The organism is Geobacter sp. OR-1, from assembly GCF_000813145.1.
Taxonomy (GTDB): Bacteria; Desulfobacterota; Desulfuromonadia; order Geobacterales; family DSM-12255; genus Geoanaerobacter.
This window is the reverse complement of sequence record NZ_BAZF01000002.1, coordinates 343576-393174: the sequence shown is the minus strand read 5'-3', so window position 1 is coordinate 393174 and position 49599 is coordinate 343576. Positions and strand designations below refer to the sequence as shown.

The 49599-nt window shown below is 57.2% G+C and carries 44 protein-coding genes, 1 tRNA gene and 2 pseudogenes (1 of these 47 only partly in view); 39 read left to right on the top strand and 8 right to left on the bottom strand.

What is annotated here, in order from left to right; genetic code table 11:
* Positions 1-163 precede the first annotated feature (163 nt).
* The 10 genes from OR1_RS03630 (at position 164) to OR1_RS03585 (ending at position 11649) form a co-directional block, all read left to right on the top strand.
* Positions 164-2161: a proton-conducting transporter membrane subunit gene (locus OR1_RS03630; protein WP_041969984.1), complete on the top strand. Its 1998-nt coding sequence runs from the start codon at positions 164-166 to the stop codon at positions 2159-2161.
* 61 nt (positions 2162-2222) lie between these two features.
* Entirely contained in the window at positions 2223-3131 is a 909-nt protein-coding gene (locus OR1_RS03625; protein WP_041969983.1) for a respiratory chain complex I subunit 1 family protein, read from the top strand.
* 4 nt (positions 3132-3135) lie between these two features.
* A complete protein-coding gene (locus OR1_RS03620; protein ID WP_041969982.1) occupies positions 3136-3777 on the top strand; it encodes a hydrogenase in 642 nt (213 codons plus the stop codon).
* Positions 3778-3781: 4 nt separating this feature from the next.
* The gene (locus OR1_RS03615) at positions 3782-5218 is read left to right on the top strand and encodes a proton-conducting transporter membrane subunit (RefSeq protein ID WP_041970072.1); all 1437 of its coding nucleotides are present in this window, start codon (positions 3782-3784) and stop codon (positions 5216-5218) included.
* On the top strand, positions 5215-6735 hold the full coding sequence (locus OR1_RS03610) for an NADH-quinone oxidoreductase subunit C (RefSeq protein ID WP_041969980.1): 1521 nt from the start codon (positions 5215-5217) through the stop codon (positions 6733-6735). Before OR1_RS03615 ends, OR1_RS03610 begins: the two co-directional genes overlap by 4 nt.
* A gap of 33 nt (positions 6736-6768) precedes the next feature.
* Positions 6769-7515 carry an NADH-quinone oxidoreductase subunit NuoB gene (gene nuoB, locus OR1_RS03605; protein ID WP_041969979.1) on the top strand — a complete coding sequence of 249 codons (747 nt, stop codon included), beginning with the start codon at positions 6769-6771 and terminating at the stop codon, positions 7513-7515.
* Between the two features lie 136 nt (positions 7516-7651).
* On the top strand, positions 7652-8704 hold the full coding sequence (trpD, locus tag OR1_RS03600; RefSeq protein WP_041969978.1) for an anthranilate phosphoribosyltransferase: 1053 nt from the start codon (positions 7652-7654) through the stop codon (positions 8702-8704).
* A gap of 1 nt (position 8705) precedes the next feature.
* Complete coding sequence (trpC, locus tag OR1_RS03595) at positions 8706-9506, top strand: indole-3-glycerol phosphate synthase TrpC (RefSeq protein WP_041969977.1); 801 nt, start codon at positions 8706-8708, stop codon at positions 9504-9506.
* 23 nt (positions 9507-9529) lie between these two features.
* Positions 9530-10885 carry a TrpB-like pyridoxal phosphate-dependent enzyme gene (locus OR1_RS03590; protein ID WP_041969975.1) on the top strand — a complete coding sequence of 452 codons (1356 nt, stop codon included), beginning with the start codon at positions 9530-9532 and terminating at the stop codon, positions 10883-10885.
* Between the two features lie 152 nt (positions 10886-11037).
* A complete protein-coding gene (locus OR1_RS03585; RefSeq protein ID WP_041969974.1) occupies positions 11038-11649 on the top strand; it encodes a phosphoribosylanthranilate isomerase in 612 nt (203 codons plus the stop codon).
* An 84-nt stretch (positions 11650-11733) separates the two neighbouring features.
* Here OR1_RS03585 and traF read toward each other — a convergent pair whose 3' ends face one another.
* Positions 11734-13224: a conjugal transfer protein TraF gene (traF, locus tag OR1_RS03580; protein ID WP_041969973.1), complete on the bottom strand. Its 1491-nt coding sequence runs from the start codon at positions 13222-13224 to the stop codon at positions 11734-11736.
* 263 nt (positions 13225-13487) lie between these two features.
* Between traF and trpB the strand changes: the two genes are divergently transcribed.
* Entirely contained in the window at positions 13488-14678 is a 1191-nt protein-coding gene (trpB, locus tag OR1_RS03575; protein WP_041969971.1) for a tryptophan synthase subunit beta, read from the top strand.
* Between the two features lie 337 nt (positions 14679-15015).
* Positions 15016-15627 (top strand): transglycosylase SLT domain-containing protein, encoded by a 612-nt coding sequence (locus OR1_RS03570; RefSeq protein ID WP_152609793.1) that lies wholly within the window; start codon positions 15016-15018, stop codon positions 15625-15627.
* A gap of 118 nt (positions 15628-15745) precedes the next feature.
* Here OR1_RS03570 and OR1_RS03565 read toward each other — a convergent pair whose 3' ends face one another.
* Entirely contained in the window at positions 15746-17758 is a 2013-nt protein-coding gene (locus OR1_RS03565) for a cytochrome c3 family protein (protein WP_052440233.1), read from the bottom strand.
* Positions 17759-18031: 273 nt separating this feature from the next.
* Here OR1_RS03565 and OR1_RS03560 point away from each other — a divergent pair, with 273 nt between their 5' ends.
* From OR1_RS03560 to OR1_RS03485, 16 genes and pseudogenes are all read left to right on the top strand, one after another.
* The gene (locus OR1_RS03560) at positions 18032-18316 is read left to right on the top strand and encodes a cytochrome c3 family protein (protein ID WP_041969970.1); all 285 of its coding nucleotides are present in this window, start codon (positions 18032-18034) and stop codon (positions 18314-18316) included.
* A 76-nt stretch (positions 18317-18392) separates the two neighbouring features.
* On the top strand, positions 18393-19772 hold the full coding sequence (locus OR1_RS03555; protein ID WP_041970068.1) for a hypothetical protein: 1380 nt from the start codon (positions 18393-18395) through the stop codon (positions 19770-19772).
* Positions 19773-19790: 18 nt separating this feature from the next.
* Positions 19791-20153, top strand: coding sequence for a hypothetical protein (locus OR1_RS03550; RefSeq protein WP_041969968.1), 363 nt, complete (start codon positions 19791-19793; stop codon positions 20151-20153).
* Between the two features lie 34 nt (positions 20154-20187).
* Entirely contained in the window at positions 20188-22374 is a 2187-nt protein-coding gene (locus tag OR1_RS03545) for a methyl-accepting chemotaxis protein (RefSeq protein WP_041969967.1), read from the top strand.
* 124 nt (positions 22375-22498) lie between these two features.
* A complete protein-coding gene (trpA, locus tag OR1_RS03540) occupies positions 22499-23290 on the top strand; it encodes a tryptophan synthase subunit alpha (RefSeq protein WP_041969966.1) in 792 nt (263 codons plus the stop codon).
* Between the two features lie 102 nt (positions 23291-23392).
* A pseudogene (gene accD / locus OR1_RS03535) lies at positions 23393-24248 on the top strand (acetyl-CoA carboxylase, carboxyltransferase subunit beta).
* Between the two features lie 112 nt (positions 24249-24360).
* The gene (locus OR1_RS03530; RefSeq protein ID WP_041969963.1) at positions 24361-25635 is read left to right on the top strand and encodes a folylpolyglutamate synthase/dihydrofolate synthase family protein; all 1275 of its coding nucleotides are present in this window, start codon (positions 24361-24363) and stop codon (positions 25633-25635) included.
* Positions 25636-25649: 14 nt separating this feature from the next.
* Positions 25650-27689, top strand: a complete 2040-nt coding sequence (locus tag OR1_RS03525) for an LPS-assembly protein LptD (protein WP_160295208.1) — start codon at positions 25650-25652, stop codon at positions 27687-27689.
* Positions 27690-27704: 15 nt separating this feature from the next.
* Complete coding sequence (gene rfbB / locus OR1_RS03520; protein WP_041969962.1) at positions 27705-28778, top strand: dTDP-glucose 4,6-dehydratase; 1074 nt, start codon at positions 27705-27707, stop codon at positions 28776-28778.
* A 3-nt stretch (positions 28779-28781) separates the two neighbouring features.
* Entirely contained in the window at positions 28782-29612 is an 831-nt protein-coding gene (rfbD, locus tag OR1_RS03515; RefSeq protein ID WP_041969961.1) for a dTDP-4-dehydrorhamnose reductase, read from the top strand.
* Positions 29613-29617: 5 nt separating this feature from the next.
* Positions 29618-29977, top strand: coding sequence for a cupin domain-containing protein (locus tag OR1_RS03510; protein WP_041969960.1), 360 nt, complete (start codon positions 29618-29620; stop codon positions 29975-29977).
* A gap of 45 nt (positions 29978-30022) precedes the next feature.
* The gene (locus OR1_RS03505) at positions 30023-31081 is read left to right on the top strand and encodes a PilZ-like domain-containing protein (RefSeq protein ID WP_041969958.1); all 1059 of its coding nucleotides are present in this window, start codon (positions 30023-30025) and stop codon (positions 31079-31081) included.
* Positions 31071-32201 (top strand): ATP-binding protein, encoded by a 1131-nt coding sequence (locus OR1_RS03500; protein WP_041969956.1) that lies wholly within the window; start codon positions 31071-31073, stop codon positions 32199-32201. The genes OR1_RS03505 and OR1_RS03500 overlap by 11 nt, the downstream gene beginning before the upstream one ends.
* A gap of 57 nt (positions 32202-32258) precedes the next feature.
* On the top strand, positions 32259-33335 hold the full coding sequence (locus tag OR1_RS03495; RefSeq protein ID WP_041969955.1) for a mannose-1-phosphate guanylyltransferase: 1077 nt from the start codon (positions 32259-32261) through the stop codon (positions 33333-33335).
* Between the two features lie 135 nt (positions 33336-33470).
* A complete protein-coding gene (locus OR1_RS03490) occupies positions 33471-33653 on the top strand; it encodes a DUF4160 domain-containing protein (protein WP_237754212.1) in 183 nt (60 codons plus the stop codon).
* Between the two features lie 86 nt (positions 33654-33739).
* Positions 33740-33979 carry a DUF2442 domain-containing protein gene (locus OR1_RS03485; RefSeq protein WP_041969954.1) on the top strand — a complete coding sequence of 80 codons (240 nt, stop codon included), beginning with the start codon at positions 33740-33742 and terminating at the stop codon, positions 33977-33979.
* 181 nt (positions 33980-34160) lie between these two features.
* Here the strand turns inward: OR1_RS03485 and OR1_RS23200 are convergent, their stop codons facing one another.
* A complete protein-coding gene (locus OR1_RS23200; RefSeq protein WP_370543326.1) occupies positions 34161-34370 on the bottom strand; it encodes a type II toxin-antitoxin system RelE/ParE family toxin in 210 nt (69 codons plus the stop codon).
* Between the two features lie 93 nt (positions 34371-34463).
* A complete protein-coding gene (locus OR1_RS03480; RefSeq protein ID WP_041969952.1) occupies positions 34464-34706 on the bottom strand; it encodes a type II toxin-antitoxin system ParD family antitoxin in 243 nt (80 codons plus the stop codon).
* A 298-nt stretch (positions 34707-35004) separates the two neighbouring features.
* Here OR1_RS03480 and OR1_RS03475 point away from each other — a divergent pair.
* The 4 genes and pseudogenes from OR1_RS03475 to OR1_RS03465 form a co-directional block, all read left to right on the top strand.
* Positions 35005-36211 (top strand): annotated as a pseudogene (locus OR1_RS03475) (aldehyde ferredoxin oxidoreductase N-terminal domain-containing protein); the annotation flags it as partial.
* Between the two features lie 109 nt (positions 36212-36320).
* Entirely contained in the window at positions 36321-36746 is a 426-nt protein-coding gene (locus tag OR1_RS23195; RefSeq protein WP_370543325.1) for an aldehyde ferredoxin oxidoreductase C-terminal domain-containing protein, read from the top strand.
* A complete protein-coding gene (locus tag OR1_RS03470) occupies positions 36743-37909 on the top strand; it encodes a class II aldolase/adducin family protein (RefSeq protein WP_041969951.1) in 1167 nt (388 codons plus the stop codon). The genes OR1_RS23195 and OR1_RS03470 overlap by 4 nt, the downstream gene beginning before the upstream one ends.
* Positions 37910-37980: 71 nt before the next feature.
* Positions 37981-38550 carry a hypothetical protein gene (locus OR1_RS03465; protein WP_052440230.1) on the top strand — a complete coding sequence of 190 codons (570 nt, stop codon included), beginning with the start codon at positions 37981-37983 and terminating at the stop codon, positions 38548-38550.
* Between the two features lie 84 nt (positions 38551-38634).
* On the opposite strand, the gene OR1_RS03460 is transcribed toward OR1_RS03465, so the two are convergent.
* Positions 38635-39525: a phosphoribosylaminoimidazolesuccinocarboxamide synthase gene (locus tag OR1_RS03460; RefSeq protein WP_041969950.1), complete on the bottom strand. Its 891-nt coding sequence runs from the start codon at positions 39523-39525 to the stop codon at positions 38635-38637.
* Positions 39526-39562: 37 nt separating this feature from the next.
* A complete protein-coding gene (locus OR1_RS03455; RefSeq protein ID WP_041969949.1) occupies positions 39563-41149 on the bottom strand; it encodes a SurA N-terminal domain-containing protein in 1587 nt (528 codons plus the stop codon).
* Positions 41150-41359: 210 nt separating this feature from the next.
* On the opposite strand from OR1_RS03455, the gene miaB reads away from it, so the two are divergent.
* From miaB to OR1_RS03420, 7 genes are all read left to right on the top strand, one after another.
* Positions 41360-42679: a tRNA (N6-isopentenyl adenosine(37)-C2)-methylthiotransferase MiaB gene (gene miaB / locus OR1_RS03450; RefSeq protein WP_041969948.1), complete on the top strand. Its 1320-nt coding sequence runs from the start codon at positions 41360-41362 to the stop codon at positions 42677-42679.
* Between the two features lie 38 nt (positions 42680-42717).
* On the top strand, positions 42718-43218 hold the full coding sequence (locus OR1_RS03445) for a bifunctional nuclease domain-containing protein (protein WP_152609792.1): 501 nt from the start codon (positions 42718-42720) through the stop codon (positions 43216-43218).
* Between the two features lie 57 nt (positions 43219-43275).
* Positions 43276-44346 carry a M42 family metallopeptidase gene (locus OR1_RS03440; protein WP_041969945.1) on the top strand — a complete coding sequence of 357 codons (1071 nt, stop codon included), beginning with the start codon at positions 43276-43278 and terminating at the stop codon, positions 44344-44346.
* Positions 44347-44509: 163 nt separating this feature from the next.
* Positions 44510-45982, top strand: a complete 1473-nt coding sequence (gene guaB / locus OR1_RS03435) for an IMP dehydrogenase (RefSeq protein WP_041969944.1) — start codon at positions 44510-44512, stop codon at positions 45980-45982.
* Between the two features lie 145 nt (positions 45983-46127).
* Positions 46128-47687 carry a glutamine-hydrolyzing GMP synthase gene (gene guaA / locus OR1_RS03430; protein WP_041969942.1) on the top strand — a complete coding sequence of 520 codons (1560 nt, stop codon included), beginning with the start codon at positions 46128-46130 and terminating at the stop codon, positions 47685-47687.
* A gap of 98 nt (positions 47688-47785) precedes the next feature.
* Positions 47786-48112: a flagellar biosynthesis anti-sigma factor FlgM gene (gene flgM, locus OR1_RS03425; RefSeq protein WP_052440229.1), complete on the top strand. Its 327-nt coding sequence runs from the start codon at positions 47786-47788 to the stop codon at positions 48110-48112.
* A gap of 117 nt (positions 48113-48229) precedes the next feature.
* Positions 48230-48304 (top strand) — tRNA-Gly (locus tag OR1_RS03420).
* 519 nt (positions 48305-48823) lie between these two features.
* On the opposite strand, the gene OR1_RS03415 is transcribed toward OR1_RS03420, so the two are convergent.
* Together OR1_RS03415 and OR1_RS03410 are read right to left on the bottom strand one after the other, a co-directional pair.
* Positions 48824-49105: an HU family DNA-binding protein gene (locus tag OR1_RS03415; RefSeq protein ID WP_041969941.1), complete on the bottom strand. Its 282-nt coding sequence runs from the start codon at positions 49103-49105 to the stop codon at positions 48824-48826.
* Positions 49106-49225: 120 nt separating this feature from the next.
* Positions 49226-49599: the final stretch of a Fic family protein gene (locus tag OR1_RS03410; protein ID WP_162483599.1), read on the bottom strand. The gene runs 1096 nt beyond the window's last position; only the last 374 of its 1470 coding nucleotides appear in the window; its start codon lies off the right edge, out of view; its stop codon occupies positions 49226-49228.

Sequence of the window (49599 nt, the reverse complement as noted above, 5' to 3'; positions counted from 1 at the left end):
CACCCCTACAAGTCGGAAAATGTTGTTGACGTATAAAAACTTATACCATATTATTTCTTTATGTGTTATCACTTTTTTTGTGGTGAACGTAAGTTTAATGTCTTAATCTCCTTTCGCTCTGTACAATTGACATATAGATGTTCGTTAGTTACGGAAACAGTACATGGTTGCTAGCTGTCACACAACTGGAGGGCCGGTCGCCTGGGTGCTGACCGCCATCCTGATTCTGGCGTTCTCGGGAGTACCCGGCCTGGTGATCGCGAAGCCGGGACCGGGGCAGAAGATTGCGGCCTTACTGGCCGTCCTCGCCTCTCTCCTCGGGATCGGCGCTGCCGGATGGATGATGGCCGGCGCCGTGGCGGAAACATATCTCATTGACTGGCCTCTCCCTTTCGGCAGCTGCGAACTCTCCGCCGACCCACTCTCTACCCTGTTTCTCCTGCCGCTGTTCCTGGCAACCGGTTGCTGTGCCGTCTATGCCACGGCATACTGGCCTGCCCGGGAAAACCGTTCTTCGGAAAAAAAGCTGACCTTTTTCTTCGGGCTGCTCCCTGCAGCCATGGCGTTGGTTCTGCTGGCCCGTAACGGCGTGCTGTTGCTGATGGCCTGGGAAGTCATGGCGCTGGCGGCATATTTTCTGCTGACCACCGACCAGCGCGACCCCGGCGTCCAGAGGGCGGGGACCGTCTATCTGTTCGCCACGCACACCGGCACGATGGCCCTGTTTGTGCTGTTCTCCCTTTTGCGGACAACCACCGGTTCGTTCCTGTTCCCGGCTCTTCATCTCCTTTCACCCGATGCCGCGCCGGCCATAGCCATCCTGGTTGCGGCACTCATAGGCTTCGGCGCCAAGGCCGGCATCATGCCTCTGCATATCTGGCTCCCCGGCGCCCATGCCAATGCGCCGAGCCACATTTCCGCCATGATGTCCGGAGTAATGCTGAAAATGGGGGTTTACGGCATCCTGCGGACGGTCTCGTTTTTCTCCGGCACACCGGACTGGTTCGGCTGGCTGATCCTCCTTCTCGGGGCAATATCGGCCGTGACCGGGATCTCTCTGGCCTCGGTACAGAAAGACCTGAAAAGGCTTCTTGCCTGCAGCAGCATCGAGAATATCGGCATTGTCTTTATCGGTATGGGGATGGCCCTGGTCGGGCTGCAGAGCAATAATACCGGGCTGATTGTCTTCGGCCTGTTCGGCTGTTTCCTCCACGTCATCAATCACGGGCTGTTCAAGCCGCTCCTCTTTCTCGGTTCCGGCATAGTGATTCACGCTACCGGCACCCGCGAGATCGACCGGATGGGCGGACTCAGCCGGCGGCTTCCACGCAGCGCCCCCCTGTTCCTGATCGGTTCGTTGGCCATCTGCGGCCTGCCGCCGCTCAACGGCTTTGTCGGGGAGCTGTTTCTGTATTTCGGCGCCTTCAATAATGCGGTTGACACCCCGACGCCGACTCTGGCCCTGATCGCTCCGCTGCTTGCCATTGTGGGCGGGCTGGCAGTGATCACCTTTGTCAAGCTGTTCGGCATGATCTTCCTCGGTTCCCCGCGGTCGGCGGGCGACGGTCACTTTCACGAGACCGCCGACGCAATGGTCGCTCCGATGGCTTTGCTGGCGCTGCTCTGTTTTGTTGCCGGAATTTTTGCGCCGCTGATGATGCAACTGGTCGAACCGGTGGTGGCGTTTTTCGGCGGGGTCCAGCCCCACCGGATTGCGCATTTTACCGGGATGGTCCCGCTGGTAACCATCTCGGTGGTCAACGGCGTGCTGCTGGTCCTCGTGCTGGCGGCAGGGCTGGTTTACCGGAGAATGCGGATCAGGATGCCGCAGACATCGACCGGCACCTGGGGGTGCGGCTACCTGGCCCCGACCTCGCGCATGCAGTACACCGGAACATCGTTCTCCGAGACCGCGGCAAACTTCCTCGGAGGCATAGCCGGCACCAGGCGCCAGTATCCGGTTTCAGAGACGGTCATGCCAGGACCGGCGCTGTTCAGATATGCAATAACCGAAACGATTCTCGATCGCCTGCTGACCCCCATGTTTGTGCAGCTCGGCTACGTATTTTCATTGGTGCGCCGGATGCAGCACGGGCAGCTGCATATTTACATGCTGTACATATTTGCTACTCTTTTCGTGCTGATGCTGCTGCCGCATTGAGCGGCTGCGGGTGGAAGGTCTGTTGATGCTCGCGCAAATCTGATTTTAGGAACTGACCGCAATGACCGATACCATCATCCATTGTCTGCTGGTGCTTCTCATGCCCCCACTGTTGCTGGGGGTGATAGGCAAGACCAAGGCGGCATTTGCCGGGCGGGTCGGCGCACCGTACCTGCAGCCTTATTACGACCTTGCCAAACTGCTTCGCAAGGGGTCGGTCTTCAGTGAGACCACTACCTGGGTATTCCGGGCCGGGCCGGTCGTCACCCTCGCGGCAACGGTCGTGGCTGCCGCCCTGGTACCGCTCGGCAATCACCAGGCCCCGGTATCGTTCAATGGCGATATGGTCCTGTTCGCCTATCTTTTCGGGCTGGCCCGGTTTTTCACCACCTCGGCGGCGCTTGATACCGGCTCCAGCTTCGAGGGGATGGGCGCGGCGCGCGAAGTGACCTTTTCCTGCCTGGCCGAGCCGACCCTCTTCTTTGCGCTGATCACCCTGGCCAGGATGAGCAGTTCGCTGTCGCTTACCGGCATGCTGGCCCACGCCACGGCATCGACCTGGCTCGGCGCCGGGGCGACCATGCTCCTGCTGGTAGGGGCGCTCTTCATTATCCTGCTTTCCGAAAACTGCCGGATTCCGTTCGATGACCCGAATACCCATCTGGAACTGACCATGATCCACGAGGTGATGGTCCTTGACCACAGCGGTCCGGCGTTCGGGTACATCCTGTACGGCGCGGCCATGAAGCTGTTCATACTCGGCGCGATCTTCGTCAATATCGCCCTGCCGATCGAGACCGGGCAATCCTTTGCAGACTGGGGGATCTTCATCGGCTGCATGCTGGTACTGGCTGTGGTCATCGGCGTGGTCGAATCGGTCATGGCGCGGCTCCGCCTGGTGCGCATTCCGCAGCTCCTGGTTGCCGCGACCATCCTGTCGGCCTTTGCCCTGCTGCTGACATTGAGGTGATTTTATGGGTTCCTTTGCCGATCAACTGCTGGTTCTGGTGATGCTGATCAACTTCGTGCTGCTCGGTTCGAGCCGGATGGCATTCTGTATCCGGGCGGTCGCGGTTCAGGGGGTGGTCCTAGGCATCCTCCCCGGCATAATCCATCCGTTTTCCTTCCACCTGGCCACCATCACGGTGAGCATCATCCTGGCCAAGGGGGTCATCATCCCCTATCTGATCGACAATGCGGTGCGCAAGACCCAGATCAAGAGGGAGATCGAACCGTTTCTCGGCTATGTGCCGACCCTGGTCCTGGGTGCTGTCTTCACCTCCCTGGCGTTTGTCTTTGCCCTTAAACTGCCGCTGGCGCCGGAACATCAGGACCTGTTGTTCGTGCCTGCTTCAATCGCCACCCTGATGACCGGTTTCCTGGTCCTCACGACCCGCAAAAAGGCGATATCGCAGGTCATCGGTTATCTGGTGCTGGAGAACGGCATCTTCATCTTCGGCCTGCTTCTGACCGAGGCGATGCCGGTAATGGTGGAGGCCGGCGCGCTCCTGGATCTCCTGGTCGGAATCTTTGTCATGGGGATCGTCATTAACCATATCAGCCGCGAATTCTCTTCCATCGACACCTCTCGCCTGCAGGCCCTGAAGGAGGAGTAGCTTGATTCTCTCGGTTTTCGTTTCTATCCCGCTGTTGGGGGCTCTGATTGCCTGGGTAATACCGGATAACCGGGTGCGGCCCTATGTCCTGCCGGTTGTGGGGCTGTCTCATCTGGCAATGACCGCCTGGCTGCTCGGGAATGCTCCTCCCCAGTCGCCGGGGGGATGGATCTGGCTCGATCCGCTGGGCAAGATCGTGCTGCTCTGCATCTCCCTCCTGTTCACGGTCTGCGCCGTCTATGCGGTCGGCTATCTGGGGTATCGCCAGGAACGCTCCAACCGGGTTCTCTGCATGGGGCTGCTGACCTGCCTGTCGGCAATGACCCTGGTGACGATCTGCCAGCACCTGGGACTGCTCTGGGTGGCGGTGGAAACCACGACCGTGACCATGGCGCCGCTCATTTACTTCAACCATAATGCCCGCTCCATCGAGGCGACCTGGAAATACCTGCTGATCTGTTCCGTCGGTATTGCCCTTGCCTTGCTGGGGCTGCTGTTCCTCGCCTATTCGACCCATGTCGCCCACCGCGAGGCCACCCTGCTGCTCGGGCCGCTGATGTTTTCCGCTCCGGAGCTCAACCAGGGATGGCTCCATGCGGCGTTTATTTTCCTGCTCGTGGGTTACGGGTCGAAGATGGGGCTGGCGCCACTGCACACCTGGAAACCGGATGCCTACGGCGAGGCGCCCGGGCTGGTCGGCGCGCTTCTGGCCGGAGGGCTGGTAAACTGCGCGTTTCTGGCGATCCTCCGGGTCTATCAGATCTGCCTGGCGTCGGTAACGGAAGTGATCTTTTTTCAAAAAGCGCTCATCGGCATGGGGCTTCTTTCCATGGCCATTGCCGCCATCTTCATGGCGCGGCAGGCGGATTTCAAGCGGATGCTGGCCTACTCCAGCGTCGAGCATGTCGGCATCCTGGCAATCGGGTTGGGGCTGGGCAAGGGGGCGCTGTTCGGTGCACTGTTTCACCTGCTGAACAACGGGCTCACCAAGGGGGTGCTCTTCCTCTCGTCCGGCAATATCCACCGTTCCTACTCCCACAAGACCACCGATGTCGTGCGCGGCGCTCTGACCCGTCTCCCCTGGTCCGGAGGGCTCTTTCTCGCCGGGTTCATTGCCATTACCGGTTCGCCGCCGTTCTCTCCGTTTTTGAGCGAATATTCCATTGTCAGCAGCGCCTTTATCGAAGGACAATACGCAGTCGGCGGGCTGTTTCTGCTGTTCCTGACCGTGGTATTCATCGGCATGGCGCTCACGGTCCTTCCTCTGGTGATGGGGGAACCTACACCGAACCTGGAGCCGACCGACTACCGGGACCGGCTGCTGACCGTCGGTCCGCCGTTCTTCATGATGCTGGTGGTCCTGCTTCTCGGTGTCTGGCCCCCGGAATTCCTGCTGCAGTTGCTGCGTGACGGCGCTGCCCTTCTGGAGGTGCGGTCATGACCGGGAACCTGACCACGCTCTTTAACGGCAGTTCGATACCCTGGTCCGATATCCCGGAGAGCGGCAATGACCGGTTCCTGCAGACGATTGTCGATTGTACCGATCGTCGCTGGCGCGTGGTCTCCTATTTCGGCTTGCCGGAAGGAAACCGGACCGTTCTTTGTTGCCTGCTGGCGAAAAACGACGAGGCGCAGCTCGGGGTGATGAAGACCGTTGTGGAGGGGGATAGTTTCCTCTCAATAGCCAGGTACTGCAGCCAGGTGCAGCTGTTCGAACGCGAGATCGCCGAGCAGTGCGGCATCCGGTTCGAGGATCATCCATGGTTCAAGCCGGTCCGTTTTCACCGGCCGTTCGTGAGCGGCCGCGATGCCTGGGGACGTTCCGCAGCCGACCCGATCAAGGTCGGGGTAATGGATTACTTCCAGGTTGACGGGGATGAAGTGCACGAGGTGGCGGTCGGGCCGGTTCATGCCGGGATCATCGAACCGGGGCATTTCCGGTTCCAGTGTCACGGCGAGCTGGTATTCCACCTGGAGATATCACTGGGGTTTCAACACCGGGGGATAGAGCGGTCGCTTATCGGCGGTCCCTCTCTCCGGACCATCCACCAGATGGAGACCATTGCCGGTGACACCACCATCGGTCACGGCCAGGCATACTGCATGGTTGTCGAGTCGCTCGGCGGGACCAGAACCCCGGCATGCGCCGAGGCGATACGCGGGATTGCCCTCGAACTGGAACGCCTTGCCAATCATACCGGCGATCTCGGCGCCATTGCCGGCGACGTGGGATATCTGCCGACAGCCTCCTTTTGCGGCCGGATCAGGGGCGATTTCCTCAACATGACGGCAGTGCTCTGCGGCAGCCGTTTCGGCCGGGGATTGCTCACACCCGGAGGGACTCTCTTCGACCTCTCCGCGGAACAGCGCAACGACCTGCTCAACCGGCTGGAAGTTGCCCGTAGCGACCTGACCAGTGCCGTCGAACTGCTCTGGTGCACCCCGTCGGTCATGAGCCGTCTGGAAGGGACCGGAACGGTGTCCGGTGAGATTGCGGCGGAACTCGGCCTGGTCGGCCCTCCGGCGCGGGCGTGCGGCATCAAGCGCGATGTTAGGCAGGACAACCCGTTCGGTATTTTCCGGATGGCGCAGATACCGGTGGTAACCGGTTTTCATGGCGACGTCTGTGCCAGGACCGTCCTGCGCTGGCAGGAAGCCCAGAAATCGATCGATTTCATCGCCGGTCAGCTCCGGCAGCTCCCGGCAGGCAGTAACCGCGTGGAGGCTGCCCAGCCTGCAGGCAACATGCTTGCCGTTGCCCTGACCGAAGGGTGGCGTGGCGAAATCTGCCATGTGGCGATTACCGACGATACCGGGAGATTCAGGCGCTACAAGGTGACCGATCCCTCGTTCCACAACTGGCAAGGGCTGGCCATGGCGTTGCGCGGGGGGCAGATCTCGGATTTCCCGCTCTGCAACAAGAGTTTCAATCTTTCGTACTGCGGTTATGATCTGTAACATGTCGATGTTCGACGGAAAGGACGATACTCCATGCTCCATGCGATCCTAGCCCGCCTTAGACAGGGCCATCGGACCACCCGGTATCCCCGGGAGCCAGTGGCTATGCCGGAAAGGTTCCGTGGCTATCCATCCTTCACTGCTGAAGCCGCCGATGCCTGCGGGGGATCAGCGGGTTCGTGCCCTTACGGGGCGATCTCCTGCGAGGGGGGGATGGCGCTCGACATGGGGAAGTGCCTGTTCTGTGCCGAATGCGCAGCAGGCAAGGGAGTAACCTTCAGCAATGATCCGGCGCTTGCCGCCAATAGTCGCGAACAGCTCATTGTCAGGCCCGGTGTTGAGCGTACCTTTGCCCAACCGCTGGTCCCGGATCTGGTCAAGCTTTTCGGCCGGTCGCTCAAGTTCCGGGAGGTCAGCGCCGGCGGTTGTAACGCCTGCGAGGCGGATACCAACGTGCTCTCCACCATCGGCTGGGACCTCGGCCGCTTCGGGGTCCAGTTCGTCGCATCGCCGCGCCATGCCGACGGCCTCTGGGTGACCGGTCCGGTGACCCTGAACATGCGCGAGGCGCTCCTGCAAACCTACGAGGCTATCCCGGCGCCGAAGATCGTGGTCGCCTGCGGCGCCTGCGCCATCAATGGCGGTCCCTTCAAGGACTCGCCGGAGGCCTGCAACGGCGTTGACACCCTGTTGCCGGTCGATCTCTATATCCCCGGCTGCCCACCCCATCCCGTTACCATTCTCGACGGTCTGTTGCGGATTCTGGACAAATTGCGGTAGCCCTGTTTTCGCTTCTCCACAGACAGAACAATTCATTCAACGTCCTTTATTGGGATATCTTGATTTTTCAGGCTGAAACTGTTACCTTCCAGCTTCCGGCCGAGGTTTGGCCGGCAAGGAACGAGGAGGGCCGTCCATGATCAAAAAGGCGATAGCAAAGGTTGTCGAGCGGCATGACCTTACTGAAGGCGAGATGATCGAGGTGATGGATCAGATCATGTCCGGCGGCGCCACCCCGGCGCAGGTCGGATCATTCATCACCGCCCTCAGGATGAAGGGTGAGACCGTCGACGAGATTACCGGGGCTGCCAAGGTCATGCGGGAGAGGGCCACACCGATCCGGGTGGGGAGGAACGTGCTCGATATCGACCGGGACGAGATCAACATCGACCAGGAGACGATCCTTGACGTGGTCGGGACCGGCGGGGACTGCACCAACTCATTCAATATCTCGACCACGGTCTCTTTTGTCGTCTCTGCCTGCGGGGTCAAGGTCGCCAAGCACGGCAACCGTTCGGTTTCATCCATCTGCGGCAGCGCTGATGTTCTGGAGGCGCTGGGGGTATGCCTTGACGTTACTCCCGAAGTGGTCGAGCGGTGCATTGCCGATATCGGCATCGGTTTTCTCTTCGCCCCGGCCCTGCATGGCGCCATGAAGCATGCCATCGGCCCGCGCCGCGAGATCGGGATCAGGACCATTTTCAATATCCTCGGCCCTTTGACGAATCCGGCCGGTGCCGATTGCCAGGTGATGGGGGTTTACAGCGACGAGCTGGTGGAAAAACTCGCCTGGGTGCTGCAGCGCCTCGGATGCAGGCACGGATTCGTGGTGTGTGGCCGTGACGGCATGGACGAGATCACGCTGACAACGGAGACCAAGATCGCCGAAGTGACCCCGGATGGTGTTACTATAACGGTGATCAAGCCGGAATCGTTCGGTTTCCCGTCCTGTTCAATGGATGAGATGCGGGGCGGCGACGCCAAAGGCAATGCCGTCATTGTCCGCAACATCCTTTCCGGTGAGCGGGGGCCGAAGCGCGACGTGGTGCTCCTCAATGCCGCCTATGCCTTGATGGCGGCCGGAAAGGCGTCGAATCCGATGGCCGGTATCGCCCTTGCCGCTGAAGCTATCGATTCCGGCAGCGCTCTGCAGCAACTGGAGAAGCTCGTTGCCATGACGAAAGAGTGATATGACCGATACCCCGGATATTCTCAGGAAAATTGTCAGCTATAAGCGCGACGAGGTTGCTGCCGCAAAATCGGCCATGCCGCTCGTTGATCTCAAGGCCCATTTGTCCGACCGTGAGGATCAGCCCCGCGGGTTCGGCCGCGCCTTGCATGATGCCGCGGCATCGGGCTGGACAGCCATCATCGCCGAGGTGAAGAAGGGGTCCCCGAGCAAGGGGGTGATCCGGCCCGATTTCGACCCGCTGGACATCGCCTCCACCTACCAGGATAACGGCGCCGCCTGCATCTCGGTGTTGACCGACGAGAAGTTTTTTCTCGGCCACCTCCGCTACATCGCTCTCATTCGTGAACAGGTCGGTCTGCCACTCCTGCGCAAGGATTTCATTTTTGACCCGTACCAGGTCTACGAGGCATCCGTTGCCGGTGCCGATGCGCTCCTGCTGATCGCCGCCATGCTGGAACTGTCGCAGTTGCAGGACCTGGCCGGACTGGCAGGGGAGCTGCAACTGGACGTGCTGCTTGAGGTGCACGATGAACCGGAGATGGAGATGGCGCTCCGGACCGGTTGTGGGCTGATCGGGATCAACAACCGCAGTCTCCACACCTTTGTCACCGATCTCGGCACTACCGAGCGACTGGCGCGTATGGTGCCGGATGACCGGCTGATCGTTAGCGAGAGCGGGATCAACAACCGGGCCGATATCGAGCGGCTGCAAGGGGCGGGTGCCAAGGCATTTCTCATCGGCGAATCGCTGGTGCGGGAAGCTGATATCGGTTTGAAGCTTCAGGAACTGTTAGGGTAAACATTACATAGCGAGGTAAAGCCATGAACACGAAAATCCTGCTTAATGAAGACCGGATTCCGAAGCAGTGGTACAACATCATCCCGGACATGCCCGGGCCGCTGGCGCCGGTGATCCATCCCGGTACCCTCCAGCCGGTGACCCCGGACGACCTGCTCCCCCTGTTCCCGATGGGGCTGATCGAGCAGGAAGTCTCCCCGAATCGCTGGATCGACATCCCGGACGAGGTCCGCGAGATCTACAGGCTCTGGCGTCCGTCGCCTCTGTTCCGTGCCCACCGGCTGGAAAAGGCTCTCGGCACCCCGGCAAAGATCTATTACAAATATGAAGGGGGCTCGCCCGCAGGTTCTCACAAGCCGAATACCGCGGTTCCCCAGGCATACTACAACAAGATCGCCGGCACCAAGCGGATCGCCTCCGAGACTGGGGCCGGCCAGTGGGGCTCATCCATTGCCCTGGCCTGCCAGATGTTCGGCCTCGAGTGTACGGTCTACATGGTCAAGGTCTCCTTCAACCAGAAACCGTACCGCAAGAGCATGATGCAGCTCTGGGGGGCCGAGGTGATCGCTTCCCCGTCGGACCGGACCAATGCCGGCCGCTCCATCCTGGCCGCGCACCCCGACAGCAACGGTTCCCTGGGGATCGCCATCAGCGAAGCGGTGGAGGATGCGGCAACCCGCGAGGATACCCGTTACGCCCTGGGGAGCGTCCTGAACCATGTCTGCCTGCACCAGACCATCATCGGCCTGGAGGCAAAGGAACAGCTTGCCATTGCCGGCGATTATCCGGACGTGGTAATCGGCTGCCACGGTGGCGGCTCAAACTTTGCCGGGATCGGCTTCCCGTTCGTGGCCGACAAGGCCAACGGCAAGAATATCAGGATCGTGGCCATGGAGCCGACCAGTTGCCCGACCCTGACCAAGGGTGTTTACGGCTTTGATTACGGCGACACCGCCAAGATGGCGCCGATAGCCAAGATGTATACCCTGGGTCACGACTTCATGCCGCCGGGGATCCATGCCGGAGGGCTCCGCTATCACGGCGCTTCGCCGCTGGTCTCGCAGCTCGTTCACGCCGGGGTGGTAGAGGCCCTGGCAGTCCCGCAGAACGCCTGCTTCGAGGCGGCAGTGCTCTTTTCCCGGAGCGAGGGGATCATCCCGGCGCCGGAGTCGTCGCACGCCATCCGCGGCGCCATCGACGAGGCGCTTCGCGCGAAGGAAGAGGGGAAAGAGCGGACGATCCTGTTCAATCTCTCCGGTCACGGTCATGTGGATATGGCGGCGTATGACGCGTATTTCAGCGGCAAGCTGGAGGATTATGAGTATCCGGAAGAGGCGATTAAGGAATCATTAGCGCATCTGCCGAAAGTATCGTTTTAATAACGACCACTTTTTCGCAATATCTGCGTAAGTCTTCGGGGCTCCTTGTGCGGCGTAGCGCTGCTACGCCTCCGCGCATCCCCTCGACAGCCTTGATCTTGCAAAAAATTGGACGCTAGCTGGTTTAATTTTACTTTTGAATGATCGAGAATATGGTTCGAGTCAAAATCTGCGGGATAACCAGGCTGGAAGATGCGCTCGTTGCGGTAGCGGCGGGTGCGGATAGCCTCGGGTTCGTGTTTTACGAGAAGTCGCCCCGTAATGTCTCGCCGCAGAAGGCAGCGGCGATCATCGCTCAACTGCCCCCGTTCGTGCAGACTGTCGGGCTGTTTGTGGACGCTGATAGCGAGCGGGTCAACTGGGTGGCCGATTTCTGCGGTCTTGACCTGGTTCAACTCCAGGGTGACGAAACCCCGGATTATTGTCCCGAGATCAAGCGGCGGGTGATCAAGGCGTTCCGGGTGAAGGACGCGGCGACCCTGGCAACGCTCTCCCGCTACCAGGTGGCCGGGTATCTGCTGGATGCCTGGTCGCCGGACGCCCACGGCGGGACCGGCAAAAGCTTTGACTGGTCTCTGGCGCGCGAACTTTCCGGCAGCCGGTCGATCATCCTTGCCGGCGGGCTGACCCCGGAAAATGTCCGGGATGCCCTTGATATCGTCCATCCCTATGCCGTAGATGTCTCCAGCGGCGTTGAGGCAGCGCCCGGCAGGAAGGACCCGGAAAAGATCCGGGCGTTTATCAGGGCCGCAAAGGGAATTTGATTGGAAACGCCCTGCAGATTTTTCTGCAGGGCGTTTTTTGATTCATCCGGTTGGTTTCATGGTTTAACGATCTTGTCATCCCCTCTAAAACGATAGATTCAGCTGCAATTGGACCCGTGCTTCCTGTGGATAGGATTTCCCGTCGTATTCAGCGGTTTCCAGACCATAGGCGCCGTCGACATCCATGTTGAACCATTTGCTTCCCAGCGTCAGGCCTGCCGTTGCCGTCGGCCCGATCCCGCCGTCGGAAAGGTTGGAATACATCCCGCCGCGGAGCTTGATCCAGGAGAAATGGTGCCACTCCAGGCCCCCACCGATGTGCCGGTTTTTGAAGTTGTCGGCGCTCAGGACCGTTTCGTTCTCCGTAAGATCCAGGTCAACCGCCAGGGTAAGCCACTCATACGGATCGATCGCGACCCCTAATCTCACCTGCGGCGCCAGCTTTACCTTGCCGCCGGACCGGTCGAAGGACCCGTCTTTCTTCTTGAGGTCCGGGGCGTCGAATTCGGGTGCGGTCAGGTTCTTGGCCACGATCCCGATGTTCAGCATCTTATTGTAGCGCCAGAGCGCCCCCAGGTCGAAGCTGGCATTGACCGAGTCTTTGAAGTTCTTGGTCATGTCCTTGGTGATATCGCTGGAGCTGACCGATTTATTGTCCTGCAGCAGGAAGGTCTGGGCCTGGTAGACCCGGCCGGCAATCACCTTGGCCGTGCCGCCGATGCCGAGGACGCCCCAGGAACCGAAGTTGAAGGGGAGACCATAGGAGAAGGGGAATTCGATATAGGCGAGGCTGCGGGTCAGGACCGAAGTGGTGTTGTTTTCGAGCAGGTTGGCGGCAGTCGCTGAGTTGATCGTGGTCACCTGGTTGATCAAGGTATCGGCAACGGCCTGGGAAGAAAGCCCGGAGCCGGCCAGTCTGGCATCGGTGCCGTTAATGATGTCCTGTGCCTGGCCGGCACTGAAGCCGTTGGCCAGCAGGGCTGTATCGATAGTCGAGCGCTGATTGGCGGAGAAAAAGACCGACGATGCCGGACTGCCGGCAAACGGGGTCGCAAACTCGGTTGGCGTGACCGGGGTATTGACGCCGCTTTGCGGAACAATGTTCACGGTGTCGGGTTGCGGTTGCGCAAACCCTTCGATGGTTCCGAACGCGCCGGTGGCGAAATGCTTGTACTGGAACCCCAGAACCGTGTTGCCGTTTATGCCCAGGGTCCCTTTCTTTGCCTTGATATCGTTCAGAATGGTGATTGCCTTGATGGTATCGGTAACGTTCTGGAGGCTAGTTGTTCCGGAAATCTGCTTGATGTTGTCGAAGTTTATTTTGTCCAGCCGGTCCACGTTGTCGGCCAGGCCGTCATTGACCTTGATCCCGACACTGACGTCGATCCTGCTGGAAAAGTCTTTTTCGTTAAATGCGAGTCCAGCCGGGTTCCAGTAAGGCGCATTCGCATCGTAGGTGCGGGCAACCCCTGCGCCGCCGATGCCTAGCGCTCCCATCGGCTGGAATTCCGCGGCTACTGCAGTTGTTGATATGGCTAACAGCAGTCCGGTCGCAGCTACAGCAGATCTCTTCATTTAGTTCTCCCTCCCGGAAGTTTGATATGACCCTTGTGGCCATGAAAGAGTATATCGACAGTATCCCGGTCATCTTAAATAATTCTTAGACAATAAATGCGGCGCAAAACAGATTCCGGAGCGGTAGTTGGCCGGTTATGACAGCGAGACGGGGATCTCAACCGTCATTACTCCGGTTGCTTTGATCGCGCAATGTTGCTAGTATGTCGCCATCCGAGTATCAGCAGCGATGCTGAACGATTTTCGAACATTGAGGATTAAGTATGTCACTACCCGATAAACAAGGCCATTTCGGCAAATTCGGCGGACGCTATGTGCCCGAGACACTCATGCCGGTATTGATGGAACTGGAACAGTCGTACCGGAAATACCGGAACGATCCCGAGTTCAGGGCCGAGTTCCGGTACTACCTGAAACAGTATGTAGGCAGGCCGAGCCCGCTCTATTTTGCCGAAAATCTCACCCGGAAGCTGGGCGGGGCCAGGATCTACCTGAAGCGCGAAGACCTTAACCACACCGGGGCGCACAAGATCAACAACACCATCGGCCAGGGGTTGCTGGCCAAGCGGATGGGGAAGCGGCGGGTGATTGCCGAGACCGGGGCCGGCCAGCATGGCGTCGCTACGGCCACTATTGCCGCGCTGTTCGGGATGGAGTGCGAGGTGTTCATGGGGGAGGAGGATATCCGGCGCCAGGCGCTGAATGTCTTCCGGATGAAGCTGCTCGGCGCCAAGGTCACACCGGTCAGCGCCGGCACGGCCACGCTGAAGGACGCCATGAACGAGGCGCTCCGGAACTGGGTGACCAATGTCCATGATACCTTTTACGTCATCGGCACCACTGCCGGTCCGCATCCGTATCCCGAGATGGTCAGGGATTTCCAGTCGGTGATCGGCCGCGAGGCCAAGGCCCAGTTCAGAAAGGCGGAAGGCCGTCTGCCGGACGTCCTGGTTGCTGCGGTCGGCGGCGGGAGCAATGCCATGGGGCTTTTTTACCCGTTCCTGAACGACACCGGGGTCAGGATGATCGGCGTCGAGGCGGCAGGTTTCGGCATCCCCACCGGGAAGCACGCTGCCCCGCTCTGTGCCGGTAAAGTCGGTGTGCTCCACGGCAATATGACCTATCTTCTGCAGGACAGCCACGGCCAGATCGCCCATGCCCATTCCATATCCGCCGGGCTTGACTACCCGGGCGTCGGGCCTGAGCATGCCTGGCTCAAGGACACCGGACGGGCAGAGTATGTTTCCGTGACCGACGACGAGGCCCTGGCCGGCTTCAAGCTCCTTACCGAGACCGAGGGGATACTGCCGGCGCTGGAATCTTCCCACGCGGTTGCCCATCTGGTCAGGCTTGCGCCGCAGTTGCCGAATGATACCGCGATCATTGCCTGCCTGTCGGGCCGGGGTGACAAGGATATTCATACCGTGGCCGATGCCATGGGGGTGGTTTTATAGGGAAAGCAAGGTAATTTGGGTCTAACTAGTTGAAATGAGTTACTAAAATAAATAAAACGTTTGACATGTGACGTTATCTAAAGTATAACTTTGCAGCCTGTCAGAAATGCAGGCAAAGTGAAAGGCTCCGGAGGAATAGGGGCCTTTTGGCGTTTCTGAACGCGCACATTTGATAACTGCTTTATATTACAAGGGGAAAGGGGGATTTCAGCCGGAAGAGAACAGAGCAGCAGAGGGTCCGAGGGGCCGTCCGGCAAAGCCGATAACACCGACCAAAATCTTACTTATGAACAGAAAAACAATCTATGGATGTATTATTGGAGTCTCCGGCATTCTGATGGCAGCCGGGATTTCATCGTGTAACAATCTGGTCCGGCAGGCCGCACCGCCGGTCGTGGCGGTTGATTCGGAACTGGACCTGGAGATTCGCCGGGTGATGGAAAAGGGTAATTCCCTTGAGGACCGCAAGGGGCAGATTCCTGCCATTGCCGCAGCTTTTGCCCGTCGGACCGACCCTGAACGGGCCCGGTGGCTCGCAGCGCTCTGTTATCTGAAGACGCTGGGAACACCGTTTGCTCCGATAGACATTGCCGAAATAGCCCTGGTGGAGACCGGCGGTCATGGTCTGTCTGGCAAGGCGGTTTCTCACAAGGGGGCTCTTGGTGTCTGGCAGTTGATGCCGCATCGGGCGGCAAGCCATGGCTACTCGCCGGAAGAGATGCTGAATGACGAGAAGTGTGCCGAAGCGGCAGTGAGAGAGCTGGCCAGCAAACTGGCCATGGCCAACGGCAACCTGGTCCGGGCCAAGAAACTTTATTGTGGCGTCGGCCCCCAGGCTGATGCCTACGAGGTGAAACGGAGGCAGATCCGCAAGGAGATCCTTGCCGATATCTCCAAGGCTGCTCCCCAGCGTGCCGACCTGCGCTACCGGATTGAGCGGCCATCCTGATCTACCTCACAGCTTCGGAACATTATCGGTAACCAGTTGGAGTAATAAGAATAGTAAAGATAACAAAAAGCCGCCGGAATACGCCGGACGGCTTTTTACGTGGTCTTTAATCGCTGCCTCAGACGTCACCCGGACGTTTCAGTTTGCCAGAAGGAGTCAAGGCAGTGCGATCCGTGCCGTAGAGCCATCTAATGGCGTAATCAGCCTGGCGCTGGGTTATTGTGGCACTTACTTCCGAGTTGCTCACCCCGGAGATGGTCTCAAGTGTCCTGGAAGTTGTTGTGACCAGGTACTGAATTGCATCGGCGACATTAGTCTGCTGATCCTGAGGATACTGCAGAGTCCCGAGAGCAGGATCTGTTGCCGTTGTGCAGAGCCAGAATATGGAGTCATAGATCAGCCGTTTTGCGTACAGAGGATTGTGGACGTATGAGCCGGGTTCATTGTTCATGAGTCCCAGATTAAAGGCGGCTCCCATGAGATCGGGACCGGTGCCGGTACCGAGAAAATCCCATTTGGTCGCGGACCTTGCTTTGTTCGTTGAACTGTTAAACGGAAGTTGGGGTTTAGCAGGCACGTTGCGAACCAGTCTTACCCATTTGTTGAGGGCGGCAAGGGCGGATATGTACCCCTCCTTGTCTTCGTTAAGGGTGCCGGTTGTTATGGTTCCTGAATGGCAGGAACTGGAATTACAGCTCTTGCTTACAAGGTTTTGAATCGTCAAGGCGGCAGGACTTGTTGCGCTGACGCTGTACAGCCTGGTCCAGGCCAGGGATGAGCCTATGATTGGGAATTGCGCCCCATGCTCGACAGCCATGAAGTGGTGCGATTCCGGTTCGCCCGGGTTCATATGACAGGTGATGCACGGCCCTCTGCCATCACCTGCGCTGGGGGCATCGTGGTTAGTTACTGCGCCGATGCCCGCTCGGTATTCCTTGCCGGAGAATTCATAACCGCTTTTTGCCATCAGCATTGCAGCACCGCTGAAATCGTGTCCGCTGGGGCTGTTGGTGTTGCTGAAATTAAGTCCCATGGTGGTAAGGCTGACCCCTCCGTCCGGGTCTTTTATGATAGCGCCGTTGCCTCTTCCAGCATGGCACGGGATACAGACGTTAGATGGCCCTATGCTTGGAAATGTGACGGGATGGTTGTTGTACTTTCTGGTTTCAGGCGGACCGGCGGCAGCTGCCGAGAAATTGTAGTATATGGTGACTTGCGGAACAGTGCTTACCGCAAAATTGTAACTGGTGTGGCAGGCATCACAGGAGACCACCTCTTTGCTCAGGTCACTGGATGCTGTATATGGACCGCTCAAGTCGTTGCCGAATGGCTTGAGGTCCATGAAACCCGAAGATACGAACTTTTTGAACCCCGTTGTCGTGTGACACCTTACACATCCTGGCGAATACCCGATTGAGCCGGCAACGTTCGAATTCCCCGATGAAGCGGCTGGTGCTGTGACAAAAAATGCCTGGTTTGCTGGCAGGTCAGTACCAAAGCTCTTGAAATCCCTGCTGCCGAACGCGCCGGAATTCGTATCCGCCATCCCACCTTCAGCCCATGCCCGGTTGTATGCCATATCCTTGGTTGGATTGTGGGGGTTGTGGCAAGCGCGGCACCTGCCCGTATACTGCCCGCTTACATACGAAGGCCGGTTGGTTGTGCCGTTGGTGAAACGGTTGGTGCGATATTTCATGATACGGAAATGGGTGCTGGCGTTTGTCATGAGAATATCGTCAGGGAAATCCCTGCCGTGGCATTTCAGGCATTTTCCGGCCCGGTCGGGATTATGCTGCACAAGCGGGCCGCTGGCCGGGTTATTACCGCCGTGGCAGGTGTAACAACTGTTCGGATGCCCGGCCTCAGGTTCGTGGCAATCGCCGCAGCCGGCGCCGCGTCCCGAACTGTTGGCGCTGCTTAAGGTGTTGTGCGCCGAGAGTTGCCATGCAGTAGTGATCTTCTCGCCGGTTACCGACGAAACCGCGGTGGATTCGTGGCAGTTGATGCAATTTTGCGAGGCCGCCAGTGTTGAAATCGCGGCAGAGTTGGGAGCGGAATTGCCGCTGCAGCCTGTTATTATCAGCACAAAGAGGCATAGAATGCCGTATTTGTTCACTCGATTGCCTGCCATGCATTCTCCTTGTCGTTGCCGCAAGGCATTTATAGTGAGGTTCTTGAAAGAAAGGTATCGGCTGCGGCTTTTCATTACTTTAGTTTGTGTTAACATACAATGTAGCTTTGCCCTGTCTTCGGGCAGGGAACACTGACAAGACCTCATTGTACTGCTGATTCGGGAAAATGCAAAAAAAACGGGATCAATCTGAAGGTTGGATTAAAATTTTTCCGAGTTGCTCCGATACGGGTTTTAATGCAGTGGACAATCTTTCCGTACGGGGTATTCTCAATGCGAAGCATCGTATTGCCAGTGATGCTGTTTGGTTTTATTGCATCGGCAGCAGCGGCGGACAATGACATGCCGGATAAGCTTACCTTCCCGGCAAAAACAGGGAATGTAGTTTTCAGCCATAAAATGCATGTTGATGGCGGCATTAAATGCAAGACCTGCCACGACCGCAAGGGTGGAAAGATCAAAGGGCTCGGCAGGGAATGGGCGCACAAGGTCTGCCGGGGGTGCCACGAAGCAATTTTGTTGGGCCCGGACAAATGCAACGGTTGCCACGGATCTTAACGGCAGTAAAAGAGATTGTCTGCCGGCAACATGCGTATGAGTTCGGTTATCCAATCAGGAGGGTTATATGCGGAATATGAGAAAACTGTTGCTTGCCGCAACCGCTATGCTGGTTTTCTGGTCTTATGCCGGAACAGCCCACGCAATACCGGCGTTCAGCCGTCAGCACAAGGTGGAATGCACTACCTGCCACACAATATATCCTGAACTCAACGAATATGGCGAAGCTTTCCTGAAAAACAGCTATGTCTACACCCATACCAAAATGCAGGTTGAAAAACCGGCGCCTCCGGTAATCCTTGGCGGGGGTGGCGACCCGGCGCTTCTTGAAAAACTGAAGACGCAAACCCCTGAATCTGCTGCGTCCAAGGAAGGTGGTGGGCCAGGCGGTAAGAATGAAGGGCTTTGGCTGGCCGCGATTCCGGAACAACTCCCCCTTTCGGCAACGGCAACTCTGAATGCCAGTTACAACAAAGATGCGCCGAACAACGGCGAATTCGACTTTTCAACCCGCGCATTCGTTCTGCAGGCCGGCGGCAACTTCCGTGAAAAGTTCGGGTTTTTTGCCAAATACACCCTGTACAGCGAAGGGGTTTACAACCCTTCATCCGGCAATACGCTGGCAAGTAACGCCAATGTCCCTAAAAACAACGGGGCTGAACTGAATGAACTGTTTCTGACGTGGCGGCATCCCCTGGACACCCCGTTAAACATCAAGATCGGCCGGTTCCGGCCCAAGCTCAGCCTCTGGAAGTCTTCCAACAAGATTTCGGTTTCCTCTTTCGCGACTCAGGCATATACGGTCGGCAATTCTCCGTTCACCATTGATTCGCCCCAGGATGGCCTGGAACTCAATGCCGTCGTTGCCAAGCGGCTCTTTATGGCTGCAGGCGTTGTGGATCGCAACGGTCAGAAGAATAAGGAGGGTTACGGTCATCTGTCATTCAAGATCGGCGGTGCGGATTTCCTGGGCAACGAACCGATGATCGACCTGGACAGCGACAGTATCTGGGATTACCTCTCCATAATGGTTGCCGCATATGGCTATTCCGGCCGTAACGCCAACATCGTCGGCGGTGTCGGGGAGAATTTCAACGATTATTACCGGCTTGGCGTTGATCTGGAGATGCTGTACCAGAAGTTCCGGCTCCGTGCGAGCGGTGTGAAGGGGAGGGACAGTAATCCTTTCTTCAGCTCGGCCAGGAGTTATATCAATTCTCTTGCAGTTTCCACAGAGGCGGAATATATGTTTGACACCAATGTCATAGCTGCAATGAGATACGAGTACCTGTTCGATCAGACCTATGTCTCTGAACGGCATGTCTATGCGCCTTATCTGGCGTACTCGCCGTTGCAGAACATTCGCCTGGTTCTCGAATACCGGTATGAAGATTATGTGACTCCGACAATAGCCGACAACAAGGTCGCCAATGTCGGCTTGTCATTCAGTTTCTAAAAATAATCGGGAGGAGTTATGAAAGTAGTATTTTTTGTCTGGGTCTTGTTGTTGACGATGATGGCAACCCAGGGTCATGCCGCCCTAAAGACTCTGGGAAAAGGGGACAGGCTTACCTTTGACCCTTCGGGTTTCCCGGCCCAGTTCAGGCCCAACTGGGAAATCATGAAGGTCAAATGCATCAAGTGCCATACCATGGAGCGCACCGTGGTCTCGATCACCACCGGCGTTGCCCCGATTTCCGGGCAGCCGTTCGATCGGAGCGCCACCAGGGCCTATGGCGTTAAGATGATGCGCAAGCCGGATTCCAACATGAACAAGCAAGAGGTAAAGGCCTGTGTCGACCTGATGAACTGGATGCTCACAGAGGCTTCCAAATAGGACAACTGTCTGATTACAGCAGGGGATTTCGTCTATGCTAAATAATGTCAAGCTCGGCAAGAGGCTGATCGGCTCGTTCATGATCATGGCGCTGATTGTCGGCATTACCGGGATTTTCGGCGCCATCAGCATGAAGGGGATCGGAGACCGGATCCAGGACATGCTGCAGAACCTGGCCAGTCAGCAAAAGATCGTGCTGCTCATGGGTGTTACCCAGAAAGAGTGCCGGGTTTTTCTGATGCAGGCGGCATTTGTCCATAAAGACTCGGTGCGGTTCGAGGAGTATTCCGAAGACTACCGGATGAAAAGGGATCTGTTTCGCAGTCAGTGCGAGGTGATCCTCAAAGGGAACAAGAAGCTGGGAATCAAGCCGGCTCCCAAGGGTGGCGTGATCGAACAGCGCACCATGGAAGCGTTGCAGAGCTGGGAGAAGTTCGAAACGCTTGCCGAAGAGGTCATCGCATTGAAGGGGAAGCTCCTGGCCGCCTCTGCTGCTGATGTCCTTTCCAATGAAAAACTGCATTCACTGGTCGAGACCGACCTGAAAGACGCTTCCGACAAGTCCAAGGAAAGGGTGGACGACCTGATGGTTGCGGTCGGAACGCTTATCACCCAGGCCAACACCGAGATCAACAGGATTCAGCGCATCGCGCCGTTCATGTTCCTGGTAGCGATTGTTGTGGCTGTGTGTGTCGCAATCCTTTTAGGGGTTCTGATCACGAAATATATCGTTTCCCGGATCAAAAAAATGGGGTATGCGCTGGATCGCAGTTCGGAAGGGGATCTTTCCGTCAGGGTCGCGATCGACTCCGGAGACGAGCTGGGCAAGTTGAGCAGCGATTTCAACACCATGGTCGAACGGCTCTGTGAAATGGTGCTCAATATCAATCGTTCCACCGGTGAGTTGCACAACATCTCCAACAAGATCACCGATGCCTCCCGGCAGGTGAGCAGTGCCGCCCGGGTTCAGGCAAACGGCGTTCGCGAGACCTCGAATGCGGTTATCGAGATCAGCAATTCGGTCCAGAGGGTGGGCGAGAACGTGGACAAACTCTCGGGATCGGCTTCGGAAAGCTCTTCGTCGATCCTCGAAATGGCGGCAAGCATCGAAGAGGTTGCCCTGAACGTGGAAACGCTGGCGATGTCGGTCGAAGAGGTCAGCTCCTCGATCGTGCAGATGGCTGCGTCGGTAAAGCAGATCGGCGGCAATGTTTCAAAGCTCATGGACGCATCCACTACCACGGCTTGTTCCATAGCCGAAATGGACAGTTCCATCAAACAGGTCGAGAAGAACGCCCTGGATACGGTGGTCATCTCCAATGAAGTCCGTAATGATGCGGAGTCGGGCAAAAGCTCAGTGGACGCGACCATTCTGGGGATCAACGAAATCCGGCGTGCGGCGCGAATCACTTCCGATGCGATCGAGTCTCTATATTCAAAGGCAGAGGATATCGGCAAGATCCTGCTCGTTATCGACGAGGTTGCGGAACAGACCAACCTCCTGGCGCTCAACGCCGCCATTATTGCAGCCCAGGCCGGTTCCTACGGCAAGGGGTTTGCGGTGGTTGCTGACGAGATCAAGGAGCTGTCCGAACGTACCAGCAGCTCAACCAGGGAGATCTCCCAGGTCATCAAGGGGGTTCAGGACGAGACCCGCCGGGCCGTCGATTCCATCGAGCTTGCGGAAAAGAGCATCCACAAAGGGGAAATGCTTTCCCAGCAGTCGGGTGAGGCGCTCAACAAAATCGTCATCGGGGTCCAGAAGTCGACCGAAAGGATGGAAGAGATCGCCAAGGCAACTGTGGAGCAGTCTAAGGGGAGCCAGATGATCCGCGATGCCATGGAGCAGGTCTCGGAAATGGTTACCCAGATTGCCAAGGCCACTTCGGAGCAGGGTAAAGGGAGCGACATGATCATGTCCGCGGTGGAGAAGATGAAGGGGCTGACCAACGAGGTCAGGCGCTCCACCAGGGAACAGGCCAAGGTCGGCAACTTTATCGCCCAGGCTACGGAGAATATCACCGGTATGATCCAGCAGATCAAACAGTCGACCGATGAGCAGCGCCGCGGCAGTGAACAGATCGTCCATGCGGTCAAGGATATCCAGCAGTCGACCCAGATTACGATGGATGCGACCAGAGTGCTGGAGGAGGCGGTCACCGGGCTTGCGGACCAGTCCGAGGTGTTCCAGCAGGAGATGAGCGCGTACAAGGTGGTTTAATAATCAACTAAGGGCAATGATTGATTGCCGGGTGGAATGCTGCTATACTGCGCCACCGGTCGAAATACCCCGGTACTGTTCCTGGCCGGGGTTTTTTAATGCAAGAAGAGTTGGGGGTTGATTCATGGGGCGAATTTCTGAAACGTTCAAGCGACTGAAAAAGGAGGGGCAGAAGGCACTGGTTACATTCATCACAGCCGGAGACCCTGACCTTGAAACCACGGCCCGGCTGATCCCGTTGCTGGAAAACTCCGGAGCCGACATAATCGAACTGGGTGTCCCTTTTTCCGACCCGATGGCCGACGGCCCTACCATCCAGCTGTCATCGGAGCGGGCGCTTGCTAGCGGCACAACGCTGGCCGGGATTCTGGCACTGGTGGAAAATGTCCGGCGTAAAACCGAGGTCCCGTTGGTGCTGATGGGGTATTACAACCCGATCTTGCAATACGGCCCGGAGCGTTTTGTCGCGGATGCAGCCAAGGCAGGGGTTGACGGGGTGCTCCTTGTTGACCTGCCGCCCGAGGAGTCCGCCGGTTTCAGATCGATTGCCGCTGCTGCCGGGATAACCGCCATATTTCTGCTGACCCCAACTTCGGACGGCCAGAGGATGAAGAAGGTTCTGGCACTCGGAAGCGGATTTCTGTATTACGTCTCGGTGACCGGGGTAACCGGTGCCCGGAAGCAGGTGGAAACCTCGGTTGCGGATCGTGTTGCCGAGATAAGAACACGCACGAAACTCCCGGTAGTGGTCGGTTTCGGGGTCTCGACCCCGGATCAGGCGGCCCAGATCGCCGAAATCGCTGACGGTGTTGTGGTAGGGAGCGCTCTGGTCAAGCTGTTCGAGCAGTTTCATGGCGTTGCTCTCGAACAACGGCTTGCTGAGAACGTGGCAGCGCTGAAACAGGGGATGAGCTGAAGGTTGGCAGGCTTTTCTTGACTCGGCAACCAAATTCTGTTATCTAGCGCGTTTAACCAGACTAAATAAATTGACTATGCCTTAAATAGAGGAGAAATAATCATGGCTTGGTTCAGAAAATCGAAAGGTCAGGCTGCGCCTGCTGATGAAAAAAACGGTAAAAGTTCCTGAAGGTCTCTGGACCAAATGTTCAAACTGCGGCGAGGTGATCATCTCGAAAGAGATCGAGAACAATCTCAATGTCTGCCCGAAATGCTCCTTTCATTTCCGGGTCTCTGCCCGCAAAAGGCTGGATATCCTGCTGGACGAGGGGAGTTTCCGGGAGCATGACGCCGGCATGGTGTCGGTGGATTTTCTCGAGTTCAAGGATTCCAAGAGCTATCAGGACCGGATCGACGTCGCACTTGCCAAGGGTGGTTCCAAGGATGCCGTAATCTGCGGGGAAGGGAAGATCGAAGGGATACCGGTGGATATATCGGTGTTCGACTTCTCGTTCATGGGAGGGAGCATGGGGAGCGTGGTCGGGGAGAAGATCACCCGATCCATTGAGCGCGGCGTGAAGAACCATACCCCGGTCATCGTTGTCTCCGCGTCAGGTGGAGCAAGGATGCAGGAAAGTATCCTCTCTCTCATGCAGATGGCCAAGACCTCGGCGGCCCTGGCCAGGCTGAAGGCAAAGGGGCTGCCGTTCCTGTCCATCCTCACTGATCCGACCACCGGCGGCGTTACGGCAAGTTTCGCCATGCTCGGCGATATCAACATTGCCGAACCCAGGGCCCTGGTCGGCTTTGCCGGGCCCAGGGTAATCGAGCAGACCATTCGGCAGAAACTGCCGGAAGGGTTCCAGCGAGCGGAGTATCTGCTCGACCATGGCATGGTGGACATCATTGTGGAGCGCAAGGATATGCGCCGGAAGGTTGCCAGCATACTGTCAATGCTTTACCGGCCTAAGGCGTAAACCGGCTAAACCTCCGGGGTCTTCGGGATCTCGGAGGTTTTCCCTGTCTACAGCTTGCGCTACGCCCAAAATCCTCGACTTTCCCCCCCTATTTCCCTATAATCCGCCTGCGATGACTTATCAGGAAACTCTTGAGCAGATCTACGGACTGGCACGTTTCGGCATCAAGCCGGGGCTGGAACGAATATCAAGCCTGCTGTCCAAGTTAGGCAATCCACACCGGAAAATCCGGACGGTATCCGTTGCCGGGACTAACGGCAAGGGGTCTACTGCGGCCTTTCTCTCTTCTATCCTGTCGACGGCAGGCTACCGGGTCGGGCTTTTCACCTCACCACATCTCATCAGTTTTACCGAGCGGATCAGGATCAACGGCGCGGAAATCCCTGAAGACGATGTGGTCAGGCTCACTGCCATGGTTATGGCTGCCGCGCCCCCCCGGACCACTTTTTTCGAGATCGTCACTGCCATGGCGCTGCAATATTTCTCGGAACAGCATATCGACATTGCCATCATGGAGGCCGGCATGGGGGGGCGGTTCGATTCGACCAATATCACCGATCCCCTGGTCTCGATCATAACCCCGATCAGCCTCGACCATTGCGAGTATCTTGGCAGCAGCCTGGCGGCAATCGCCCGGGAAAAGGCCGGTATTATCCGCCCCGGCCGCCCGGTTGTCTGTGCCGGCCAGGACGAGGCAGCCATGGCGGTTATTGAGCAGTATGCCGCTGCCGGATCAAGCCCGCTCCATGTTGCCGGCCGCGAATTTACCGCAATCTGGCGTGATGACTTTCTCGATTACTGGGGGGTCCGCGGCAGCATCACCGGCCTGAAACCGGCCCTTCATGGCCGGCACCAGGCCGCGAACGCCTCATGCGCCCTCTGTGCCGCCGAACTGTTAGCCGACTCCGGTTTTGTTGCCGATGCCGCAGCCTGCCGGCTCGGGCTATCCACCACTTCCTGGCCGGGACGGCTGGAACTGTTCGCGACTGCGCCGGATCTGATGCTTGACGGCGCGCATAACCCCGGCGGCAGCCGGGTGCTCGCCGAAGCGCTGGCCGAATTCCCGGGGAAACGGATCATCATGGTGATCGGGGTAATGCAGGATAAGGATGTCGCTGCCATACTCGCTCCGCTGCTCCCCCATGCTGCAGAGGTCTTTTGTGTTGCGCCGGCGCTGGAACGCGCCATGCCGGCTGGGGAACTTGCTGCGGCCGTGCAACGGATCGGCATGGAATGCACTGTAGCCGGCACCGTTGCCGAAGGGGTGCAGGCGGCGCTGGCCGCCGCAGGGCCGGATGATCTGGTGCTCGTGTGCGGATCGCTTTTTACCGTGGGGGAGGCCAGGGCGTTCCTGCTCGGCAAACCGTGCGAACTGGTGCGGGGGTGATGGTGCGCGCTTCTTTGCTACGGTCGATATCGGCATTGTTGGCCTGTTGCCTGTTCCCGCTGTCCGGTGCCGCCGAATCAATCCTCGACCAGGTGACGATTGCCGCTGACTCCATTGTCCAGGAGCAGTCTGGGGAAACCCTCAATGCCAGCGGGAAGGTCAAGATCGACTGGCAGAATTACACCATGTTTGCCGACCGGGTCGAGTACAGCGACAAGCTCCGTTCGGCCCTTGCCAGCGGCAGGGTCATACTGATCAGGGCCGACGATATCCTCACGGCGGACACCCTGAAGATCGGGCTCGATTCGAGGCTGGGCTCGGCCACGAACGGCACGCTCAGGACCACCGAAGGGAACCTGAGGGTCAAGGGCGCCCTGATCGAGAAGACCGGGGACGACCAGTACCGGATGGCGAACGGTTCCTTTACCTCCTGCGATAGCGACCCCCCCTCCTGGAAGTTCACTGCCGGAGAGCTCGATCTGACCGTCGAAGGGCTGGCTTCAGGGCGCGACGTCGTCTTTTCCGTTGCTGAGATCCCGGTATTCTATACCCCTTACCTGTTGTTTCCGGTCAAGCGGGAACGCCAGTCAGGGTTTCTCTTCCCAAGGCTCGGCAGCTCCACCAAAAAGGGGTTTTACGCCGACTTCCCGTTCTACTGGGCTGTTTCTCCCAGCGCCGAAGCGCTCTTTGATCTGGATTTCCAGATCAAAAGAGGGGTCGGGACCGGGGTGCAGGCGGCGTGGCTCGGGAGAGGGGGCAGCCATGGGGACGTTATCGCATATACCATCTACGATACCGTACTGTCCAGGGAGCGGGCCGAGATCGGGGCCCGCATCAAGGAGGGGGTCGCTTCCGGCACCGATGTCAACGTCGATCTCCATCTGGCGTCCGACCGGTCGTTTTTCCGCGATTTTTCCGAGGCTAGCGGCGATTACAACCGGCAGGCGCTGGATTCGTCGCTGTCAATGACCAAGCGCTGGCAGTCCTGGTATCTTGCCGGAGAGACCAGGATTCTCAACGACCTTGACAGCACCGAGAACCAGCGCACCCTGCAGCGGCTTCCCGAGCTGACCCTGACCGGCATCAGCCGGCGGCTGGGCGCGCTGCCGCTTTTTGCCGGGATCGACAGCCGGTTGACCAACTTCTACCGCCGGGAGGGGGTTATCGGCCAGCGGTTTGCGGTTCAGCCGTCGGTCGCCTACTATGCCGACCTGCCGGAAGGGTTGGCGCTGTCCGGCTGGGGCGGGTACCGGCAGCGGTTCTACCATGCGTCTGCCGGGCAGGGGGAAGGGGAAAAGGAATCCGGTCTGGCTGTTGCAGGCGCCAGTGGGGCGGCAAGCTTTTCCCGGCTGTACGAGGCGCAGGGAAAAGAGCTGAAGAGGATCAGGCATATCATCACCCCGTCTCTGGATTACTCCTTTGTCCAGGAAAAAGACCAGGGTAACCTGCCGTTTTTCGATTACGACGACCGGGTAATCGGCCAGAACCTGGTCTCCTGGTCGCTGGCCAACTCGGTCACCGGCCGCTTCGATACCCCTACCGGGGCCGAATACCTGGAACTGGTCAATCTCCGTCTCAGTCAGGGCTACCAGCTGAGCGGCGGGCGGCGGGAGTTGCTCAACCCCGCGGATGAGCACCGCCGGTTCACCGATATCAGGCTCGAAGCGGTTGTCCGTCCCTTAAAGATGCTGGCAATAGAAACCGACAGCCGTTTTTCCCCCTATCGTGCCGAGGTTACCGGCTCTGCCGTTGCGGCAACCTTGAACGACGGCAAGGGGAATGAAGCGGGGATAGGTTACCGGAGAATTGCCGGGGCCCTTGATTACCTGGAAGGAAACCTGACCGTTAATCTCCTGCCTCCCCTGGTATTTCAGTACACCGGCCGTTATTCCTTCGACCGGCGGGACTTTCTGGAAAAGTATTTTGCCGTGGAGTACCGCCATCAGTGCTGGAGTATTGCTCTTTCGTACCGGGACCGGCCCGATAACCGTGAAATCCTCGTAAACTTTGCCCTTGCGGGAATCGGCGGGCTTGGTAAAGTAAAGGTATTCTGAACAAGGAGAATGACAATGCCTGAGCAGTTTGCGCCCCAATCGGTCCTTGTGACCGGCGGGGCCGGTTTCATCGGCTCCAACTTCATCCACTCGTTTATCTCCCGCAACCCCGGGTGCCGGGTGGTGAACCTGGATATCCTGACCTATGCCGGCAACCTGGAAAACCTGAAGGGGGTGGAAGAGAATCCGGATTATCGCTTCGTGCGGGGGGATATCGGCGACGCCGGCCTGGTGAGCAGGTTGCTGGCTGAATTCAGGATCGACGCGGTGGTTCATTTTGCCGCCGAATCCCATGTGGATCGTTCCATTACCGGGCCGGAGATCTTTGTCCGGACCAATGTCCTGGGTACCCAGGTACTGCTGGAAGAGTCGCGCCGACATTGGCAGGCAGGGGTCGTGCCGGCATTCCGCTTTCTGCAGGTATCCACGGACGAGGTGTACGGAAGCCTGGGAGATACCGGCTTTTTCACCGAAGAAACGCCGCTGGCCGCAAACTCTCCTTACTCTGCCAGCAAGGCCGGTGCTGACCTTCTGGTAAGGGCCTATTACGAAACTTTCGGGATGCCGACGCTCAACACCCGCTGTTCCAACAATTACGGGCCGTACCATTTCCCGGAGAAACTGATTCCGCTGATGATCAGCAATATCATCGGCCGCCGGCCGTTGCCGGTATACGGCGACGGGCTGAACGTCCGCGACTGGCTGCATGTGAAGGACCATTCGATTGCCATCGAGACGGTTCTCAAAGGGGGGAAGCCGGGACAAGTCTTCAACATCGGCGGCAACAACGAGTGGAAGAACATCGATATCGTGAACCTCGTCTGCGACCTGCTGGACGGAAAACTCGGGCGGCAACCTGGCGAGAACCGCAAATTGATTACCTTTGTGAAAGACCGGCCGGGTCATGACCGGCGCTATGCCATCGATGCGTCGAAGATGCGGCGGGAACTGGGGTGGGAACCGTCCTACACCTTCGAGAAGGGGATCGCCGAGACTATTGACTGGTATCTGGCCAATCAGGAGTGGGTCGAGCATGTCACCTCCGGCGGCTACCGGGAATATTACGAGAAACAGTACGGGGAGAGATAGAGAATGATTTTAGTTGTGGGCGCCAACGGCATGCTTGGCCAGGATCTGCTGAAGCAGCTTCCGGGCGAGGTGCAGGGGATCGATCTCCCCGATATCGATATCACCTCGTTCGAGTCGATCCAGGCGGCTATTGACCGGTTCCGGCCGCGCATTGTGGTGAATTCCGCCGCGTATACCGACGTGGACGGCTGCGAAAGCAACACGGAACTGGCCATGCAGGTGAATGGCGAAGGTGTGGCCATGTTGGCCATGGCAACCCGCGGCGTGGGGGCCAAGCTGGTGCAGGTGAGTACCGATTACGTCTTTGACGGCGCTAAAGGTTCGCCGTACCTGGAAGACGATCCCACCGGGCCGCTTTCCGTCTATGGCGAGTCCAAGCTGGCCGGCGAGCTGAATGCCAGGTTCAACCCCGACCACCTGATAGTAAGGACCCAATGGCTCTATGGATTGCACGGCAAGAACTTTGTCGAGACCATGCTGAAGCTGGCGGCAGATAAGGACGAACTGGCCGTGGTCACCGACCAGATCGGTTCCCCCACCTGGACCGCAGACCTAGCCGCTGCCATCCGGGCGCTGATCGAGCGCGACTGCCGGGGAACATACCATGCCGCCAACAGCGGCTTCTGTTCCTGGAACGATTTTGCGGGGGCAATCTTTGCGGAATCCGGGATCTCGATCCGCCTGAACCCGCTTACCACGGACAAGCTGAACCGGCCTGCCCGCCGGCCTCTCTATTCCACCCTCGATTGCGGGAAACTGGCCGCTGATACCGGTTTTACGCCGCAACCATGGCAGGAAGCGCTGAAACAATACCTAAAACAGAGGAAGGGATAATAGATATGGAACGTGGTGAAAGACCCTGGGGCAACTACACGGTTCTGGAAGAGAATAAGAGCTACAAGATCAAACGGATAGAAGTGCTGCCGGGCAAACGGCTCTCTCTGCAGATGCACCACCACAGGAGCGAGCACTGGATCGTGGTTTCCGGAACGGCAAAAGTCACCTGCGGGGAAAAGGAGTTCTCCGTAAACATAAACGAATCGACCTTCATCCCGATCGGAGAAAGCCATCGACTGGAAAATCCGGGGATGATACCGCTGGTCATCATTGAAGTGCAAAGCGGCGAGTATCTGGGAGAGGACGACATCATCCGGTTCCAGGACGATTTCAACCGGTGCGAGTCTGAGGGGGCGCTGTAGTTTCCTGGCGGCAGATTGTCATCTTTTGATCCGGCAAGGGAGAATATGGAAGCAAAACCGGTAATTGATTACTCCCAGTATTATCAGGTCGGGGGGAGGGTCGGGATCGATATCCCCCTGGCAAACGGGACCATATTCCGCGAGTGGGGGATAATCATCGAGATGGAGCAGGATTATCTCCAGCTTCGTCTTTCCCGCGACATCCTGCCCCAGGAGATGAAGATCGAGGTCGGGACGATTTTCCTCCTCGTGACCGGCAAGGAGGGGGCGGGTCTCTGCTGCCGCGCAATCGTGGTTGCGGAAAGCAGCCGGAGGGTTGTCCCTCTCAGGCTGATCAGCGAGGTGCTCATCTATGAGCGCCGGAATTTCTTTCGCATTGCAACCTACCTGCCGATGGCGTGGCAGTCATGCCGATCGCTGTCCGGCCGCGAAATCCGGGAGCAGTGGGAGGATGCCCGGCTGTTTCGGGCATGGCACTGGAGCGAGCTCAACGAGGCGGTACCGATGATGAAGCCGCTGACCCAGGATCAGCTCTCCCGATTCCAGCAGATGCGCGAATCTTTAAAGGTCAAACTGCAGCCCCTGGCCGCCAATATCAGCGGTAACGGCATCAGACTCAAGCTGCCGCAGCCATTCCAGGTCGGCGACCGGCTGGCGCTGCAGTTCTTCATACCGTTTTCCAAGCCCAACATCCTGGAGGTGGTGGCTGAGGTGGTCTGGACCGCCCCGGTGATCAGCAGCTCCTCGGTAGAGCCTTTCTACTATACTGCCATGCAATTCTACTTCATTGACGAACGCGACCGGGAGAACATCATCAGGTTCATCTCCCTCGAACAGCTTCAGCAGATTCAGCAGTTAAACGGCAATCAGAGCAGACCGCTTCCGGAAGACGTGCCTCTGCTCCCGGAAGAGCTGGCGAGACGCCGGCTCAGGAAAATCCTTTCCGTAGCGGTGTTTCTGGTTGTCTTGGCTGCCCTGGCCGCCTGGCTGATTCCGATTCTCAAGGATTACTACAGCGGGAAGAGCGAGCGTAACCTGATCGAGCAGAGTTTTGACAAAGGGATCAAGCAGTATCGCAGCGGGAAGGGTGCAAATGGCGAATGACGCGACATTAATGAAACTGCAGCGGTTCAGCGAACCGACCAGCAAGGTGTTGAGGGTGCTGCTCGACGCCATTCCCGACCCGGCCACGATCCTGGATTCCGATCGCCGCCTGATCATGGCGAATGCCAAGCTGATGAGCATGTTCGGGGCCGACAGTGATCGTGTTGCCGGTCAGCGGATCGGTGAAGCACTCGGTTGCCTGTTTGCCAAGGAGAGCCCGCACGGTTGCGGGGCCGGCATGCACTGCTCGGTCTGCGGCGCCCTCAGGGCGATACTCCTCTGCCGGGAGAGCAAGGAACAGTATGTCCGGGAATGCCAGATAATGCTGGGTGATGCCGAGGAACGGCAGCTCGATGTCGAGGTAACGGCAAGTTATGCCGAGATCGACGAACTGCCGATCACCCTTTTTGTAATGAGAGACATAAGTGCGGAGAAGCGGCGCAGCGTGCTGGAACGCCTCTTTTTCCACGATGTCATGAATACGGTCGGCGGAATCCACGGGATCGCGGAGCTGCTCAACAGCGCAGTTCGAGTGCTTGAGCCGGAGCAGGAACAGGAGTACCGGCGCTGGATTCTTGATCTGTCCAAGAGGCTCATCGACGAGGTTCTGCACCAGCGGAGGCTGATGTCTGCCGAGCGCGGCGAATTCAAGCCGGAATTGGGTGCAGTTGCGGTCACTGAACTGCTCGACGAACTGCATGCCCTTTATTCCAGCCATGATGTTGCGGAAGGCCGCATCATGCAGCTTGGCGAGGTCTGCACATGTCACCTGATCACCGATCAGCAGATCTTGCGGCGGATACTCGGCAACCTGGTGAAAAACGCCCTGGAATCGACCCCCAGGGGAGGGGTAGTAACCCTGTCGTGTGCCGATGTCGACAGCGAGGTGATATTTTCGGTACACAATCCGGGTCTCATCCCCCGCGACATTCAACTGCAGCTGTTCCGGCGTTCGTTCAGCACCAAGGAAGGGACCGGACGCGGGATGGGAACATACAGCGTGAAGCTGTTCGGCGAAAAATATCTGCGTGGAAAGATCTCCTTTACCAGCATAGAGCCCGAAGGCACGACCTTCACCTTCTCCATGCCCAAAATCCTGACTTTAGACCAGGCCAATTGATCCCGAACTGCCTTTGCCTGCATCTGCCGGCTTTACGGCATCTTATCCGGAGGATTCATGTACGTCGTCATACTGGCCGGAGGTTCCGGCACCCGTTTCTGGCCGTTATCCCGCAAAAGGACCCCCAAGCAGCTCATGTCGGTCTTCGGTGGCCGGTCGATGCTGCAGAGGACCATCGACCGGGTGCTGCCGCTGCAACCGAAGCGGATCCTGGTGGTGACCAACGCGGAACAGGCGTCCGCAACCGCTGCACAGCTGGCATTCGTGACCGGGGTGCCGCTGGACGTCATTGCCGAGCCGGTCGGGCGCAATACGGCGCCGGCAATAGGGTTGGCCGCAGCGGTCATCGCCCGGCACGATCCGCAGGGGGTAATGGCGGTACTCCCTGCCGACCACTTCATCGCGGACGAGGAGAGTTTCCGGGGCGCTCTGCGAGCGGGAGTGGAGACCGCCAACAACGGTTATCTGGTAACTCTGGGCATGACCCCGACCCGGCCCGAGACCGGTTACGGCTATATAGAGGCGGACAGATCGTACCGCGGCGCCGGTCCCTATCCGGTACGGCGCTTCGTGGAAAAGCCGAACCTCGAAAAGGCGCTGGAGTACCTGGAGTCGGGCAATTTCTACTGGAACAGCGGCATGTTTCTTTGGCGGGCCGATACCATCCTGGAGGAGATATCAATCCATATGCCGGCACTGTTCAGGGAATTGGACTCTCTAGAATTCGGCGCGGAGATCTGGGAGCTTCGGGACCTGAAGCCGCAGATCGAGGCCATTTACGGGCAGATTGCGAGCGAGTCGATCGATTACGGTATCATGGAGAAGTCCGAAAAGGTCGAGGTGCTGCCGGCAGAGTTCGGCTGGAGCGATGTCGGGAGCTGGAGCGCCCTGCCGGACCTGCTCGATAGCGACGGCAACAACAACGTGGCCATGAACGACACCCGCTTGATCGCCGTTGACGCCACCGACTGCCTGGTCAACGGCAACGGCAAGATGGTGGCGCTGGTGGGGGTAAACGGACTGGCAGTAGTCAACACCGACGACGCCCTGCTGGTCTGCCCGCTCGACCGCGCCCAGGAGGTGAAGAAGGTGGTGGAGGAGCTGGAGCGGCAAGGGGCGAAGGAGCTGCTCTGAGGGCATGATGGTCTGCCGGGTCATAATAAAAACCGGAAAGTGTTTCTAGTTTCTTCTAAATTCACTGTGAGATGAGGACCGGCCCAAAATTATGCCGGTCAGTTCTCAGCGTGCTCTTATTCAAAAGGGAACAAAATGCCAACAATTTCAATGTTCTTTGGTGTTATTATCAGGATGTTCTATCGCGACAATCACCAGCACAACCTGCCCCATATCCACGCTGAGTATCAAGGAGAAGTTGCAGTCTTTGCCATTGAGGATGGCAGGATACTTGACGGATCGCTACCAACGCCGAAGCAGAAGCTTGTGGAAGCATAGATTGAAATTCACCGGGATGACTTATTTGCTGATTGGCAACTCGCAGTCTCCGGAGAAACCGTTTTTAAGATTAAAGGACTGGAATAATGAGAAAAATAAATGCTGTCAGAGCTAATGATGACTGGACTCTAGAAATCGCCTTTGATGACGGCGCAGAGCGCCGGCACGATGTCAAACCGCTTCTCGGATGCGAAGCATTCGCAGGGCTTAAAAATATCGAGATTTTCCGGAGTATTCACAACGGAGGATATTTCGTTGAATGGGACAATGAAGCTGATTTGAGTGCAGATACTTTGTACATTGAAGGGAAAGTTATTCAGCATTGATTTCGTTTCTCATACACCCCCGACCTAAAACAGCTGCCCAACCATCGGCGGCAGACGGTTATCGTTCCGCTGACGCTCCACTACACCACTACGCCTCATTACCGTCGGGAATAAAGAAGAAATAGATTCGGGAAAACCAGATTACTCAGAAGAGAAATTTGAGACGGGAATATGAACCGGATTACGGCACTGAAAGCCGGGTCTCAATGTCCATACGACCATGTAGAACGCGGACTATCTCTATCGAATCGATTGACTGTTGCCGATAAAAAATGACGTGACTGCCAGCATTCAATTTTCGATAGCCATCCCGAATATCACTGCAATCCTTGCCTTTGAGCGGATTGGCAGCCAGTTGCTGAAAGGACGCATCCAACATTCTGAGATACAGGTCACGCTGTTCGCGCCCCCAATGTTCTTGAGTGTAGCGACCAATATCTTTAAAAATCGGCCAGGGCCTTGTTAGATAGTGTGAAACCGGGCATCAATCGATGCCTTCGTTGTCGAGCTGATCAATTAAACTTTTAAGAGAGTAATCAGCCGTGCCGCTTTCTTCACCTTCAATGAGAGCTCGGCGTAACAAGGATAATTTGGTTTCCCGTTCTTCCAATAGTCGGAGCCCGGCCCGGATCGTTTCGCTTGCCGAACCGAAACGGCCTTGGGCAACCTGATTGGATATGAATTTTTCGTAGTGTGGGCCAAGTGATACGCTGGTATTTTTTTGCATGATGCAACCTCCGGCACTGCCAATATAATATTATCTTATAATACATATTGGTACAAATCAAGCCGGGAGGCCGAATGTCATCGGCGTTGAAAAATGACCCACCCTCGAGGATAGCACCCCCACTGTTTTAGATGCGTGCTGATCGGGTTGCCTGCATCTGCGGTCCCTGGCGTTTGGTTACCCTTCCCGTGAGAATGCCTCACAATGCTTGCCCCTGTTTCGCAAATCATGTACAAATAATGTTCGTAGCGATCGCGAATGAAACCACTGCTTGTAACGAGAAGCATACGTGAGGATTATGCACGGCTGGACCGGGAAAATACTTAATGTCGATCTGACCTCGGGCCGGATCTGGCGCTCGAATATCCCCGAGCATTTCCTGCACGAGTATCTCGGCGGACGGGGGCTCGGGGTCAGGCTGATGCGTGGCGCGTACCGGCTCGACACGTTTGATCCAGATATGCCGCTGATCTTTGCGGTGGGGCCGCTCTGCGGCACCCAGGCTCCGACTGCGGCACGGCTGGCCGTGGTGTCGAGATCGCCCCTTACCGGGACCATCTACGACTGTTCCGCAGGCGGGCGGTTCGCCTGGCGTCTGAAGGGGGCGGGAATAGATGCGCTCCGGATCATAGGCCGCAGCGCTACGCCAACGGTCCTGTCAATAACAGGAGAGACTGCCGAACTGTTGCCGGCCGGCGACCTCTGGGGGAAGCGTGTCAAAGAGACCGTATCGCTTCTCAGCGGGCGCGGCAGCGTGGCAGCGATCGGCCCGGCCGGTGAGAACGGCGTGCTCTTCGCCAATATCATGATGGGGGAAGGGAACTCGGTCGGTCGCGGCGGTCTCGGCGCGGTGATGGGGGCCAAGGGTCTGAAGGCGATAGCCGTCGATGCCGATGCCAGGACTCCGCTGGCTGATCCGGCCCGGTTCGAACATGCCCGGGCGGATGTGATGCGGCTCTTCCGGGCATCACCGGTAATTTTCGGCGAACTCGGGATCGCCGAGTTCGGCACCCCGGCGCTGGTGGACCTGATGCGGCAGCGCCGGATGGCCCCGACCGAGAACTTCCGCAAGACCGTGTTTGCCGCGTCTGATAACTATTCGGGCCCGGCCATCAAGCGCGATTTCCAGGCAAAGAAGGACGGCTGCTACGGCTGCCCGATCCAGTGCAAAAAAAAGCACCCCACAAGGAGAGCATCTTCCCGAATACGAGACGGTCTCGCATTTCGGCGGACTGAACGGCATTGCCGATCTGGCGGCCATTGTCCGGTCGAACACGCTCTGCAACGAGCTGGGGATGGATACGATCTCGGCTGCCGCTACCCTGGCCGCATGGGGCGAGGCGACTGGGCGTTTCCCCGAAGCCGGGGAGCTGTCCCGCCTGCTGGAAGCGACCGCTTATCGCCAGGGCGACGGTGAACTCCTCTCCCTGGGGTCGCGGCGGCTTGCCGAACAGTACGGCCGCCCCGAACTATCTATGAGCGTCAAGTCCCTGGAGTTGCCGGCATACGATCCCAGGGGGGCCTACGGCATGGCCCTGGCATACTGCACCAGCAACCGGGGGGGGTTGCCATCTGCGCGCCTATCCGATCTCCCACGAGATCCTGCGCAAACCGGTGCCGACGGACCGGTTCTCGTTCTCGGGCAAGGCGCGGATCATCAAGATCGCCGAGGACACCAATGCCGCGGTCGATTCGCTGGTGGCCTGCAAGTTCTCATTTTTCGGCGCCACGCTGGAGGAGTATGGCGAGCTTTTGAGCGCCGCCACCGGTGTGGAGTATTCACCCCAGGCGCTGAAAGAGATCGGCAACCGGATCTGCCTGACCGAACGTTATTACAACTGTGCCAACGGCTTTACCGTAAGCGACGATTTTTTGCCGGCGCGGTTCTTTACCGAACCCGGTTCGAGCGGCGAGGGGATCGAAATTCCGCCGGTGGACCGGGACCGGTTCGAGGAAGAGTTGCAGAAGTACTACCGGATCCGCGGCCTTACGCCTGAGGGAACCTTTGCGGACAGCAGCTGGCTGGAGCAACAGCCATGATCGACCAGATCGCCAAGTATACCGCCAAGCTGCTGGCAGACCGCTCGGCACTGCCGGGGCGGATCGCCTTTAGCGCCAAGGACGATGTCGTGATCGTTGACGGGGAAATCGAACTGGCGCGACTTGCCGGGGCGGTTCTGACCAGGCTCAACTGTCTCGCCCTGGTGGCGGCAACGCCTGCCCTGCCGTTTGCCGATTTCCTGGTGGCCCGGTCCGCGGCCGGCGATACCGCTATCGTGCCGCGCGACACCGAGACGCGCACCTTTCTCCACGATATCCCGTTTATCCGGCGAGCGGAACTTGAGCAGGGGGACCCGGCCGGGAGAATCGCCGCGATCCTCGGGAGCAGGAAAGGGGTGGTGGTCGAGGGTGTCGGCATCATCGCCACCGGCGCCCTGACCGTCGAGCAGGCCTTTATCAACTATTCGTCGGTCTTTCACTCAACCTTTGTCAAATACCTGGAGGATCTGCTTGCCGAAGGTTTCCGGCTTCAGGGGGAGGCCGAGGCGTTCCGGGAGTTCCGCACCGGTTGGCTGAAACCGCTTACCGCCGAGGGGCTGGCTTTTCGCGATGGTCCGCTGACCGATCATGGCGCGATCCTCGACGAGATGGCGAGGGTCGGGCGGTACACCGTGGAGCGGGGGCTGGTGGACTCGTTCTTCGGCAATATCTCCTGCCGCAACGGCGAGATCATCTACATCTCCCAGACCGCCTCCAGCCTGGACGAACTGGCGGGGTGCATCGATCCGGTGCCGTTTCTGAATACCTCCACCACCGGAATTACCGCTTCCAGCGAACTGGTCGCCCACCGGCGAATCTACGAGACCGGTAGTGCCCTGACGATTCTCCATGGCCACCCGAAATTCGCGGTGGTGATGAGCATGGTCTGCGAGGAGCAGGGGTGCAGCGTCACCGACTGCTGGCGGGACTGCGACAAGGTCAGGATCATGGGGGGGATGCCGGTGGTTGCCGGCGAGATCGGCGCCGGGGGGCTTGCCAAGCGGGTGCCGCCGGTCATTGACGGGCCTGGCCGGGCATTGGTGTATGGTCACGGGGTCTTTACCATCGGCAGGAGGGATTTCGGCGAGGCGTTCCGCGCCATGATCGAGGTGGAGAACTGGTGCCGGGAAGAGTATTTCCGGCGTCTGGAAGCGATCGGATAATTGTTGGAATAGCTTGTTAAGATTGTTATAATGATCCCACTATAACTGACCGTTTTCGTTCTTGGATCGGGATGGCTCTTGACGGGATCACAAATTCTGCAGTTCAACGGCAAACTCAGGTTGCCTACCCGCAGCAATACCCGCAGAGCAGCTACCTGCCCGGTCCCCCTGTCTCCACTCCTGCCTATCTGGTCAATATCTCGCCGGAAGCAAAGGCGCTTTCAGTAAATAGCAACGGAAACAGTGCAGTCTCGTCGGACGGGGTAAGCGCCAACAGTTCGGCCGCCGGTCCCCAGGAGTGCCAGACCTGCAAGAACCGTAAATACGTGGACCGGTCGAACGATCCCACGGTTTCTTTCCAGTCCCCCACCAGGCTTTCTCCCGGAGCTGCTGAATCTGCGGTTCGCGCCCATGAGCTGGAGCATGTCAACAATGAGCAGGCAAAGGCGGGAGAGCAGGGGCGGAAAGTGGTTTCGCAGGCAGTGACGATCCATTACAGTATCTGTCCAGAGTGCGGGCGTTCCTATGTTGCCGGCGGCACCACCACTACCGTTACCAGGAGCGAGGCTCAGCCGGGGGCTGCTTCGGAAGGTTCCTTGCCAGGATCTTCTTCTGGAGGGTTGGTGGACCTGAGAATCTGATAGCCTTGATCCCGAAATCAGAACGCAAAAAGCCCCGGTTTCTGCAATGAGAAACCGGGGCTTTTTTATATTTGATAATCAGATCTACTTGCCTTTGCCGGTAAGCCTGACCAGCGCCTCCATATACTTTTCCCCGGTCTTTCGATAGATCTCTTCCGGCAGGTCGGGCGCCGGCGCGGTCTTGTCCCAGTCCAGGGTCTCCAGGTAGTCGCGCAGGAACTGCTTGTCGAATGACGGCTGCGCCCCGCCAGGCTTGTAGCCGTCCTTGGGCCAGAACCGGCTCGAATCAGGGGTCATGCATTCGTCGATGATGATCAGCTCGTTGTTATAGATGCCGTACTCGAACTTGGTATCGGCAATGATGATTCCTTTGCTGTCGGCGATATCGCGCGCCTTGCAGTAGATCTTGATGGTGACGTCACGGACCTTTTCGGCCAGCTCGCGCCCGCACATTGCCACCATCTGCTCGAAGGTGATGTTTTCGTCGTGGGTTCCCAGCTCGGCCTTGGTGGAAGGGGTAAAGATCGGCTCCGGTAGCTTGGATGATTCGAGCAGCCCTTCCGGCAGCTTTATGCCGCACACCGAGCCGGTGGCCTTGTAATCTTTCCATCCCGAACCGGAGAGATAGCCGCGGACAATGCATTCGGCAGGGAGGGGCTTGGCCTTCTTGACCAGCATGGAGCGCCCTTCCAGCTGCTCGGCGTATTTCCGGCATGCGGCCGGGAAATCCTTCACCTCGGTGGAGATGATATGGTTGGGGATGATCTCCTCCATCTGGCGAAACCAGAAGGCGGAGATCTGGGTGAGGACATACCCTTTATCCGGAATCCCCTCATTCATGATGACATCAAAGGCGGAGATCCTGTCGGAGGTCACGATGAGCAATGCCTCGCCCATGTCATAGATATCCCGGACCTTGCCGCGGCCGGCAAGCTTGAGATCAGGGAAATCGGTCTGCAGGATTGGTTTGGCCATGTAAAGACTCCTGTATATTATTTGAAAACGGTTGCCGTTACTCGGTAATCAGAGCAGCGTTGATGTCGATCTTGGCCTTTGCCCTCAGCTCCTTGACCCAGGCTGCGATGGCATCCTGCTGCTTCTTGGGAAGCAGTTCCTTCTTCAGCTCTTCCTTGGTCTGCTGGAAAGAGGCGGTGTCTGCAGCGATACGGTTCTTGAGTTTGATTGCATACCAGCGATCGTTGATCTTGAACACGGTTTTTGCTGCCGGAGCCTGGGTAGTGAGATCGAAAGCGGCCTGCATGACCTCAGGCGATGCCCCTATTTTCGGCACCAGCGGGCTCTTTTCGGAGAAACCGAACGGGCCGGAGTCCTGGGCCTTGGCCGGTACACTGTTTTTACCAAAGGCGGCCAGTGCTTCTTCGGCCTTTTTCTTGGCCAGTTCCTGCGCCTTGTCGATGGCGGCGCGGGCTTCGACCTGCGATTTTATCTGGGCCAGTGGTGGTACTGCCGCTGGTTTGCGTTCCTTGACCTTGACGATATAGATTCCCTTTTTCGTTTCAACCGGGCCCCCGAACTCACCCTGCTTGGTCATGAACGAGCGCTTGACCAGTTCCGCTTCGCCGGCCAGCTGGGCCGGGGGAGCTACGGCGGTAAAGAGCGGCGTTTCGCTTATGGACACGCCGAGGCCCTTGGCTGCCGCAGCAAGATCCGCTCCCTTGAGATTCTTGTTAAGGGCATCAGCGGTTGCTTCATAAGCCTGCTTGGCGGCCTTTGCCTTGATTGCATCGGCCTTGGCCTGGTCTTTTACCTCAGCAAAAGGGAGGATGCCGCCTTTTCCCTGAAAACGGTCGATGTTGCGCTGGTAATAGGTCTGAACCTCTTCGTCGGTTACCGTTACCTTGCCGGTGAATTTAGCCGGATCGACCAGCAGGTAGGAGATGCTGATCTGCTCCGGGGTCTTGAACTGCTCCTGGTGTGCCTGGAGATAGGCAGTCAGATCCTGCTCGGTCAGTTTGACTTCGCCCCGGACGTCGGCAGGGGAAAAGGATACGAACTGCAGGTCAACCTTGTCATTTCTCTTTTTATAGGCCGCCAGCGCCTCGTCATCAGAAACCTGAGCCTTATCGGTGATCTTCTGGCGGGCTTTCTTGATCATCAGGTCCTCTTCCTGGCCGTCTTCGAACTCCTGCGGCGTAAGCCGGTTGGACTTGAGAGTCTGCTGATACAGTTTGAAATCAAATGCCCCGTCTTTCTGGAAGGCCGGCACTGCGGCAACCGCGGCCACGATCTCGTCTTTGGTGACCTTGATCCCCATTTTCCTGGCTTCCTGGCTGATCAGAAGGGAATCAACCAGTTTATCGAGAGCCGCTTTTTTTATCCCCAGCTGTTTTTCCTGATCAGGAGTGAGTGATTTACCGGAAAGCTGCTCGTAGATCCCTCTCAGCTGATAATAGGAGCGCTGGTACTGTTCCAGGGAGATCTTTCCCCCGTTAACCTTGGCGGCGTAGGCCTTGGGGCCACTGTTGGAGCCGCCTTCGCCCCAGACCAGAAAGATGGTGCCGACAAAAGAGGCTACAATGATGACAAAGACCACCTTGATTACGACTGATTCCTTGTATTTACGCATTATGCCGAGCATTTCGGGGATGACTCCTTGTATGTTAGGTGGGATTAATGCCATTTGGCAATGGCTGAGCATAGTAATACAAATAGTGCTCAAAAGCAACAGCAAGAATGGGCCTGTACCGTACCGGCAGCGGTTGTGCCTGAGAATCGGCAAACGCTATTGACGGCAAAGGGTGAGATTGCGTACTATCGCATACCAGAGCGAAAATTTAATGAGGCGAACATGGAAAGTCCGAAGTTCCTGTATCTGCAAACATTCGGTTGCCAGATGAATGTGAGCGATTCTGAGAAGATAGCATCACTGCTGGCTGGAGTCGGTTATGAGCTTACCGAAGAATCCGCTGCTGCCGATCTTATCATCCTGAACACCTGCACTGTCAGGGCAAAGGCCGAGGAGCGGGTTTACCGGCAACTGGAGAACCTCAGGCCGCTCAAGAGAAAAAAACCGGCCCTGCTGTTCGGGGTCGGGGGATGCGTGGCCCAGCAGGAAGGGGAGCGGCTGCTGGAAAAGATTCCTTATCTTGACCTGGTTTTTGGTACGCATAACCTGCACCGGATTCCCCAGATCGTCCTGGCCGCCGAGGAGGGCCGGCGGCTTGCAGAGGTCGATTTCATCGACAACGAGACCAGAATGGGGCTCTTTCCCGTTGATGACCGCTCTGGGGGGGTTACCCGGTTTGTGACCGTAATGCAGGGGTGCGACAACTACTGCTCATACTGCATCGTCCCATATGTCCGGGGGAGAGAGATCAGCCGCCGTTCCGCAGATATTGTCGCCGAGATTCGCCTGATGGCCGCCAACGGTGTCAAAGAGGTCACACTGCTCGGCCAGAACGTCAACTCATACGGTTTGAACGATCCCGGCCAGCCGGATTTCGCCGGGCTGCTCCGGATGGTGGCTGCAATCGACGGCATCGAGCGGATCCGTTTCACTACTTCGCATCCAAAGGATATCACCAGGCCGCTGATCGACTGCTTTGCCGAGTTGCCGAAGCTGTGCGCACATATCCATCTCCCTGCCCAGGCCGGGAGCAGTGCCGTCCTTGCCAGGATGAACCGGGGCTATACCCGGCCGGAGTATATGGAAAAGGTGGCTGATCTGCGGAGCGTCCGGCCCGATATCGCCATTACCTCCGACATTATTGTCGGTTTTCCTGGCGAGACCGAAGAGGATTTTACCGAAACCCTGTCACTGGTTGAAGAGACCGGATACTCGGACATCTTTTCATTCCTGTATTCGCAGCGGCCAGGGACAGCTGCGGCCGACTTCGATGGGGACCTGCCGTACGACATGAAGGTCGAGCGGCTGGATCGCTTGATGGCGATCCAGAAGAAGATCACCCGCCGGTACAGCGAGGCGCTGGTCGGCACGGTGCAGGAGGTTCTGGTCGAAGGGGCAAGCAAGCGCACCGGCCAGGTTTTCGGCAGAACTACTTATAACCGGATCGTGAACTTTGACGGTGACATTTCGCTGGTCGGCAGGCTGGTGGATGTCGAAATTATCGAAGGTTACCAGAATTCGCAGCTGGGGCGCCTTGTTTAGGGGCTCTGAGCAGTGCATTGCAGCTGGAGGAAAATGCCGTGTATGTTGAGATGACGGTTTACGGATTTACAATCGACACTGTTTCGCGTCGGCCGGTGGTGCTGCTTAAGGATACGGACGGAGCCAATACCGTGCCGCTCTGGATAAGTCTCAAGGACGGTGTTTCAATAGCCGCCGACATGTTGTGCCGGGATTTGACCAACAAGGCCGGCCGGCCGGACTTTCTCGACTCGTTGATGACAAAGCTCGGCTACTCGTTGTCGCGCGTGATCCTGGAGATGGACGAGGGGGGCGCTGTCACGGCAAAGGTTGTCGTTGCCGGAGAATCCCGTGAGGAACTGGTCCGTGTCGGGCTGGCAGAGGCTCTGAACGTGGCGTTGTGCCGCAAGCTGCTTTTGACGGTGTCGTCAGACCTTATCGATTGGGCGGCACGCTATGCGCTTAACGACGAAGTGGTGCTGAGCGAGAGCAACGAACGGCGGTTTGCCGATTTCCTGGAGAACCTCGATCCGGCCCAGATGAACAAGCTACCGATCTGATCCGGTCGTGCTGTCTGCCGAAAAATCAAATCTGGTTAAAGGGAAAGGACCGTATTCATGCGCAAGGAATCTTTCGAGTTTCTGACAAAACTGCTCGAAGCACCAAGCCCGTCCGGGTATGAACAGCCCGCTCAGAGGGTGTTTCGCGCCTATATCGAGAAGTCGGCGACGGTTACAAGCGATGTGATGGGAAACGTCTACGGCATGATCGCCGGGACCGGTAAGGAGCGTCCCCGGGTCATGCTCGTGGGACACTCTGATGAGATCGGCCTGCAGGTGCGCTATATCGATGACAACGGCTTCATTTATTTCGGCGCCATCGGTGGGGTTGACGCGCATCTTACCCCGGGCCAGAGGGTTATCGTGCATGCGGCGCAGGGGGGGCTGCCTGGTGTTATCGGCAGGAAGCCGATTCACCTGATGGAGCCGAAGGACCGTGATACGGTCACCAAACTGGATAATCAGTACATTGATATCGGTGCCGCGACGAAGAAGGATGCCGAAAAACTGGTGCGGATCGGCGACCCGATAACCTTCGCCGCCGGGATCGAACGGCTCTGCGGCGACCGGGTGACATCCCGCGGTTTCGACGACAAGGCAGGTAGCTTCGTGGTGGCAGAGGTGCTCCGTCAGGTGGCTTCCGCCAGGAAGAAGCTGTCGGTCGATCTGTACGGGGTTTCCTCGGTCCAGGAGGAGGTGGGGTTGCGCGGCGGCACTACCAGCAGTTATACCGTGAACCCGGATATCGGGATCTGTGTCGAGGTCGATTTTGCCACTGACCAGCCCGATGTGGAGAAGAAACACAACGGTGATGTGAAGATCGGCAAGGGGCCGATTCTCCCACGCGGGGCCAACATCAACCCGGCGCTTTTCGACCTGTTGGCAGCAACTGCCGAGGAGCAGAAGATCCCGGTCCAGTTTACCGGTATCCCCCGGGCAACCGGCACCGACGCCAATGTCATGCAGATATCCCGTGGCGGCGTTGCCACTGCGCTGGTGAAAATCCCGCTTCGCTACATGCACACGCCGGTGGAGGTGCTGGCCCTTTCCGACCTGGAAAATGCCGTCAAGCTCATAGTCGCCACCCTGGCAAAGATTAAGGATAAATCTCCATATATTCCGAGATGAAGCCACTGTCTTTAAATGGGAATTTTATAACTCCTTTCCCCTTGACTTGATGCAGCTCCTGTACTAATTTCTTCGGTTAACTATCTTCCGGGGTGGGGTATTCGGCCATTGGCTTATCCCCGCCCCGTTCGTCTATCTTTAACCCAGGATAAAGGAGCCTGCCATGCTGGACGAGACTATTCTTGAAGGCCTTACCTTTGACGACGTTCTGCTTGTCCCCGCCCACTCCCAGGTTTTGCCGCGCGATGTCGAACTATCGACCCGGCTTACCAGGAATATAGCCCTTAATATTCCTCTCGTCAGTGCGGCCATGGATACGGTTACCGAGGCGCGGACCGCCATTACCATGGCGAGGGAGGGGGGGATCGGCTTCATCCATAAGAACCTTTCCATTGCCGATCAGGCCATCGAGATCGACAAGGTCAAGAAGAGCGAGTCCGGGATGATCGTTGATCCCATTACCATGCGTCCTAACCAGAGGATCGGTGAGGCGCTTGACATGATGGCAAAATACCGGATATCAGGGGTCCCGATCACCAAGCCGAATGGCAAGCTGGTCGGGATTCTTACTAACAGGGATCTCCGGTTTGAAACCGATATGAATCTGTTGATTTCCGAACGGATGACAAAACGCAACCTGGTGACCGTGCCGGTTGGAACCACCCTGGAAGAGGCCAAGGAGCATCTGAAACACACGCGGGTGGAGAAATTGCTGGTAGTTGATGATGAACGAAACCTGAAAGGGCTCATCACCATCAAGGATATCGAGAAGGTGAGAAAGTATCCCAACGCCTGCAAGGACAGTCTTGGCCGTCTGCGGGTCGGCGCTGCCGTAGGCCCCACGGCCGACATGGAGGCGAGGATCGATGCCTTGGTCAGGGCCGGGGTGGATGTGGTTGTTGTGGATACTGCCCACGGTCATTCGCAGGGGGTGATCGATGCCGTCCGGGATGCGAAGGCCAATTTCCCGGGGATCGAGCTGATTGCCGGCAACATCGCTACTGCAGAGGCTGCTGAAGCCTTGATAAAGGCCGGGGTAGATGCGATCAAGGTCGGAATCGGCCCCGGTTCGATCTGTACCACAAGGGTGGTTGCCGGAATCGGTGTCCCCCAGATAACCGCCATCAGTAACTGCGCAAAGGTCGCCCGCAAATACGGGATCTCAATCATTGCCGACGGCGGCGTCAAGTTTTCCGGGGATCTCACCAAGGCAATCGCTGCCGGCGCCGATGTTGTGATGATCGGCTCTCTCTTTGCCGGTACCGAGGAGTCGCCTGGCGACACGGTTCTTTACCAGGGGCGGACCTACAAGAGCTACCGGGGAATGGGCTCCATTGGCGCAATGAAGGAGGGGAGCAAGGACCGTTACTTCCAGGGAGACGTGGATAGCGAGATCAAGCTCGTGCCCGAGGGTATCGAAGGGATGGTGCCGTTGCGCGGGCCGTTGTCGATCAACATCCATCAGTTGATCGGCGGTCTCAGGGCTGGCATGGGGTACACTGGGTGCACCAATATCAGGAATTTGCAGCAGAAAGCCCGTTTCATAAGGATCACCGGCGCCGGACTCAAAGAATCCCATGTGCATGATGTGACGATTACCAAGGAAGCACCGAACTACCGCGTCGGCGGCAACTAGGAAGCGGTTAATTTTCGCCCTGGCGGCGTAAGTCTTCGTGACCGTTTGTGCGGCGTAGCGCTGCTACGCCTCTGCACGGCCCCTCGACAGCCTTGCCAGAACAAAAATTCCCTCGCTTCCATATTCAATGTTGAGAAAGAAAGCCATGGCTGACATTCATAGTGAAAAGATCCTGATTCTTGACTTCGGCTCCCAGTACACCCAGTTGATAGCGCGGAGGGTGCGGGAGGCGCATGTATACTGCGAACTCCACCCATTTGATATGGCGATTGCCGATATCCGGGCCTTTGCGCCGAAAGGGATCATTCTCTCCGGCGGCCCGAAATCGGTATATGAAGCGGCGGCGCCGTCTGTTGCCGAAGAGCTGTTCGAGCTCGGCGTTCCGGTACTCGGTATCTGTTACGGCATGCAGTTGATGAGCCGCCACTTCGGCGGCGAGGTGGTCCCTGCCGGAAAACGGGAGTTCGGCCATGCCGAGTTGCTGGCCACCGGAAACCCGGGCCCGCTTTTCGAGGGTTTTTTCCTTGAGGGCAAAAGCCCGGTATGGATGAGCCATGGAGATCATGTCAGCAAGGTGCCGTCAGGTTTCAGCGTAGTGGCGTTGACGGATAACGCGCCGGTGTGCGCGATACAGAATATTGAAAAAGGGCTGTATGGGGTGCAGTTCCACCCCGAGGTCAACCATACCCCTCGTGGAGAGCAACTGATCGACACCTTTGTTCGCAAGATCTGCGGCTGTCGCGGCAGATGGACTCCGGGTCAGATCATCGACGACGCAATCGAGCGGATCAGGCAGCAGGTCGGCAATGACAGGGTAATCCTGGGGCTGTCCGGCGGGGTCGATTCATCCGTTGCGGCAGCGCTCATTCATCGGGCCATCGGTGACCAGCTTACCTGCGTCTTTGTCGATAACGGGCTCTTGCGGCTCGCTGAAGGCGACCAGGTCATGGCCACCTTTGCCCAGAACCTGGGGGTGAAAGTGATCCGCGTGGATGCCGAGGACCGGTTTCTGTCGGGATTGGCCGGGGAGGCTGATCCGGAAAAGAAGCGAAAGATTATCGGCAACCTGTTCGTGAAGATATTCGAAGAGGAATCGGGCCGCATCGAAGATGCCAAATGGCTTGCGCAGGGGACCATCTACCCGGATGTCATTGAATCTGCCGGGGCGAAAACCGGCAAGGCTCACAATATCAAGAGTCATCACAATGTCGGCGGATTGCCGGAATATATGAAGCTGAAGCTGCTCGAACCGCTCCGAGAGCTTTTCAAGGATGAGGTCAGGGCCATCGGGGAGGAGCTCGGTTTGCCGCATCAGATGGTCTGGCGGCATCCGTTCCCTGGACCGGGGCTCGGGGTGCGGATTCTCGGCGAGGTCAGGAAAGACTATGCCGACATCCTGCGTCGTGCCGATGCGATCTATATCGAAGAGCTGTATGCTTCGGGCCATTATGACAAGATCAGCCAGGCATTTGCAGTATTCCTGCCGGTAAAGAGTGTCGGGGTGATGGGAGACGGCCGAACCTATGAATATGTGATCGCCCTGCGTGCCGTTGAAACCAAGGATTTTATGACTGCCGGCTGGTATCCGCTTCCGTATGAGGATATGGCCCGCATCAGCAGCCGGATCATCAACGAGGTCAAGGGAGTCAACCGGGTGGTGTACGATATCTCATCCAAACCTCCGGCAACCATCGAATGGGAGTAATCAGATTAGGGAAAAATGTCGTTGCGACAATTTCCCCTAAAGTTTTTTCTGTTAATGCCGATATTTATTATAATTTATCCCAGCGGAGGTGAGATGGTATGAGGATTGAACCAACCAGTCATCAGGTAAACCCTGCATTCATCCGCGATGAATCGGTCAATCAGATACAGCAACAGCAGCAACCGAACAAGCAGGCAGAACAGTCAACCGGATCGGAAAAATCAGACAAGCTTTCGATCTCCCAGGCTGCCAACAGTATTAACGAAGCAGCATCAGAGCTGAAATCATCGGAACAGTTCCGGGCTGACAAAGTTGCGCAGATAAAAGCCCAGTTGGAATCAAATTCATACGATCCCGGCAGCCGGAATGTTGCTGAGAAGATGATCTCTCAGATCGGCAGTTTCCTGAAAGGGGTATCCGCATAACCCTTTATTTAGGAAAGTTATTTTGGAAAGGCCCGCAATGCGGGCCTTTCTTTTTGGTACCGTATCTTCAAAACTATTGACAACAACCTCGGTTGTAGTTTAAAAATACCACTTCATGCGGGAATAACTCAGTGGTAGAGTGTCAGCTTCCCAAGCTGAAGGTCGAGGGTTCGAATCCCTTTTCCCGCTCCAATAAAATCAAGGGGTTAGACGTCGAGTCTAACCCCTTTTTTATGTCTATCTTGCCCCTTGCATCCGTTTTTGCATCCGTTTGTTTCTGAGACAATAAGAAATAACCTGAGACGTTTTGAACGTTGAAGTGACAGCCATACGTTATTCTGTACGTGTAACCTGCTTGTATTATTAGGCTTATCTGGTGAAACCGACATCACGAAAAGAAATTATTGATATTAACGGCGGGAACGATGGGGGCATTGCTGAAAATAATTCTACCTTCTACTTTACACTTTCGAGCACTTTGCATCCGTTTTTGCATCTGCTTTCTGGATAACGCATTGAATTGATTAAGTTAAATGCGTTATCTAGGACTTGGTTGTTACGGACAGCGCGGATAATGATGCAAGTCTCGCACTGATCACCGAATAAAAAAGTGAGTGAACCCGTAAGTTCACCCACTTTTTTGTTTAAGCGCGACAGTTGTTTATGCTGGATCTGCCGGTCGGTATGAAACCAAAGGGCTTTAACTGCAGCCTATTTCTTCTTAGCCGTCAGATCTTTCAGAGCCTTGCCAGGAGTGAATTTGCCATTGGTTTTGGCCTCAATCTTAATTGACTTACCAGTTTGCGGATTCCTGCCCGTGCGAGCTGCACGGGTCACGGCACTGAAGGTCCCGAAGCCAACAAGAGTCACCTTGTCTCCCGCTTTGATTGCGGCTGTAGTAGCTGCAACGAAACTGTTGAGTGCTTTCTCTGCTTGAGCCTTTGTGAGATCTGCATCTTCCGCAATCATTGCCACGAGTTCAACCTTAGTCATAATCCCTCCGAAAATGTAATTTCCACTGCTTTATATCGCAAAATAACTCGTTGTCTACAATCACTTCAGTATTGCGCTTATGATGTCGGTGATGGCCATGCATCAGGAAGCTGTTGTTTGCTACGTTGAGAGATTGTTCGCGATAAGCAACTTTTTGTCATCCGCCGGATCATCAAAGGCATGGCATTCCTCCATTTGTAATCTGGCTGCACCATAGTCTTCAAAGGAAACATTGAAGACGAACTCCCGTGCAAATGACATGACACTTATGAATGACTCCGGCTGCAGATGATTGGTCAATCGTTTAAGTGAGGCAACATATTCATTCCTGAACACCGAGGGGATGATAATCCGTGTTTCGTCTGCAGCTACCAGCTCAGAATTCATCATAGCCCGTGCTGTTCGTCCGTTTCCATCATCAAAGGGGTGTACCTCAGCAACAAGAAACATTATCAAAAGAGCACGGGCAAACGGGTGCTCAAGTGACTTGTACA

What these genes read in the sequence shown, in the direction of transcription:
- OR1_RS03630 (WP_041969984.1), top strand. Translation starts at nt 164, where the DNA reads ATGGTTGCTAGCTGTCACACAACTGGAGGGCCGGTCGCCTGGGTGCTG.
- OR1_RS03625 (WP_041969983.1), top strand. Translation starts at nt 2,223, where the DNA reads ATGACCGATACCATCATCCATTGTCTGCTGGTGCTTCTCATGCCCCCA.
- OR1_RS03620 (WP_041969982.1), top strand. Translation starts at nt 3,136, where the DNA reads ATGGGTTCCTTTGCCGATCAACTGCTGGTTCTGGTGATGCTGATCAAC.
- OR1_RS03610 (WP_041969980.1), top strand. Translation starts at nt 5,215, where the DNA reads ATGACCGGGAACCTGACCACGCTCTTTAACGGCAGTTCGATACCCTGG.
- nuoB (WP_041969979.1), top strand. Translation starts at nt 6,769, where the DNA reads ATGCTCCATGCGATCCTAGCCCGCCTTAGACAGGGCCATCGGACCACC.
- trpD (WP_041969978.1), top strand. Translation starts at nt 7,652, where the DNA reads ATGATCAAAAAGGCGATAGCAAAGGTTGTCGAGCGGCATGACCTTACT.
- trpC (WP_041969977.1), top strand. Translation starts at nt 8,706, where the DNA reads ATGACCGATACCCCGGATATTCTCAGGAAAATTGTCAGCTATAAGCGC.
- OR1_RS03590 (WP_041969975.1), top strand. Translation starts at nt 9,530, where the DNA reads ATGAACACGAAAATCCTGCTTAATGAAGACCGGATTCCGAAGCAGTGG.
- OR1_RS03585 (WP_041969974.1), top strand. Translation starts at nt 11,038, where the DNA reads ATGGTTCGAGTCAAAATCTGCGGGATAACCAGGCTGGAAGATGCGCTC.
- traF (WP_041969973.1), bottom strand. Translation starts at nt 13,224, where the DNA reads ATGAAGAGATCTGCTGTAGCTGCGACCGGACTGCTGTTAGCCATATCA.
- trpB (WP_041969971.1), top strand. Translation starts at nt 13,488, where the DNA reads ATGTCACTACCCGATAAACAAGGCCATTTCGGCAAATTCGGCGGACGC.
- OR1_RS03570 (WP_152609793.1), top strand. Translation starts at nt 15,016, where the DNA reads ATGGCAGCCGGGATTTCATCGTGTAACAATCTGGTCCGGCAGGCCGCA.
- OR1_RS03565 (WP_052440233.1), bottom strand. Translation starts at nt 17,758, where the DNA reads ATGGCAGGCAATCGAGTGAACAAATACGGCATTCTATGCCTCTTTGTG.
- OR1_RS03560 (WP_041969970.1), top strand. Translation starts at nt 18,032, where the DNA reads ATGCGAAGCATCGTATTGCCAGTGATGCTGTTTGGTTTTATTGCATCG.
- OR1_RS03555 (WP_041970068.1), top strand. Translation starts at nt 18,393, where the DNA reads ATGAGAAAACTGTTGCTTGCCGCAACCGCTATGCTGGTTTTCTGGTCT.
- OR1_RS03550 (WP_041969968.1), top strand. Translation starts at nt 19,791, where the DNA reads ATGAAAGTAGTATTTTTTGTCTGGGTCTTGTTGTTGACGATGATGGCA.
- OR1_RS03545 (WP_041969967.1), top strand. Translation starts at nt 20,188, where the DNA reads ATGCTAAATAATGTCAAGCTCGGCAAGAGGCTGATCGGCTCGTTCATG.
- trpA (WP_041969966.1), top strand. Translation starts at nt 22,499, where the DNA reads ATGGGGCGAATTTCTGAAACGTTCAAGCGACTGAAAAAGGAGGGGCAG.
- OR1_RS03530 (WP_041969963.1), top strand. Translation starts at nt 24,361, where the DNA reads ATGACTTATCAGGAAACTCTTGAGCAGATCTACGGACTGGCACGTTTC.
- rfbB (WP_041969962.1), top strand. Translation starts at nt 27,705, where the DNA reads ATGCCTGAGCAGTTTGCGCCCCAATCGGTCCTTGTGACCGGCGGGGCC.
- rfbD (WP_041969961.1), top strand. Translation starts at nt 28,782, where the DNA reads ATGATTTTAGTTGTGGGCGCCAACGGCATGCTTGGCCAGGATCTGCTG.
- OR1_RS03510 (WP_041969960.1), top strand. Translation starts at nt 29,618, where the DNA reads ATGGAACGTGGTGAAAGACCCTGGGGCAACTACACGGTTCTGGAAGAG.
- OR1_RS03505 (WP_041969958.1), top strand. Translation starts at nt 30,023, where the DNA reads ATGGAAGCAAAACCGGTAATTGATTACTCCCAGTATTATCAGGTCGGG.
- OR1_RS03500 (WP_041969956.1), top strand. Translation starts at nt 31,071, where the DNA reads ATGGCGAATGACGCGACATTAATGAAACTGCAGCGGTTCAGCGAACCG.
- OR1_RS03495 (WP_041969955.1), top strand. Translation starts at nt 32,259, where the DNA reads ATGTACGTCGTCATACTGGCCGGAGGTTCCGGCACCCGTTTCTGGCCG.
- OR1_RS03490 (WP_237754212.1), top strand. Translation starts at nt 33,471, where the DNA reads ATGCCAACAATTTCAATGTTCTTTGGTGTTATTATCAGGATGTTCTAT.
- OR1_RS03485 (WP_041969954.1), top strand. Translation starts at nt 33,740, where the DNA reads ATGAGAAAAATAAATGCTGTCAGAGCTAATGATGACTGGACTCTAGAA.
- OR1_RS03480 (WP_041969952.1), bottom strand. Translation starts at nt 34,706, where the DNA reads ATGCAAAAAAATACCAGCGTATCACTTGGCCCACACTACGAAAAATTC.
- OR1_RS03470 (WP_041969951.1), top strand. Translation starts at nt 36,743, where the DNA reads ATGATCGACCAGATCGCCAAGTATACCGCCAAGCTGCTGGCAGACCGC.
- OR1_RS03465 (WP_052440230.1), top strand. Translation starts at nt 37,981, where the DNA reads ATGGCTCTTGACGGGATCACAAATTCTGCAGTTCAACGGCAAACTCAG.
- OR1_RS03460 (WP_041969950.1), bottom strand. Translation starts at nt 39,525, where the DNA reads ATGGCCAAACCAATCCTGCAGACCGATTTCCCTGATCTCAAGCTTGCC.
- OR1_RS03455 (WP_041969949.1), bottom strand. Translation starts at nt 41,149, where the DNA reads ATGCTCGGCATAATGCGTAAATACAAGGAATCAGTCGTAATCAAGGTG.
- miaB (WP_041969948.1), top strand. Translation starts at nt 41,360, where the DNA reads ATGGAAAGTCCGAAGTTCCTGTATCTGCAAACATTCGGTTGCCAGATG.
- OR1_RS03440 (WP_041969945.1), top strand. Translation starts at nt 43,276, where the DNA reads ATGCGCAAGGAATCTTTCGAGTTTCTGACAAAACTGCTCGAAGCACCA.
- guaB (WP_041969944.1), top strand. Translation starts at nt 44,510, where the DNA reads ATGCTGGACGAGACTATTCTTGAAGGCCTTACCTTTGACGACGTTCTG.
- guaA (WP_041969942.1), top strand. Translation starts at nt 46,128, where the DNA reads ATGGCTGACATTCATAGTGAAAAGATCCTGATTCTTGACTTCGGCTCC.
- flgM (WP_052440229.1), top strand. Translation starts at nt 47,786, where the DNA reads ATGAGGATTGAACCAACCAGTCATCAGGTAAACCCTGCATTCATCCGC.
- OR1_RS03415 (WP_041969941.1), bottom strand. Translation starts at nt 49,105, where the DNA reads ATGACTAAGGTTGAACTCGTGGCAATGATTGCGGAAGATGCAGATCTC.